This window comes from Arthrobacter sp. 131MFCol6.1 (assembly GCF_000374925.1).
GTDB lineage: Bacteria > Actinomycetota > Actinomycetes > Actinomycetales > Micrococcaceae > Arthrobacter.
In genome coordinates, this window is sequence record NZ_KB895542.1 from 228,188 (window position 1) to 285,210 (window position 57,023).

53 protein-coding genes (1 of these 53 cut by a window edge) are annotated in these 57,023 nt (G+C 66.9%); 36 read left to right on the forward strand and 17 right to left on the reverse strand.

The genetic code is table 11. The annotated features are described in order from the left end of the window. A protein-coding gene (gene corA, locus C566_RS0107790) for a magnesium/cobalt transporter CorA (protein WP_018773767.1) crosses the window boundary here: on the reverse strand, positions 1–87 show its 5' portion. It extends 909 nt beyond the left edge of the window; the window shows 87 of its 996 coding nt (coding positions 1–87); the start codon lies at positions 85–87; the stop codon falls past the left edge of the window. 7 nt (positions 88–94) lie between these two features. Then, entirely contained in the window at positions 95–634 is a 540-nt protein-coding gene (locus C566_RS0107795) for an Lrp/AsnC family transcriptional regulator (RefSeq protein ID WP_018773768.1), read from the reverse strand. A 177-nt stretch (positions 635–811) separates the two neighbouring features. On the opposite strand from C566_RS0107795, the gene C566_RS0107800 reads away from it, so the two are divergent. Then, positions 812–2,050 carry an MFS transporter gene (locus tag C566_RS0107800; protein ID WP_018773769.1) on the forward strand — a complete coding sequence of 413 codons (1,239 nt, stop codon included), beginning with the start codon at positions 812–814 and terminating at the stop codon, positions 2,048–2,050. Between the two features lie 82 nt (positions 2,051–2,132). On the opposite strand, the gene C566_RS0107805 is transcribed toward C566_RS0107800, so the two are convergent. Next, on the reverse strand, positions 2,133–2,630 hold the full coding sequence (locus tag C566_RS0107805; RefSeq protein WP_018773770.1) for an Lrp/AsnC family transcriptional regulator: 498 nt from the start codon (positions 2,628–2,630) through the stop codon (positions 2,133–2,135). Between the two features lie 133 nt (positions 2,631–2,763). On the opposite strand from C566_RS0107805, the gene C566_RS0107810 reads away from it, so the two are divergent. Beyond that, positions 2,764–3,927, forward strand: a complete 1,164-nt coding sequence (locus tag C566_RS0107810; RefSeq protein WP_026266489.1) for a trans-sulfuration enzyme family protein — start codon at positions 2,764–2,766, stop codon at positions 3,925–3,927. Between the two features lie 16 nt (positions 3,928–3,943). On the opposite strand, the gene C566_RS0107815 is transcribed toward C566_RS0107810, so the two are convergent. Continuing rightward, a complete protein-coding gene (locus tag C566_RS0107815) occupies positions 3,944–5,290 on the reverse strand; it encodes an MFS transporter (RefSeq protein ID WP_018773772.1) in 1,347 nt (448 codons plus the stop codon). Between the two features lie 92 nt (positions 5,291–5,382). Between C566_RS0107815 and C566_RS0107820 the strand changes: the two genes are divergently transcribed. Beyond that, on the forward strand, positions 5,383–6,405 hold the full coding sequence (locus tag C566_RS0107820; protein WP_018773773.1) for a LysR family transcriptional regulator: 1,023 nt from the start codon (positions 5,383–5,385) through the stop codon (positions 6,403–6,405). Positions 6,406–6,514: 109 nt separating this feature from the next. On the opposite strand, the gene C566_RS0107825 is transcribed toward C566_RS0107820, so the two are convergent. After that, positions 6,515–7,579: a nitronate monooxygenase gene (locus C566_RS0107825; protein ID WP_018773774.1), complete on the reverse strand. Its 1,065-nt coding sequence runs from the start codon at positions 7,577–7,579 to the stop codon at positions 6,515–6,517. Between the two features lie 51 nt (positions 7,580–7,630). Here C566_RS0107825 and C566_RS0107830 point away from each other — a divergent pair, with 51 nt between their 5' ends. From C566_RS0107830 to C566_RS0107870, 9 genes are all read left to right on the forward strand, one after another. Further along, positions 7,631–8,569: a BadF/BadG/BcrA/BcrD ATPase family protein gene (locus C566_RS0107830; RefSeq protein WP_051082268.1), complete on the forward strand. Its 939-nt coding sequence runs from the start codon at positions 7,631–7,633 to the stop codon at positions 8,567–8,569. Between the two features lie 34 nt (positions 8,570–8,603). Beyond that, positions 8,604–9,059, forward strand: coding sequence for an NUDIX hydrolase (locus C566_RS0107835; protein ID WP_018773776.1), 456 nt, complete (start codon positions 8,604–8,606; stop codon positions 9,057–9,059). A gap of 381 nt (positions 9,060–9,440) precedes the next feature. Next, positions 9,441–10,616: a ribosome small subunit-dependent GTPase A gene (gene rsgA, locus C566_RS21045; RefSeq protein WP_018773777.1), complete on the forward strand. Its 1,176-nt coding sequence runs from the start codon at positions 9,441–9,443 to the stop codon at positions 10,614–10,616. Positions 10,617–10,842: 226 nt separating this feature from the next. Further along, a complete protein-coding gene (locus tag C566_RS0107845) occupies positions 10,843–11,946 on the forward strand; it encodes an ABC transporter ATP-binding protein (RefSeq protein WP_018773778.1) in 1,104 nt (367 codons plus the stop codon). Next, positions 11,946–12,686 carry an ABC transporter permease gene (locus C566_RS0107850; RefSeq protein ID WP_018773779.1) on the forward strand — a complete coding sequence of 247 codons (741 nt, stop codon included), beginning with the start codon at positions 11,946–11,948 and terminating at the stop codon, positions 12,684–12,686. The genes C566_RS0107845 and C566_RS0107850 overlap by 1 nt, the downstream gene beginning before the upstream one ends. Further along, positions 12,683–13,429, forward strand: coding sequence for an ABC transporter permease (locus C566_RS0107855; protein WP_018773780.1), 747 nt, complete (start codon positions 12,683–12,685; stop codon positions 13,427–13,429). Before C566_RS0107850 ends, C566_RS0107855 begins: the two co-directional genes overlap by 4 nt. After that, on the forward strand, positions 13,426–14,391 hold the full coding sequence (locus C566_RS0107860) for an ABC transporter substrate-binding protein (protein ID WP_018773781.1): 966 nt from the start codon (positions 13,426–13,428) through the stop codon (positions 14,389–14,391). Before C566_RS0107855 ends, C566_RS0107860 begins: the two co-directional genes overlap by 4 nt. Positions 14,392–14,522: 131 nt before the next feature. Further along, on the forward strand, positions 14,523–15,743 hold the full coding sequence (locus C566_RS0107865) for a pyridoxal phosphate-dependent aminotransferase (RefSeq protein WP_018773782.1): 1,221 nt from the start codon (positions 14,523–14,525) through the stop codon (positions 15,741–15,743). A gap of 70 nt (positions 15,744–15,813) precedes the next feature. Then, a complete protein-coding gene (locus C566_RS0107870) occupies positions 15,814–16,668 on the forward strand; it encodes a polyphosphate kinase 2 family protein (RefSeq protein ID WP_018773783.1) in 855 nt (284 codons plus the stop codon). Positions 16,669–16,693: 25 nt separating this feature from the next. Here the strand turns inward: C566_RS0107870 and C566_RS0107875 are convergent, their stop codons facing one another. Both C566_RS0107875 and xseA read right to left on the reverse strand, forming a co-directional pair. After that, positions 16,694–16,924, reverse strand: a complete 231-nt coding sequence (locus C566_RS0107875; protein ID WP_018773784.1) for an exodeoxyribonuclease VII small subunit — start codon at positions 16,922–16,924, stop codon at positions 16,694–16,696. Positions 16,925–17,034: 110 nt separating this feature from the next. After that, positions 17,035–18,321, reverse strand: a complete 1,287-nt coding sequence (gene xseA, locus C566_RS0107880; protein ID WP_018773785.1) for an exodeoxyribonuclease VII large subunit — start codon at positions 18,319–18,321, stop codon at positions 17,035–17,037. 256 nt (positions 18,322–18,577) lie between these two features. On the opposite strand from xseA, the gene C566_RS0107885 reads away from it, so the two are divergent. Further along, a complete protein-coding gene (locus C566_RS0107885; protein ID WP_018773786.1) occupies positions 18,578–19,438 on the forward strand; it encodes a hypothetical protein in 861 nt (286 codons plus the stop codon). Between the two features lie 9 nt (positions 19,439–19,447). Next, positions 19,448–20,536, forward strand: a complete 1,089-nt coding sequence (locus C566_RS0107890; protein WP_018773787.1) for a 4-hydroxy-3-methylbut-2-enyl diphosphate reductase — start codon at positions 19,448–19,450, stop codon at positions 20,534–20,536. Positions 20,537–20,597: 61 nt separating this feature from the next. Here C566_RS0107890 and C566_RS0107895 read toward each other — a convergent pair whose 3' ends face one another. Further along, positions 20,598–21,836, reverse strand: a complete 1,239-nt coding sequence (locus tag C566_RS0107895) for a DNA recombination protein RmuC (RefSeq protein WP_018773788.1) — start codon at positions 21,834–21,836, stop codon at positions 20,598–20,600. A gap of 199 nt (positions 21,837–22,035) precedes the next feature. On the opposite strand from C566_RS0107895, the gene ychF reads away from it, so the two are divergent. The 4 genes from ychF (at position 22,036) to C566_RS21050 (ending at position 28,104) form a co-directional block, all read left to right on the forward strand. After that, positions 22,036–23,121: a redox-regulated ATPase YchF gene (ychF, locus tag C566_RS0107900; RefSeq protein ID WP_026266491.1), complete on the forward strand. Its 1,086-nt coding sequence runs from the start codon at positions 22,036–22,038 to the stop codon at positions 23,119–23,121. Positions 23,122–23,458: 337 nt separating this feature from the next. After that, positions 23,459–25,240 carry an ABC transporter family substrate-binding protein gene (locus C566_RS0107905; protein ID WP_026266492.1) on the forward strand — a complete coding sequence of 594 codons (1,782 nt, stop codon included), beginning with the start codon at positions 23,459–23,461 and terminating at the stop codon, positions 25,238–25,240. Positions 25,241–25,417: 177 nt separating this feature from the next. Next, entirely contained in the window at positions 25,418–26,959 is a 1,542-nt protein-coding gene (locus C566_RS0107910) for an ABC transporter permease (protein WP_018773791.1), read from the forward strand. Between the two features lie 26 nt (positions 26,960–26,985). Further along, positions 26,986–28,104: an ABC transporter permease gene (locus C566_RS21050; protein WP_018773792.1), complete on the forward strand. Its 1,119-nt coding sequence runs from the start codon at positions 26,986–26,988 to the stop codon at positions 28,102–28,104. Positions 28,105–28,128: 24 nt separating this feature from the next. Here the strand turns inward: C566_RS21050 and C566_RS0107920 are convergent, their stop codons facing one another. Next, on the reverse strand, positions 28,129–28,758 hold the full coding sequence (locus C566_RS0107920; RefSeq protein WP_018773793.1) for a PH domain-containing protein: 630 nt from the start codon (positions 28,756–28,758) through the stop codon (positions 28,129–28,131). 77 nt (positions 28,759–28,835) lie between these two features. On the opposite strand from C566_RS0107920, the gene C566_RS0107925 reads away from it, so the two are divergent. The 5 genes from C566_RS0107925 (at position 28,836) to C566_RS0107945 (ending at position 36,478) form a co-directional block, all read left to right on the forward strand. Beyond that, entirely contained in the window at positions 28,836–30,662 is a 1,827-nt protein-coding gene (locus tag C566_RS0107925; RefSeq protein WP_018773794.1) for an ABC transporter ATP-binding protein, read from the forward strand. A 304-nt stretch (positions 30,663–30,966) separates the two neighbouring features. Further along, positions 30,967–32,607, forward strand: a complete 1,641-nt coding sequence (locus C566_RS0107930; protein ID WP_018773795.1) for a peptide ABC transporter substrate-binding protein — start codon at positions 30,967–30,969, stop codon at positions 32,605–32,607. 223 nt (positions 32,608–32,830) lie between these two features. Beyond that, positions 32,831–33,760, forward strand: coding sequence for an ABC transporter permease (locus C566_RS0107935; protein WP_018773796.1), 930 nt, complete (start codon positions 32,831–32,833; stop codon positions 33,758–33,760). Beyond that, positions 33,750–34,745, forward strand: coding sequence for an ABC transporter permease (locus tag C566_RS0107940; RefSeq protein ID WP_018773797.1), 996 nt, complete (start codon positions 33,750–33,752; stop codon positions 34,743–34,745). Before C566_RS0107935 ends, C566_RS0107940 begins: the two co-directional genes overlap by 11 nt. Positions 34,746–34,756: 11 nt before the next feature. Beyond that, a complete protein-coding gene (locus C566_RS0107945; RefSeq protein ID WP_018773798.1) occupies positions 34,757–36,478 on the forward strand; it encodes an ABC transporter ATP-binding protein in 1,722 nt (573 codons plus the stop codon). A 183-nt stretch (positions 36,479–36,661) separates the two neighbouring features. On the opposite strand, the gene C566_RS0107955 is transcribed toward C566_RS0107945, so the two are convergent. Further along, positions 36,662–37,660, reverse strand: coding sequence for an SGNH/GDSL hydrolase family protein (locus tag C566_RS0107955; RefSeq protein ID WP_018773800.1), 999 nt, complete (start codon positions 37,658–37,660; stop codon positions 36,662–36,664). A 282-nt stretch (positions 37,661–37,942) separates the two neighbouring features. On the opposite strand from C566_RS0107955, the gene typA reads away from it, so the two are divergent. The 3 genes from typA (at position 37,943) to C566_RS0107970 (ending at position 41,500) form a co-directional block, all read left to right on the forward strand. After that, positions 37,943–39,871: a translational GTPase TypA gene (gene typA / locus C566_RS0107960; RefSeq protein ID WP_018773801.1), complete on the forward strand. Its 1,929-nt coding sequence runs from the start codon at positions 37,943–37,945 to the stop codon at positions 39,869–39,871. A gap of 27 nt (positions 39,872–39,898) precedes the next feature. Continuing rightward, complete coding sequence (locus C566_RS21055; RefSeq protein WP_043466388.1) at positions 39,899–40,285, forward strand: hypothetical protein; 387 nt, start codon at positions 39,899–39,901, stop codon at positions 40,283–40,285. Positions 40,286–40,690: 405 nt separating this feature from the next. Next, entirely contained in the window at positions 40,691–41,500 is an 810-nt protein-coding gene (locus C566_RS0107970) for a type IV toxin-antitoxin system AbiEi family antitoxin domain-containing protein (RefSeq protein ID WP_018773803.1), read from the forward strand. 484 nt (positions 41,501–41,984) lie between these two features. Here C566_RS0107970 and C566_RS0107975 read toward each other — a convergent pair whose 3' ends face one another. Beyond that, complete coding sequence (locus C566_RS0107975; protein ID WP_051082270.1) at positions 41,985–42,233, reverse strand: putative acetyltransferase; 249 nt, start codon at positions 42,231–42,233, stop codon at positions 41,985–41,987. Between the two features lie 150 nt (positions 42,234–42,383). On the opposite strand from C566_RS0107975, the gene fdxA reads away from it, so the two are divergent. The 5 genes from fdxA to C566_RS0108000 all read left to right on the forward strand — a co-directional run bounded on the left by fdxA (position 42,384) and on the right by C566_RS0108000 (position 46,935). After that, positions 42,384–42,710 (forward strand): ferredoxin, encoded by a 327-nt coding sequence (gene fdxA, locus C566_RS0107980; RefSeq protein WP_026266493.1) that lies wholly within the window; start codon positions 42,384–42,386, stop codon positions 42,708–42,710. Between the two features lie 12 nt (positions 42,711–42,722). Beyond that, positions 42,723–43,871, forward strand: coding sequence for a succinyldiaminopimelate transaminase (dapC, locus tag C566_RS0107985; RefSeq protein WP_018773806.1), 1,149 nt, complete (start codon positions 42,723–42,725; stop codon positions 43,869–43,871). Positions 43,872–44,099: 228 nt separating this feature from the next. Beyond that, positions 44,100–45,383, forward strand: a complete 1,284-nt coding sequence (locus C566_RS0107990; RefSeq protein WP_018773807.1) for a citrate synthase — start codon at positions 44,100–44,102, stop codon at positions 45,381–45,383. Between the two features lie 209 nt (positions 45,384–45,592). Further along, entirely contained in the window at positions 45,593–46,276 is a 684-nt protein-coding gene (locus C566_RS0107995; protein ID WP_018773808.1) for a TetR/AcrR family transcriptional regulator, read from the forward strand. A 47-nt stretch (positions 46,277–46,323) separates the two neighbouring features. Continuing rightward, positions 46,324–46,935, forward strand: coding sequence for a hypothetical protein (locus C566_RS0108000; protein WP_026266494.1), 612 nt, complete (start codon positions 46,324–46,326; stop codon positions 46,933–46,935). A gap of 115 nt (positions 46,936–47,050) precedes the next feature. Here the strand turns inward: C566_RS0108000 and C566_RS0108005 are convergent, their stop codons facing one another. Both C566_RS0108005 and dapD read right to left on the reverse strand, forming a co-directional pair. Beyond that, on the reverse strand, positions 47,051–47,902 hold the full coding sequence (locus C566_RS0108005) for a hypothetical protein (protein WP_026266495.1): 852 nt from the start codon (positions 47,900–47,902) through the stop codon (positions 47,051–47,053). A gap of 109 nt (positions 47,903–48,011) precedes the next feature. Further along, positions 48,012–49,022, reverse strand: coding sequence for a 2,3,4,5-tetrahydropyridine-2,6-dicarboxylate N-succinyltransferase (dapD, locus tag C566_RS0108010; protein ID WP_026266496.1), 1,011 nt, complete (start codon positions 49,020–49,022; stop codon positions 48,012–48,014). Between the two features lie 211 nt (positions 49,023–49,233). Between dapD and dapE the strand changes: the two genes are divergently transcribed. Further along, positions 49,234–50,331 (forward strand): succinyl-diaminopimelate desuccinylase, encoded by a 1,098-nt coding sequence (gene dapE / locus C566_RS0108015; protein ID WP_026266497.1) that lies wholly within the window; start codon positions 49,234–49,236, stop codon positions 50,329–50,331. Positions 50,332–50,439: 108 nt separating this feature from the next. Here the strand turns inward: dapE and C566_RS0108020 are convergent, their stop codons facing one another. From C566_RS0108020 to C566_RS0108035, 4 genes are all read right to left on the reverse strand, one after another. After that, complete coding sequence (locus tag C566_RS0108020; RefSeq protein WP_018773813.1) at positions 50,440–51,276, reverse strand: amino acid ABC transporter permease; 837 nt, start codon at positions 51,274–51,276, stop codon at positions 50,440–50,442. Continuing rightward, entirely contained in the window at positions 51,273–51,923 is a 651-nt protein-coding gene (locus C566_RS0108025) for an amino acid ABC transporter permease (RefSeq protein WP_018773814.1), read from the reverse strand. The genes C566_RS0108020 and C566_RS0108025 overlap by 4 nt, the downstream gene beginning before the upstream one ends. A 99-nt stretch (positions 51,924–52,022) precedes the next feature. Beyond that, positions 52,023–52,907: a glutamate ABC transporter substrate-binding protein gene (locus C566_RS0108030; RefSeq protein ID WP_018773815.1), complete on the reverse strand. Its 885-nt coding sequence runs from the start codon at positions 52,905–52,907 to the stop codon at positions 52,023–52,025. A 55-nt stretch (positions 52,908–52,962) separates the two neighbouring features. Beyond that, complete coding sequence (locus C566_RS0108035; protein ID WP_026266498.1) at positions 52,963–53,718, reverse strand: amino acid ABC transporter ATP-binding protein; 756 nt, start codon at positions 53,716–53,718, stop codon at positions 52,963–52,965. Between the two features lie 214 nt (positions 53,719–53,932). On the opposite strand from C566_RS0108035, the gene C566_RS21060 reads away from it, so the two are divergent. The 4 genes from C566_RS21060 to C566_RS22320 all read left to right on the forward strand — a co-directional run bounded on the left by C566_RS21060 (position 53,933) and on the right by C566_RS22320 (position 56,998). Then, positions 53,933–54,826, forward strand: a complete 894-nt coding sequence (locus C566_RS21060) for a TIGR00730 family Rossman fold protein (protein ID WP_155846802.1) — start codon at positions 53,933–53,935, stop codon at positions 54,824–54,826. A 48-nt stretch (positions 54,827–54,874) separates the two neighbouring features. Further along, positions 54,875–55,231 carry a DivIVA domain-containing protein gene (locus C566_RS0108045; RefSeq protein ID WP_018773818.1) on the forward strand — a complete coding sequence of 119 codons (357 nt, stop codon included), beginning with the start codon at positions 54,875–54,877 and terminating at the stop codon, positions 55,229–55,231. 56 nt (positions 55,232–55,287) lie between these two features. Further along, positions 55,288–56,577, forward strand: a complete 1,290-nt coding sequence (locus tag C566_RS0108050) for a glycosyltransferase family 39 protein (RefSeq protein ID WP_043466458.1) — start codon at positions 55,288–55,290, stop codon at positions 56,575–56,577. Between the two features lie 253 nt (positions 56,578–56,830). Next, positions 56,831–56,998 carry a DUF3117 domain-containing protein gene (locus C566_RS22320; protein ID WP_079550332.1) on the forward strand — a complete coding sequence of 56 codons (168 nt, stop codon included), beginning with the start codon at positions 56,831–56,833 and terminating at the stop codon, positions 56,996–56,998. The last annotated feature ends 25 nt before the right edge of the window (positions 56,999–57,023 follow it).

Genomic DNA, 57,023 nt, shown 5'->3' on the forward strand with positions numbered 1-57,023 from the left:
GGTCAGGGTCTCGAAAGTCTGCTCGAGGTTCCGCGGCTCGGCGCTGCGGATGCCGTCAACGTAGACGGCGTTGTCGATGATAGTCACCGGGACATTATCCTTTGTTCACCTGGAATTCGGCGGAGCCGGGCCGCCGCGACGCGGACCGGCCGGGCGTCAGCGCGCTGCCTTGTGCGAGCCGGCTGATCAGCGGCTCCGTTCGGTAGGGGATATGGGTGTGCAGCGCCAGGACGGTCTCGGTGCGGATGACTCCCTTGACCCGAAGGATCGACCGGAGGGCCGCCTGGAGATTGTGCGTATCCGTCGCCACCACCCGGCACCAGACGTCGCCCCGCCCCGAGATCTCATGGACTTCCAGGACCTGGGCGATTAGCCGCAGGGCCCCTACGACGCCGTCGAGCTCCCGGTGGTTGACCTCGATCGTCACGAACGCGACGACGTCGTACCCTACCGCCTCCAGATCGATTTCACGGCCGCCGTCGTGCAGGACGCCCGAGCGCAGCATGCGCCGCACGCGCGACTGGGCGGTGTTCCGGGCGATGCCCAAGGCGTCACTGAGCTCACCGATCTGGATCCGCGGATCCCGGATCAACTCCAGCAGGATCTTCAGGTCGGTGGGGTCCAGACTGTTCAAATCATCACTCCGGTTCACTTCAACAGCCCGAGAATGACTGTTTTGCTCAATTTTGACACAGATTTTGGCCATGCAGATCACTGGTATTGCATTCTGTACATACCAATCTTTCAACCGGGCCGGGCGGTTCCCCCACAACAGGGAAAGCCCGGCCCTGCACTTTGCAAGGGCACGGCCATGACTGTCTTCAGCGAACTCCGCATGCGCCCGGCCACAGCTGACCGCTGGGGCTGGGACGCCTCCACCACCGCACGGCTCGTGATGGCCGGGGTCGTGATCTTCACGCTGCTCGTCGGCGCCAATCTAGCGACGCCGCTGTACCCGCTGCTGCAGGCAAAACTCGGAATTACGGCGCTCGATGTCACGGTAGCGTTCTCGGCCTACGTCCTGGCGCTGGTGGCCACCCTCGTCCTGGCCGGCCACTGGTCCGACCACATCGGCCGCCGCGCCGCCCTCGTGCTGGCAGTCCTGGTGGGCCTGGCCGGCGGCTTTGTCTTCGCCACCGCGGGCAGCCTCGCGGCGCTCACCGCCGGCCGCGCCCTGCAGGGCGTCGCCGTGGCGCTCGCCACCGGGGCCAGCTCGGCTGCCCTCCGCGAGCTGCTGCCGAGCCGGCCGGAGTGGGCCTCGCGGTTCACGCTCCTGGCCTCGGCCGGCGGCGTGGCGGCCGGCCCCGCAATCGGCGGAATGCTTTCCCTCCTGCCGGGCCCGACGTCGACGCCGTATTACCTGCACTCCATCGTCCTCGCCGCGGTGCTGGTGCCCCTCTACCTGCTCAAGGCGCGGCCCGCCATCAGCCTGCACGCCGGTCCCCAGACCCTGCGGGTCCTGGCGCCGCGGCGGCCCTCGGTCTCCAGCGACGCGCGCGGCGCCTTCTGGCTGGCCTCCTCCGTGGGCTTCCTGAGCTTCACCGTCTTTGGCTTCTGCCTCTCGCTCGCCCCCGGCTATTTCGCCCAGATTGTCCACGCCGATTCGCGGCCGCTGATCGGCCTGCTGGCGGGCCTGACGCTGGGCTCCTCAGCCCTGAGCCAGCTGCTGGCCATCCGGGGACGGTTTGCCGTGTCCGCCGGACTGGCCGTCCTGGGCGTCTCCGTCCTGCTGATCGCCGCGGCCGCCGCCTGGAGCAGCCCGTGGCTGCTGATTATGGCCAGCATCACAGCCGGCGTGGGGCAGGGCGTGGCCTTCCGGACCGTGTTCAACGACGTTGCCGGCAGGGTCGAGGCCGCCCGGCACGCCCAGATCATCAGCACCGTCTATGTCATCACGTACCTTGGCAGCGCCTTCCCGGTGATCGGGTTGGGGCTCGCGGCGGGGATCGTCGGGCTGCAGAGCGCCGTCGCCGGCTTCGTCACGGTGTGCGCCGCCGCCGCGCTGACGCTGGCGGCCGTTACGCTGCGGAGTGCCCTGCGCGGGGCCTAAGGGCGCCGGCGGGTCTGGTGCGGCACCGGTCTAAGGGCGCCGGGTCTAACTGCACCGGGTCCAACTACACCGGCCGGGCCCGCTAGGGCAGCGGGCCGTGGTTGCCTTGGATGTGGTCGAAGACCAGCGTGGTTTCGGTGTGGCCCACCACGGGGTCGGTGGCCAGGTTGTCCAGAACCCAGTCCCGGAGGTCCTCAGTGGTGGCGACGGCGATGTGCAGCAGATAGTCCACCGACCCGGATGTGTGGAAGGTCGAGAGCACTGCCGGCAGTTTGGGCACCCGGGCAGTGAAGCGGTCGATCTGCTCGCGGTCATGGGCGCGGAGCCGGACCGCAATGAGGGCCTGGACCGAACGCCCGATCGCGGACAGGCTCAGGTTGGCCTCGAAGCCTTCGATGATGCCGCGCTCGGACAGGGCGCGGGTGCGCATCAGCGCGGTTGACGGCGCGATCCCCACGAGCTCTGCCAGCTGTTTGTTCGAGATGCGGGCGTCCGCGACGAGGGCAGCGAGCAGGCGCTCGTCGATCGCGTCCAGCGGCTCGCTGGCTCCCGGCCGAACATTCTTCGCAGTGCTGCTCACGGATCCTCCTAGTAGTGTTCTCCGTTCATCATAAACGGCGTTATCCGACAGTTCCATTCAGAACCCCTACAAAAGCGCGAATTATTGCCAGATACTTGCGGAATTCAATGGTGAATATTCGTAAGGAGCTAGGGTGCTTTCTCAAGATTCATTGGCGGTCCACGCAGGCCGGAGCGGGCTCACGGAACTGGGCGTCCACGCGGTGCCTATCGATCTGTCCACGACGGCGCCCCTGCCGTCCGTGCACGACGGAGGCCTTGCCTACGAGCACATGGCCACTGGAGGCTCACATGTGGAGGGGCAAAGCACGGTCTATCAGCGGCTGTGGAACCCCACGGTGGCACGCTTCGAAGAGGGCGTCGCCGTCCTGGAAGGCACGCCCGAGTCTGTCGCCTTCGCCACCGGCATGGCGGCGCTGAGCGCCGTGCTCCTGGCGGTTGTGGCCGCGGGCAAGAAGCACGTCGTCGCCGTCCGACCGCTCTACGGAGGCAGCGACTACCTTTTGGCCTCCGGCGTCCTGGGCAACGCGGTCACCTTCACGACGCCGGAGGGCGTCGGCGCCGCACTGCGCCCGGACACCGGCCTGGTGATCCTGGAGACGCCGGCCAACCCGACCCTCGAACTGGTGGACATCACCCGCGTGGCCGCCGCCGCCGACGGCGTGCCGCTCCTGGTGGACAACACCTTCGCCAGCCCGGTACTGCAGCAACCCTTCAAGCACGGCGCGGCCATGGTGCTGCACAGTGCCACGAAGTTCCTCGGCGGCCACGGGGACGCCATGGGCGGCGTGGTGGCCGCCGGCCCTGAATGGGCGGTGCGCCTGCGCCAGATCCGGGCCGTGACCGGCGGCATCCTGACCCCCTGGCCGGCCTACCTGCTGCACCGCGGCCTGGCAACGCTCCCGGTCCGGGTTCGCGCCCAGCAGGCCAGCGCCGAAAAAGTCGCGGTGGCCCTGGCAGGGCACGGGCTCGTGAGGCGGGTCTACTATCCGGGACTGGCCGAATGCGACCCGCAGGGCCTCGTGGGCACGCAGATGTCCGGGCCGGGATCGCTCATGGCCTTCGAGCTCGCCAGCGCCGAGCACGCCGAGCGGATCCCGGCCGCCGTCGGCATGATCACCCACGCCGTCTCCCTCGGCGGCATCGACACGCTCATCCAGCACCCGGCCGGCCTGACCCACCGGCCGGTCGAAGCCACGGCCAAGCCGCACGCAAACCTGCTGCGGATCTCGGTGGGGTTGGAGGACCCGGCCGATATCGTCGCCGACCTCGTTCAGGCGATCGAGGCAACGCGGTAGCCCGCGGGCCCGATGCCTAGCCCGCTGCTGTGACCCGGCCGCCGGCGGCTGTTGTTGCCGGCGCGGGCGCGGGCGCTGGGCCGGGATGCGCGACGGCGGTGATTGCCGCCGTCGCGCCGGCCAGTCCGATGACCGTCAGGGCAAGGGCCGTCCAGCCGAGCCGCTGGAAGACCAGGCCGCCGGCCCAGCCAAGCACGCTGGAGCCGAGGTAGTAGGCAAGGTTGTACAGCGAGGCGGCCTGAGCCCGGCCCGTCGTGGCGATCAGCCCGGTCCAGCCGGATCCGATGCTGTGTGCCGCGAAGAATCCGCCGGTGAACAGCAGCAATCCCACCAGGATCGCGGCCAGCTGTTCCGTGAGCGTCAGGGCCAGGCCGCCTGCCATCAGTGCGGTGCCGGCGACCAGGACGGTGCGCCGGCCGAACCGCGACGTCAGCCCCGCTGCCCAGCGCGCCGAGACGGTTCCGGAGAGGTAGGCCAGGAAGATCAGGCTGATCGCGGTGGCGGGCAGGCTGAACGGTGCCCCCGAGAGCCGGAATCCGAGGTAGTTGTAGACGGCCACGAAACCGCCCATGAGCAGGAACGCCTGGACGTACAGGGCCAGCAGCCGGGGATTGCGGCCATGTCCGGCCAGCGTGCGCAGGGCCCCGCGGAAGCCGCCCGCGGCCGCGGCGCTGAAGCCCTGGGCCCGCGGCACGAGCACGAGGAACAGGACTGCCGCTCCGGTGGCCAGAACGGAGACGGCCAGGGCCGCGGCCCGCCAGCCCCACAGTTCGCCCGCAGGCCCGGCCACCAGCCGCCCGGCCAGGCCGCCCAGGGTGGTCCCGGCGACATAACTCCCGGCGGCAAGGGCGGCATGGGCCTTGTTGACTTCCTCGTTGAGGTACGCGATCGCGATCGCCGGGATGCCGCCGAGGGCCATTCCCTCCAGCATCCGCAGGCACAGCAGTACGGGGAAGCTGGGGGCCAGAGGGACCAGCAGGCCCAGGACGGTGGCCGCGGAGATGCCCCACATCATCGCCCGGACCCGGCCGATCCGGTCGGCCAGGAAGGACCACGGGAGCACCGTCAGGGCCAGCCCCACCGTCGCCAGGGAAATCGTCAGCGCGGCCTCGGCGGCCGAGACGCGAAGATCCGCCGCCAGGAGCGGGAGCACCGCCTGGGTGGAGTAGAGCTGGGCGAAGGTTGCGACGCCGGCAAAGGCAAGCCCGGCGAGGATCCGGCGGTAAGCCGTGGAGCCCTTCGGATGGCCCGCCCACGCGGCAGCGTTAGCTGCAGGAGCAGCTGCGGGCCGGGCTGCGGGCCGGGCTGCGGGCTGGGTTGCGGGGCGTGGGCCGGTGCCGGAGGGTGCGGAAAAGCGTGGCATGCTTTCAGGCTAAAGCCTGCACGAGGGATGCTTCCAATGCATGATTTCCATAGAATAGATAGCAAATATGGATCAGTGCACGGGAGCGGAACATGGACGTCGAACACAGGCAGCTCGTCCAGCTGCTGCCCCTGCTGCCGCTGCTGGCGGAACTGGGGCGGACGGAGCACATTACCGAGACGGCCGAGCTCCTGGGCCTGCCGCAGTCGACCGTGAGCCGTTCCATCGCCCGTGCCAGCGCCATTGTGGGGACGGAGCTGCTGATCCGGGACGGCCGGGGTGTGCGGTTGACGCCCGCGGCGAGGGCGCTCATGCCCCACATCGAGGCCGCCCTGGCCGAATTCCAGACGGGGCTGGACAGTGTCAGGCACGAATCGGAAGTGGTCCGCGGCCGGATCGCCGTGTCGTTCCAGCACACCTTCGGCGAGGCAATGCTGCCGCTGCTCATCAGTGCGTTCCGGAGCCGGCACCCGCAAACTGCCTTTGACCTCAGCCAGGGCGCACGGGACGGCTGCCTCGCGGAACTGGCCGCGGGCTCCGCCGACGTGGCGCTCACGGCCCCCGTTGCCACACCCAGCAAGAGGATCGGTTCGGCCGCGCTGTACCGGGAACCGTTGCGCCTGGTGGTCCACCACCGGCATGCCCTGGCCGGCCGCCGTCGTGCCCGGGTCGCCGAGATCCGGCAGGAACCGTTCGTGGCGATGGGGCCCGGCTACGGCATGCGCTCGCTGACCGACGCGTTGTTCCGGGAGGCGGGGTTCCGCCCGCGCATCGCCTTCGAGAGCCAGGACTCGCACACGGTCCGCGGACTCGTCTCGGCCGGCCTCGGGGTCAGCATCCTGCCGCCCGGCGGCTCCGCACCCGGCAGGGCCGCACAGGACAGCCACCACCCGTCGCTCGGCATGGAAGCCAACGACGGCGGTCCCGGCTGGGTGGAGATTCCCCTGGAATCGGACCTGGCGTTCCGCGAGATCGGCCTCGCCTGGCGGGAGCCGGTTTCGCGGAATGCCAAGGCCGATGCCGAGCCCGATCCCGTGCGGTTGTTCCGCGAACTCGTGCTCCGCGACGGTCCGGCGCTCCTGGCAGGCTTCGTGCGCGAACGCTCGGCAGGCTGAGCCGGGCCGGCGGGTGCACCGGTGCGCTCAGGTCGCCGGTTGGCCCCGAGGTCGCCGTAAGGTGACGGCGGTCTGGCACGTTTCCGGCGACTTCGGGGTACTGGCGGGGTCAGCGGCCGGCGAGCAGCCCGTGCACGACGCCGGCCACGGGTCCGGCTTGTGCCTTCTGCCAGCCCGTGCCCGCCCACAGGTTCAGGCGTTCCGCGTCGCCGGCTGCGGCGGCCGCGGCCCGGAGGGGTGCCGTGAGGTGGTGGACGGCAGGGTAGGCCTCCGGCGCCCCGGGGTGGTCGCGGACGAACTCGTTCTCCAAGGCCCGCGCCTGCCGGCCGGTGAAGGCGCGTGTCAGCCGGGTCCGGGTGAAATGCGGATCCGCCAGGGCATCCTTGTGCAGCTGCTTCGCGCCGCTTTGGTCCGTGCGGAGGAACGCGGTGCCGAGCTGGGCTGCAACGGCCCCGGCGCGCAGCACGGCGTCCAGCCCGGCCGCATCCATGATGCCGCCCGCAGCCACCAGCGGGAGGCCGACGGCGGACCGCACCTCGGCGAGCAGCTCCGCCGTCGTGCCGCCCGGCAGTGCCAGCTGTGACCCGCCCGGCTCCGCAACATGCGCCTCCGGGGCCGGAAGGAACGCCGCGCTGTGTCCGCCGGCGCTCGTGTGCTGCACCACCAGGGCGTCCACGCCCTGCCCGGCTGCCTGCACGGCCTCGGCCGCGGTGGTGACAGTGGCAAGCACCGCCGACCCCGCCCGCTGCAGCGCCCGGACGACGTCGGGGCCGGGCAGCCCGAAGGCGAAACTGACCAGCTCCACGGGGTCGGACAGCAGGGCATCGATCTTTCCCTGCCATTCGTCGTCGTCAGCGAGCCGCAACTGCGGGAGCTCCGCGCCGTAGCGCCGGGCATCGGTGCGCAGCTGCAGCCGGTAGTCCTCGAGCTCGGCCAGCACCGCCGCGGACGGCGGCAGCTGGGCCGGATCCGGGACGAACACATTCATGCCGAACCGGGCGCCGGACTCCCGGACGGTGCGGATATCCGCCTGCATGGCCGCCACGGTCTTGTAACCGGCCGCCAGGAAGCCCAGACCGCCGGCGCGGTGCACGGCCTCGACAAAGGCCGGTGTGGACGTGCCTCCGGCCATGGGCGCCGCGATGACGGGTGTGCCGAAAAGATCGTGGGGCATTGCGGGCTCCTTGCAGCGATTCAGTAACCTGTTCCAGTGACTAACACTGACATGCCGCCGGCGGCGGGCTCCGTTCCATCTTCCACCACGCCATCTGCCACGGCGGGGACGGGTGCCGTGATCGGCCTGGACATTGGCGGTACCAAAACCCGGGGCGTCCGGTTCGAGGACGGCGCGCCCGTGGCCGATGAATCGGTAGGCAGCTCCAATGTCCAGAACGTCAGCCCCGAGGAAGCCGCGGTCAACCTGGCGGAACTCTTCGCCAGGATCGGCGGGGGAGACGTCGCCCAGGTCTACGCAGGAGCCGGCGGCATCGACACCGACGACGACGCCGCGGCGCTCGCGGCACTGATTGCCCCGCACGTGCCCGGCGCCCGGATCACGGTGGTCCACGACTCCCGTCTGCTGCTCGCCGCCGGAGGTGCCAGCACCGGCGTCGCCGTCATCGCCGGCACCGGCTCGGCCGCGTGGGGCAAGAACGGCCGCGGCGAGGAAGCCCGGGCCGGGGGCTGGGGCTACCTGCTCGGCGACGAGGGCAGCGGCTACTGGCTGGGCAGGGAGGCCGTCCGCCACAGCCTGCGCCGGATGAACCAGGGGCTGGAACCGGACGAGCTCTCCACGGCCCTGCTGGCATCCTGCGGGGTGGATGACCCGAACAAGCTGATCGCCATGTTCCACTCGCCCGAGACCGGGCGCCGGTTCTGGGCCCAGCAGGCCCGGCTCGTGGTGGAGGCCGCAGACGCCGGCCATGCGCCGAGCCTCGCCCTCATGGACCAGGCCGGGCGCGACCTCGCCGACCTCGCCGCGCAGACCGTCCGGCAGCTCGGCATCGAGGGCCCCGTCATCCTGGGCGGCGGACTCGGCATGAACGTGCCGCGGCTGCAGGACTCGTTCCGCGGGGCCCTGGCCGCCGCGGGGATCACCGATGTCCGGGTCCTGGCGCAGGAGCCGGTCTTCGGGGTGCTGCAGCTGGTGGCGGAACAGGACTAGCCGGCGGCATTCCGCCGGCCACTACGCTGGAGGGATGAGCATGCAATTCGATACCCGGCCCGCCGCCTACGCCGTCATCATCCGCGACGCCGGGATCCTCCTGGCGTACTGGAAGCAGGACGGACGCGAGGGCTGGACGCTGCCCGGCGGCGGCCTGGACCTGGCCGAACACCCGGTGGACGGGTGCCGCCGCGAGATCCACGAGGAAACCGGCTACGACGCCGAGGTCGGCGCCATGCTGGGGATCGACGTCGGGCACTGGCCATCCGAAGTCCGGCTCGACGGCGGCGAGCGGGACTTCCAGTCGCTCCGGCTGGTCTACGAGGCAACGATCACGGGCGGGGAACTGCGCCACGAGGTGAACGGCAGCACCACCCACGCGGCCTGGATTCCGCTGGATGAGGTGGCGGAACTGAACCGGGTCTCGCTCGTGGATGCCGGGCTGCGCCTGTACCGCGAGAGGCCGCTGAACGGAAAACTTTCCGGCTGAATCGCTAGCCAGGCACCGGCACCATGGCTATTCTGTAGAAACCGCCGGCCGGAGCAGGCCGGCAATCGACGGGGAGGTGGAAGCAATGAATGCGATATTTCTGAGCGCGCAGCGCACCGATACAAGCCATGTCATTACTCCTGCCCCGTCCCACGCCGCAGCCTAGCCATCAAACGCTGGTCGCTGCGCGGCATCCAAGCCGCCCAGCGCGCACGCGCCGCACCACGGGGCCCCACCAAAGGGTTTTCGTTGACCATTCATCCTGCATCCCCGGGCGCCGGCAGCGCCACCTTCACCAATACATCCGTACCTCATTCATCCGCAATTAATTCATCCGTAGTCACTTCACCGGCATTCAATTCACCGGTATTCAATTCACCGGTGCCCTCCGATGAGGCGTTCCCGGAGGGTCCTGTCCACTACGGCTACACAGCCGGCGTCGCCAAGCGGTTCGCGGCCCAGCCGGTACCGGGAGGCGACCGCCCGGGCCGCGTCATCCGGGTGGACCGCAACCTCGTCCTGGTGGCCGGCGGCGGCGGAACAGCCCACCTGCCCTACCCGCGCGGCGGGGAGCTTCCCGCCACCGGGGACTGGGTCTGGCTGGGTCAGAACGCGGCGGGGGAGCCCGCGATCGTGGGCATTCTGCCCCGCCACTCGGAGCTGAGCCGCAAGCGTGCCTTCGAGGCCTCGTCCGAGGCACAGGTCCTTGGCGCCAACATGGACGTCGTCGGGATCGTCGTTCCGGTGGATCGTCCGCTCACGCACAACCGGCTCGAACGGACCCTGGTCGCGGCGTGGGACTCCGGTGCCACACCGCTCGTGATCATCACGAAGGCGGACATCGCGGACCTCGCTGACGACGTCGTCGGGACTGTCGTGCGCCAAGCAGCCGGCGTGGACGTCGTCTCCACCTCTGCCGAGAACGGCGATGGCCTCGACGAAGTGCTGGGCCATCTGCCGCCCGGCGGCACGCTGGTGCTGCTGGGGCCCTCGGGCGCCGGAAAATCCACGCTCATCAATGCCCTCGCCGGCGTCCCGGCCCAGGAGACGGGGGCAGTGCGCGCGGGCGACGGCAAAGGCAGGCACACCACCACGTCCCGCGAGCTCGTTCCCCTGCCCGGCGGCGCCGTCCTGATGGACACGCCGGGGGTGCGCGGCTTCGGGGTTTTCGACGCCGAGGGAGGAATGGAGGAGATGTTCGGCGACCTGGAAGAGCTCTTCGAGCACTGCCGCTTCTCGGACTGCGCGCACGGCCGGGAGCCCGGCTGTGCCGTGCAGGCCGCGCTCGCCGACGGCACCCTGGAGGACCGTCGGTGGGCCAGCTACCTGAAGCTGCAGCGCGAACTCGCCGCCCTGGCCCGCCGCCACGACGCGGCCGCGCGGCGCGCCTACCAGCGCGAATGGCACCAGAAGATCGCCGTGGCGGGCAAGAGCCAGCGGTCGGCCGAACGGGAGAACCACGAGAACGCGCAGGGCCACGGCAGTGGCAAGAACAACGGGAAGCGCGGCCACGGCGGAAATAGCAGTGGCGCGAAGGGTGGGCGGCGGCCCCGCTGAAGCACACCGCCCGGTGACACATTGGCCCCGGTGGCGCGGCGGAAGGAGTTCCGGCGCGCCACCCATCCAAAATCGTTGTGCTTCCGAAGCCTTACGGGAGCCTCGCGCCGCTGACATAGTCTGGGGTGCTGGTTAGTCTATGAGCTAACTGCTTTATGGCCAGCACGCTGACTAACAGTGCGCTGCCCCGACCAATGTTGCCGCCAACAGTTAGGTAAGCCCGGAAATGGCCGAAGCCATGATCGAGTTCCAGAACGTCACTAAGCAGTACCAAGGCGGTCAGGCCGCCGTTGACGGGCTGACCATGTCCATCGATAAGGGCGCCATCACTGTCTTCGTCGGACCCTCCGGCTGCGGTAAGACCACGTCCCTGCGGATGATCAACCGCATGGTGGAGCCCACGTCCGGTGTCATCACCGTCGACGGGGCCGATGTCACTTCAATCCCTGCCGCGCAGCTGCGGCGGTCCATGGGCTACGTCATGCAGTCCTCGGGGTTGATGCCGCACCGCTCCGTGCTGGACAACATTGCCACCGTTCCCCGGCTCAACGGGGTGTCCAAAGCCGAGGCCCGCAAGCGCGCCCAGGAACTGCTCGACGTCGTCGGGCTGGCCTCCTCCCTCGGCAAGCGGTACCCGTCCCAGCTCTCGGGCGGACAGCAGCAGCGCGTCGGCGTGGCCCGGGCGCTCGCGGCCGATCCTCCGGTGCTGCTCATGGACGAGCCCTTCAGCGCCGTGGACCCGGTGGTCCGCGATGAACTCCAGAAGGAGCTGCTCCGGCTCCAGCATGACCTGGCCAAGACGATCGTCTTCGTCACCCACGACATCGACGAGGCCACCGTCCTGGGGGACAAAGTGGCCGTGTTCGCCGTCGGCGGCAAGCTGGCGCAGTACGCCGCCCCGGCGGAGATCCTGCGGGCCCCGGCGAACGAGTTCGTGGCCTCCTTCGTGGGCCGCGACCGCGGGTTCCGGCACCTTGCGTTCAGCCCCTCGGACGGTGTCACCATCCACCCCGTCCCCACCCTCACACCCGATCAGCTCCGGGCAGAGGGCAGCTCCGATGAATGGCAGCTGGTGGTCGACGACGCGCTCCGCCCTCTGGGCTGGGCAGGGCCCCGCACCGGCACCGGAGCCGGTCCGGCGATGGTTCCCGGAGGCTCCCTGTTCCGCAAGGGGGACACGCTCCGTCGGGCCCTGGACGCAGCCCTGTCCTCACCCTCGGGCCTCGGCGTCGCCGTGGACGACGACGGCCGGGTGGCCGGCGTCATCGCAGCCGCCGAAGTCCTCGCCGTCATCGAGTCAGACCGCAGCGTCCGGCACGGAGGGCTCTGATGGAATGGTTCCTGGCCAACAGGGCGGAAGTCTTCAACCTCGCCGGCCAGCACCTCATCCTGGCCATCCTGCCGATGGTGTTCGGGGTCCTCATCGCCGTTCCGCTGGCCCAGCTCGCCCGGCAGAGCCGCGGGCTCCGGTCCGTGGTGCTCACCGGGTCCTCGCTGCTGTACACGATCCCCTCGCTGGCGCTTTTCATCATCCTGCCGACCATCCTCGGAACCCGGATCCTGGATCCGGTCAACGTGGTGGTGGCCCTGACCATCTACGCCGTCGCCCTGCTGGTGCGCGCCACGCTGGATGCCTTTGACTCGGTGGATGAAGACCTCCGGCAGGCCGCCGTCGCCATGGGGTTCAAACCCTTCGCCCGCTTCATGCAGATCGACCTGCCGCTGTCCTTGCCGGTGCTGTTCGCCGGGCTGCGCGTGGTCTCGGTCAGCAATATCTCGCTGGTCAGCGTCGCGGCACTGCTCGGCATCGGCAACCTCGGAATGCTCTTCACCTCCGGCCTCCAGCGTGACTTCGTCACCGAAGTGGTGGTGGGCATCATCGCCATCCTTATCCTGGCGCTGCTGATGGACGCCGTCCTGGTGCTGCTTGAACGCCTGCTGACGCCCTGGACCCGGGCCGCGGCGGCCACGGGTGCCGGCGCCGGTTCAGATGCGGGACCGGACAAGACTGGCCGTGCCGCCGCGGCGCTGCGGTTTTCGCGTCCCAAGACCGGAGGGGGAAACGCGTGAATAACGTCGTCACGGACACCTTCGCCTGGCTCAGCGATCCGGAGAACTGGTCCGGCAGTGCCGGAATCCCGGTGCGGCTGGCCGAACACCTGTTCTACACGGGCCTGGTGATGGTGATCGCCATCGCCATCGCCGTCCCCATCGGCCTGTTCGTCGGGCACACGGGCCGCGGGCGGGTTGCGATCGTGTCCGTCGCGGGCGCGCTGCGCGCCCTGCCCACCCTCGGCTTGCTCACCTTGTTCGTCCTGCTCGCCGGCATCGGGCTGATGCCGCCGATCTGGGCGCTCGTGATCCTGACCGTGCCGCCGCTTCTCGCCGGCACCTACGCCGGAATCTCCAGCGTCGACCGCAACGTGGTGGATGCCGCCCGCGCCATGGGCATGACCGAATGGCAGGTCCTGTTCCGGGCGGAATTCCCGAACGCGCTGCCGGTGATGTACGGCGGGTTCCGGACCGGGGTACTCCAGGTGATCGCCACCGTTTCCGTGGTCGCCTACATCAACCTGGGCGGCCTGGGCCGTTACCTGTTCGACGGGCTCGTGCTCTCCGACTTCCCGCAAATGCTGGGTGGCTCGCTGCTGATCGCTGCCCTTGCCATCAGCGTCGACCTCGTCCTTGCCCTCATCCAGAGGCTGTTCCTGTCACGGGGCGCCTCGTCCAAGCCGAACCGCAGCCAGCAGGCTGCGGTTGATCTCACAGACCCCGTAATCGCGGAGACTGTTGTTCAAGGAGGTACGTCATGAAGGAATCCCGCCAACGAGGCCTTGGCCGGCGCGCATTCGGCGGCCTGGCCGTCGGCGTCGGCCTGGCCATGGCCCTGTCCGCCTGCGGAGGCTCATCAAACCCGCTGAGCTCGGCCCCGGCCAGCAGCGGTGCCGCCTCCGGTTCCGGCAGTGCCCTGGTGATCGGCTCGGCTGATTTCCCCGAGAGCCAGATCCTGGCCGAGGTCTACGCCGGCGCCCTGAACGCCGCCGGCGTCACCGCTAGCACCAAGCCGAACATCGGCTCGCGCGAGGTCTACATCAAGGCAGTCCAGGACGGCTCGGTGGACGTCGTTCCCGACTACAGCGGCAACCTGCTGCTGTATGTAAACAAGGACGCCACCGAGGTCTCCGCCGAGGACATCGCGAAGGCACTCCCGACCAAGCTCCCACAGGGCCTGGCCGTGCTCGAGGCCTCCAAGGCCGAGGACAAGGACGCCATGGTGGTCACCAAGGCCACGGCAGAGAAGTACCAGCTGAAGTCCATCGAAGACATGGCGAAGGTCTGCAGCGATCTCGTCATCGGCGCCCCGGCGACCTTCGCCGAGCGCGCATACGGCCTGCCGGGCCTGGCGAAGAACTACAACTGCGTGCCCAAGAAACTCGAGCCGTTCAGCGACGGCGGCGGCGCCGTCACGCTCAAGGCGCTGCTCTCGGATCAGGTCCAGGTCGCGGACATCTACACCACCACCCCGTCCATCCCGGACAACGACCTCGTGGTGCTGGAGGATCCGAAGAACAACTTCATCGCCCAGCAGGTGTTGCCGCTGTACAACTCGGCCAAGATGACGGACAAGGCAAAGGAAACGCTCAACGCCGTGTCCAAGGTCCTCACCACGGAAGACCTCATCAACCTCAACCGTGCCGTGAGCGGCAGCCAGAAACAGAACCCGAAAGATGCCGCCGAGGCGTGGCTGAAGGAAAAGGGCCTCGCCCAGCAGTAGACCACTGGCGACCCTGCGACGCCGGTGCCCGGGCTCACAGCCTGGGCGCCGGCATCGTTGTTGTTACCGCGGCGTCCGCGTGTGAGTCATGTCTCAGCAGAAGTACATCCTCCATATGGCATATTTGATGAATGGCAGAATTCAAGCAGTCCACCAAGCTTCATAATGTCCTTTACGACATCCGTGGACCGATCCTTCAGGCCGCCCAGCAGATGGAGGCGGAGGGTCATCGCATCCTCAAACTGAACATCGGAAACCCGGCCCCGTTTGGGTTTGAAGCACCGGACGCGATCCTGGTGGACATGATCCGCCATCTGCCGCATGCCCAGGGCTACAGCGACTCGCGCGGCATTTTTTCGGCCCGCACCGCCGTCTCGCAGTACTACCAGACCCGCGGGATCCAGAACATCCACGTGGATGACATCTACCTCGGCAACGGCGTCAGCGAACTGATCACAATGTCGCTCATGGCCCTGCTCGACGACGGCGATGAGGTCCTCATCCCCACCCCGGACTACCCGCTGTGGACTGCCTCGGTTGCCCTGGCCGGCGGGAAGCCCGTGCACTACCTCTGCGACGAGGAAACCGGCTGGCAGCCCGACCTCGAGGACATGGAAGCGAAGATCACGCCGCGCACCAAGGGCATCGTGGTCATCAACCCGAACAACCCGACAGGTGCGGTGTACCCGAAGGCGACGCTGAAAAAGATCGTCGCACTCGCGGAGAAGCACGGACTGGTGCTCTTCGCCGACGAAATCTACGAGAAGATCCTCTACGAAGACGCGGTACACGTAAACCTCGCCTCGCTTACCGGCGACGATGTCCTGTGCCTGACCTTCAGCGGGCTCTCCAAGGCCTACCGGGTCTGCGGCTTCCGGGCCGGCTGGATGGCCATTTCCGGGCCGAAAAAGGATGCCGCGGACTATCTCGAGGGCATCAACCTGCTGGCCAACATGCGCCTCTGCGCCAATGTTCCGGCCCAGCATGCCATCCAGACCGCCCTCGGCGGCTACCAGAGCATCAACGACCTGATCCTGCCCGGAGGACGCCTCCTGGAGCAGCGGAACAAGGCCTACGACATGCTCAACGCCATCCCGGGCGTCAGCACGCAACAAGCCCGCGGGGCCATGTATCTGTTCCCGAAGCTGGACCCCGAGGTCTATCACATCCGCGACGACGAGAAGTTTGTCCTGGACCTGCTGCGCGAGCAGAAGATTCTCCTGTCCCACGGAAGGGCGTTCAACTGGGTTCGGCCGGACCACTTCCGGATGGTGACGCTGCCCAACGTCAAGGACCTCGAAGAAGCAATCAACCGCATGGCGGACTTCCTGAGCCGGTATAAGGGGAACTAGGCTTCGGTCAGCAGCGCAACGGGGCTCCTGCTCCGCCTACTGCGGCTGCGCCAACCGGAAAGAGGCATTGATGGCAGGCTCCGCGACATTCGATGACCGCCCCTGGAAACTCCTGAAGGTCGGGAAGGGCTTTAGCCTGGAGTCGTTGGACCCGGACTCGACGCCGGGCTACGACGGCGACAAGGCCGACGGCGAGCAGTTGCTCGCCGAACTCGACGGCAAGCTCACGCAACTGCAGGAGCAGCTGTTCGCCGAGTCCAGGACCGGCGGCAGGAAACGCGTGCTGCTGGTCCTGCAGGCCATGGACACCGCGGGCAAGGGCGGCATCGTCAACCACGTGATGGGTCAGATGAATCCGCAGGGCGTGCAGCTGAAGTCGTTCAAGGCGCCCACGCCCGAGGAACAGTCCTACGACTTCCTCTGGCGGATCGAAAAGGAAGTGCCGGCGGCCGGCATGGTGGGGGTCTTCGACCGTTCCCACTATGAGGACGTCCTGATCCACCGCGTCCACCGCTGGGCGGACGCCGAGGAACTGGAGCGCCGCTACCGGGCCATCAACGAGTTTGAGGCCCGGCAGGCAGCTGCCGGAGCGAAGGTCGTCAAGGTCATGCTGCATATCAGCCGCGACGAGCAGAAAAACCGGCTCCTGGCCCGGCTGGATGACCCCGCGAAACAGTGGAAGTACAGCAGTGGAGACCTGAAGGAACGGGCTTTCTGGCCCGACTACATGGACGCGTACCAGAAGGCCTTCGAGAAGACCAACACGGAGTTGGCGCCGTGGCATGTCGTGCCGGCCAATAAGAAGTGGTACGCCCGCATCGCGGTGCAGCAGCTCCTCCTGGAGGCCCTCGACGACCTGAATCTCCAGTGGCCGGTTCCGGACCTGGACCTGGACCTGGAACGCGAGCTGGTGCAGCGGTCCTGACCGGCGGTCTTGGAAAGGCGGGCGCCTAGTTCTTGTCCGCAGCCTGGTCCCGGGCTGCGGCGAGCCGTTTGCGGGCGCCTTCCAGCCATTGTTCGCAGCGCTTGGCGAGGGCCTCGCCGCGCTCCCACAGCGCGAGGGATTCCTCCAGGCTGGCGCCGCCTGCCTCCAGCTTGCCCACGACGGCGACCAGCTGCTCGCGGGCGTCCTCGTAGCTGAGGGCCTCGATGTCGGCGTTCGGGTTGGGTTCTGCTGCCATGTGGGTGCTCCTTGGTTGTCGCGGTCTCTGCCGCGGTGCTGCTGTCCGGTGGCGCTGTTCGGTGGCGCTGTTCGGTGGCGCGGACGTGTGGCCGTGTTCGAATGCGGGGGTTATTCCTCGGCCGGTTCCTGGCCGCCGGTGGATTGGGCGGTGAACCGGCCGCCGGCCACTCGAACCGTGAGGTCCGTGCCGGCGGGCGCCTGCGAGGGGTGCCGCACCACATCCCGGTGCGTCGCGGGGCCGGTTCCGGCGCCGGCGAGCTGGACCACCGCGTAGCCGCGATCCAGCGTCTTTTGCGGCGAGAGTGCGCGCACCTGCGCCTTGAGGTGGACCAGTTGGTCCGCTGCCCGCACGACGGCGGCGCTGATCGCCGAATGCGAGCGGACCTTGAGCCGTTCGACGTCCTCGTGGCGCTGGCTGATCATGACCTCGGGGGAGAGCAGCACGGGGCGGGAACGCAGGGACGCCAGCCGGTCGCCCTCGCGTTCCACGAGCCGGGTGACCCCGCGGCGGAGCTGATCCCGTGCCTGCCGGACCCTGACAAGCTCTTCGGCGACGTCGGGAACAATCCGCTTCGCGGCGTCGGTGGGCGTTGATGCCCTGAGGTCGGCTACGTCATCGAGGATGGGCCGGTCCGCTTCGTGCCCGATCGCGCTCACCACGGGGGTGGACGCGTCCGCGACGGCCCGGATGAGCTCCTCGCTGCTGAACGGCAACAGGTCCTCGAGGGCGCCTCCGCCGCGGGCGATGACGATGACATCGACCACCGGGTGGGCGTCGAGCTCCCGCAGCGCCGCGATCATCTGGGCCACGGCGGTGTTCCCCTGGACCGCTACTTCGCGGATCTCGAATTCGACGGCCGGCCAGCGCAGGGCGGCATTGCGCAGCACATCCTTCTTGGCATCAGAGTCGCGGCCGGTGATCAGGCCGATCCGGTGCGGGAGCAAGGGGAGCCGCTTCTTGCGGGAATCGGCAAAGAGGCCTTCGGCAGCGAGGGCCTGGCGCAGCCGCTCGATCCTGGCCAGGAGATCGCCGAGGCCCACGGGCCGGATGTCCTTCACGGACATGTTCAGCCGGCCCGTCTTGAGCCAAAATTCGGCCTTGATCAGGGCCACAACCCGGGAGCCGCGTTCCAGCGGGGCGGCCTGTCGGTCCAGCACTGTGGTCCAGACCGATGCCGGCAGCGAGATTTCGGCGTTGATGTCCCGGAGCGTCAGGTAGGCGTTGCTGCCACGCCGGTTGAGCTCGATCACTTGCCCCTCAACCCATGCCGAGGGCGCGCGGTCGATATGCATCTTGAGCTTCTGGGACAGCAACTGCAGCGGCCAGGGATTGTCCGGACTGGTTTGAGCCGCGGTGGCCGGTAGCGTGGTGGCCGCCGCCGCATCCTCAGGCATGCGTGGGCTCCATGGCCGGGAATGCCTGGTGGAGTGCCTTGTGCATATGCGTGCGTGTCCTTTGCTGCGTGCCGTTACTGCATGTCCTTTACCACCGGGACGGCCGGCGGCCCGGTCCCGGGCGGGTGGGCCGGCCGGCAGCCGGAAGTTGTCTCGTTCAACTCTATCCATAGCTCTACCACCGGGGCCCGACTTTATGGCCGCGCCCGGCACCGCCCTAGGATGGGAGGGATGCCATCAACCTTCTAGGAATCCCTTGCGCACTTTTGTCTCTGCCGTCGCCGTCCTTATCGGGCTCCTGATGACAGCCGTCGCCGTTCCAGCCATGTGGGTGGACCAGAACATCGTCCAGGAAGACGGCTTCGTTGCCCTGACCGCACCGCTGGGCAAGGATCCGGCGTTCCAGCAACGGCTGGCCGCGGCCGCCGTCGACGGCCTGGCCGCCAGTGCCGGCATTCCCGAAGCCTTCACGGAGCTGGCGCGGCCGGTCCTGGACAGCGCGGCGCGATCGCTGACGGGACTGCCCGGCTACCCCGAGGCATGGGCTGAAACCCTGCGTAAGAGCCACCGCCTCACGTTCGCGGACCCCAGCACGCTGCCGCCGGAGGTTGACGGCACCTCCTCGCTCACCCTTGATGTCGCTCCGCTGGCCGGGCTGGTGGCCAAACAGGTCACTGAAGCGACCACCCTTCCGCTGGAGGCGCCCGGCCAGGTGCTGGTCCATATCGGGCAGTCCGACCAGCGGCAAATGATCGAACGCGTCACCGTCTATGCCCCGATGGGCTACGCCGTTGCGGTCGGCGCGGCCATCGCGTTCATGCTGGCGTTCGTTGCGGCCCGACGCCGGTGGACCGTGCTGGTCGGAATGGGCGTTGGAGCGCTGGTGCTCGCGGGGGTATGGAAGCTGGCCAGCGATGCCGCCGGCGCCGCCGTCGCCGGGACCTCAAGCGGCAACGATGTGGCGGAGCTGTTCAAGAACGAGTTCGTCGCGGCGTGCTCTGCCAGTTTCGGCCAGTGGATCGTCGCTGCGGCAGTTGCGGGAGCAGTACTGCTGGGCACGGGAGTGGCTGTCCGGGCAGCCGGTGGCCGCAATCGGGGCAGGATCGAACACCGGTAGCATGGGAGCATGACCACCACCGCTGTTTCCGTTCCGATGCCCTCCGTTCCGCGCCGGCGGCGTTCACCGGAAGACGTCCTGGCGGCGGCCCCGGTCGCCGGTCCCAAGAAGGTTCTCCTGGCAGCCCCGCGCGGCTACTGCGCCGGCGTGGACCGTGCGGTCATCGCGGTGGAAAAAGCCCTGGAACACTATGGGCCGCCGGTCTATGTGCGCAAGCAGATCGTGCACAACGTGCACGTGGTCAGCTCCCTCGAGGAGAAGGGCGCCATCTTCGTCGATGAAACCGACGAGGTCCCGGAAGGCGCCCTCGTGATTTTTTCCGCGCACGGAGTCTCGCCCGCCGTCGTCCAGTCCGCCGAGGACCGCGGCCTGCGCACCATTGACGCGACCTGTCCGCTGGTCACCAAGGTGCACCGCGAAGCCGTCCGGTTCGCCAAGGATGACTTCGATATCCTGCTGATCGGCCACGACGGCCATGAGGAAGTCGAAGGCACCGCTGGGGAGGCTCCCGAGCACATCCAGATCATCAACGGCCCGCACGAGGTCGACAAGGTCACGGTCCGCGACCCGGAAAAGGTCATCTGGCTCTCGCAGACCACCCTCAGCGTGGACGAGACCATGGAGACGGTGCGCCTGCTCAAGGAGCGGTTCCCCACCCTGCAGGACCCGCCCAGCGACGACATCTGCTACGCCACCACCAACCGCCAGGTGGCCATCAAGAAGATCTCGCCCCAGGCGGACCTGGTGATCGTGGTGGGCTCCGCCAACTCCTCAAACTCCGTCCGCCTCGTGGAGGTGGCACTGGAATACGGCGCCAAGGCCTCCTACCGGGTCGACTTCGCCAACGAGGTTGACGAGACGTGGTTCGAGGGCGTCGCCACGGTGGGCGTGACGTCGGGGGCTTCTGTCCCGGAAGTCCTCGTCAAGGACGTGCTGCGGCTCCTCGCCGATTACGGCTACGGATCAGTCGAGGAAGTCGTCACAGCCGAGGAAGACCTCCTGTTCTCCCTGCCGAAGGAGCTCCGGGCCACCCTGAAGCAGGCCGGCGACGTCACCCGCGCCCTCGGCGGCCGCGGCACCCGCCCCGAACAGTCCTAGGTACTGGACGGTCCTGGGCCCCGGACAGGCCGAGGCGCTGAGACCTAAGCGCGCAGTACGCCTAGGCCGCGGACTCTTCTGACTCGTCACGGGGCTGAAGTTCCGGGGCCGCGACTGCCCGTGGCGTGACTTCGACGGCGGGGGGAGTGGCCAGTCCGGCGGCTTCCAGGGCGTTCAGCTTCCTCGCGGTGGGCAGGACCCGGGCCTCAAGGGTCCCGACCATGGAGTTGTACCGCTCCACGGAGGTCTTCAGCGAGGACCCCAGCTTGGTGACGTTTTCGCCGAGCGTGCCCATCCGGTCGTAGAGCTGCCGGGCGAGCTCAAAGAGTTCCCGGGCACTGTCCGTCAACACGTCCTGCCGCCACGTGAACGCCACCGACTTCAGCACGGCCAGCAAGGTCCCGGGGGAGGCCAGGACCACATTCTTGGCCAGTGCGTAGTCCAGCAGGGCCGGGTCGGCCGTGAGGGCGGCGGCAAGGATCGACTCCGCCGGCAGGAAGCAGACCACCAGCTCCGGAGAGTTGCCGGGGATGTCCCAGTACTTCTTGCTGCCCAGCGCGTCCACGTGGGCCTTCAGGGCCTTGGCGTGGGCGGCCAGGTGCGCCTGCTGGCTGCCGGGCAGCTGCGAGGACTGCTGGCCGGCCTGGGCGGCGCCGAGGTCCTGGGCGGCGAGATACGACGCCAGCGGGACCTTTGCGTCGACTACCAGCTGCTTGTCGCCGGGCAGCTGCACCACGAGGTCGGGCCGGAGGGTGCCGTCCGAGCCGGAGCTGTGGGCCTGCCCGCTATGGACCTGTTCGTGGAAGTCCACGTGCCGCAGCATGCCTGCCGCCTCGACCACCCGGCGCAGCTGGACCTCGCCCCACTGGCCGCGGGCGCTGTTGGAGCGCAGGGCAGACTCCAGCGCATGCGTGGACCGCAGCAGCTGCTCATCGGACAGGCGGGCCTCCTGAAGCTGCTGGGCCAGCTGGCCGTACTGCTCCAGCCGGTCGCGTTCGAGCAGGGACACCTGCTGCTGCACGGCGGTGAGCTTTTCCGCCACGGGCGCCAGCGCACGGAGCACACTGCCGTCGTGGTTCCGGGACTCGCCGAGCTCGCGGTTCTGGGCCGCGAGCAGGCGCCTCTCGGCGTCGGCGGCGGCGAACTGGGCGCTGACGTCGGACAGCCGGGCTGACACGGCGTCGAAGTCCTGTTCGACGGCCACGTAGCGCCGGCGCAGCAGGACATAGACGACGGCGGCGCCCGTTACGGCGCCCGTGAGCAGCATGAGCAGGGCGAGAATCAGTGAAAAAGCTTCCATGCCTTCACTGTGGCATGCCCCTGTGACAGTTTTGGCTCCGACGCCCGGAACACCCGGGACTCACCCGCTACAACACCCCGGCGACACCCGGGAACAACCCACACCGTCCCGCAACACCCGGCGGGCACCCGGCCGCCCCACAGGCGCACGCGCCAGCCGCAGCAACGGCCGGCGGCTGGTGCGGGTAGAATATATGCTCGTGGCTCTTACTATTGGCATCGTCGGACTGCCCAACGTCGGCAAATCAACCCTTTTCAACGCACTGACCCGAAACCAGGTCCTCGCGGCGAACTATCCGTTCGCCACGATCGAGCCCAACATCGGCGTCGTGAACCTGCCGGATGCCCGGCTTGAAAAGCTGGCCGGCATCTTCGGCTCCGCGCGCCTGTTGCCCGCCGCCGTGTCCTTCGTGGACATCGCCGGCATCGTCAAGGGCGCCTCCGAGGGCGAGGGCCTCGGCAACCAGTTCCTCGCCAACATCCGCGAGGCCGAGGCCATCGCGCAGGTTGTCCGCGTGTTCGATGACCCGGACGTCATCCACGTCGACGGCAAGGTCGATCCCAGCTCCGACATGGAGACGATCAACACCGAGCTGATCCTGGCCGATCTGCAGACCATCGAAAAGGCCATCCCGCGGATCGAAAAAGAAGTCAAGATCAAGAAGCGGGAGGCCGCCGAGCTGGCAGCCATCCTGGCGGCGCAGGCAGTACTGGAACGCGGCGACACCATCTTCTCGTCCATCAAGAGCGACAAGCTGGAGATGGAGCACCTCAAGGAACTCGGCCTGCTCACGGCCAAGCCCTTCATCTATGTCTTCAACTCCGACGAGGGAATCCTCGGCAGCCCGGAGAAGCAGGTGGAACTGCGGGCCCTCGTGGCCCCGGCCGACGCCATCTTCCTGGACGCCAAGCTCGAGTCCGACCTGGTGGAGCTTGACGAGGCAGAAGCCCGCGAGATGCTGGAAATGAACGGCCAGGATGAATCCGGGCTGGACCAGCTGGCCCGCGTCGGCTTCCACACCCTGGGACTGCAGACCTACCTGACGGCCGGCCCCAAGGAAACCCGCGCGTGGACCATCCGCCAGGGCGACACTGCCCCGCAGGCGGCCGGCGTGATCCACTCCGACTTCCAGCGCGGCTTCATCAAGGCCGAGGTCGTCTCCTTCGATGACCTGATCGAGGCCGGTTCCATGGCCGAGGCGAAGGCCCGCGGCAAGGTCCGGATCGAAGGCAAGGAATACATCATGGCCGACGGCGACGTGGTCGAATTCCGCTTCAACGTTTAAAATCCGCCGCCCGCCAGCGCGGTAATTCTGCCAAGTAATTAAGGATTAACTGGAGGAGCCCCGATTCTCGGATCGGGGCTTTTCCTGTGTGCGGCGCTTTTATCTTTTTGTTACGCCGCCGTCAACGTTTTGTGGGAAAGCTCGCCCTGCGGAACCCGTCCAATGTTGCAGCTCCATAACGAACTTTACGGTGAGTCAACTTTGGTGGCTCCGAACGCTCTTTGGGGTTACGCTTCATGCCATGTGAGACGGGCCACACTGCCGCTGGGGGAGTGTGGACGTCTGTCTGGCGCCTTCGGCGCCGGTCTCACCCACACCACAGAAACAAGGAGGCGGAATGCGCTTGGGTCGTATTTCCAAAGCAGTGGGCGTGGCGGCAGCAGCTGCCATCGCCCTCAGCGCCTGCGCGGGCAACAGCGGCGGGACAACCCCGACGACTGCGGCGGCAGCAAGCAAGCAAGGCGGATCGGCAACCGTAGTAGAGGTCAACGCGTTTAATACGTTCAACCCGAATACGGCCGATGGAAACACTGACATCAACTCAAAGGTCAGCTACGCCACGCACTCGGGCTTCTTCTACATCGACAACAAGCTCAACGTTGTCCGCAATGAGAAGTTCGGCAAGATGGAAAAGGTCTCTGACGATCCGCTGACGGTGAAGTACACCATCAACGACGGCGTGAAGTGGTCCGACGGCACTCCCGTCACCGCGGCCGACCTGGTCCTGCAGTGGGCCGCCTTCTCGGGTTACTACAACGACGCCGATGCGGAAGGTAAGACTGGAACGTCCTACTTCTCCTACGCCGGCGACCCCACCGGTATCGCGCTCACCGACTTCCCGGAACTCGGTGACGACGGCCGCAGCATGACGCTGAAGTACTCCAAGCCCTTCGCGGACTGGGAAATCGCCATCGGCGGCCCCGGCATCGACATCCCCGCCCACGTCCTGGCAAAGAAGGCAGGCCTGGCGGACACCAAGGCGTTCATTGACCTGCTGAAGGGCATGCCCCGCGGCGATTCCAAGGCCCCCAAGCCGGCGAACGCGCAGCTCAAGGCTATGGCGGACCTGTGGAACACCGGCTTTGACACCAAGACCCTGCCGGCTGATCCGAGCCTGTACCTCTCCAACGGCCCGTTCCTCGTCAAGAGCATCAACCAGGACCAGTCCCTGACCATGGTCAAGAACAAGGACTACAACTGGGGACCGGAAGCCAATCTGGACGAAATCACCGTCCGCTACATCGGTGAGGCACCCGCCCAGGTCCAGGCGCTCAAGAACGGCGAGGCCGACATCATCGCCCCGCAGGCATCCGCGGACACCGTGGAGCAGCTCAAGGCACTCGAAAGCCAGGGCGTGACGGTCGACGTCGGCAACCAGCTCGCGTACGACCACATCGACCTGAACTACTCGGGCCCGTTTGCCGACAAGAACGTCCGCGAGGCGTTCATGAAGGCCGTCCCGCGTGCGGACATCGTCGACAAGATCGTCAAGAAGCTGGATCCGAAGGCTGCACCGCTTGACTCCCAGCTCTTCGTTCCGGACCAGGCCCCGTACGCCGAGTCGGCCAAGAACAATGGTTCCTCCGCCTACCAGGGTGTGGACATCGAGGGTGCCAAGAAGCTCCTCAACGGCGCCACCCCCGAAGTTCGCATCATGTACAACAAGGACAACCCCAACCGTGTTGACGCTTTCTCCCTGATCAGCGAGTCCGCCACCAAGGCCGGATTCAAGATCGTCGACGGCGGCCTCGGCAAGTCTGACTGGGGCAAGGCCCTCGGTGACGGCAGCTACGATGCCACCATCTTTGGCTGGAGCAACTCGGGGGTCGGCGTGTCCGGCGTTCCGCAGATCTTCAAGTCCGGCAACGACTCCAACTTCAACCAGTTCAGCGACCCTGCAGCCGACAAGCTGATGGACGAACTGATTGTCACCACCGACAAGAGCAAGCAGGACGGCCTCGTTGCGCAGATCGACAAGATGATCTGGGATTCGGCCTACGGCCTGCCGCTGTTCCAGTCGGTTGGCGTGGACGCGTACAGCGACCGCATCACCGGTGTGAAGTACATGCCGAACCAGACCGGCGTTTGGTGGAACTTCTGGGAATGGGCTCAGAAGTAGCCCGCGACCCCAAGTAACACTGCTGGAAAGGCGTCGGGACCACAGCTTCTTCGGTCCCGGCGCCTTTCTGGCGATATCCTGGCGATGCCGTGGCCCGCCGCCACATCGGCGGGAACCGGCCAAACTCCGCGACCGGTCCGGGCAATCCCTGGACCCGAATTCCGAGGTTCTATTTCAATGGTGACCTACATCTTCCGGCGGCTCGTCACTGCCGCCCTCATCCTTCTCGGCGCGTCCTACTTCGTGTATCTCCTGACAGCGGCGTCCGGGGATCCCCTCGAGGAATTCCGCGCCAACCCCACGCCGCAGAAGCAGCAGCTCATGGACGCGAGGACCGAGCTCCTGCAGCTGGACACTCCGGCCCCGCTGCGGTACTTCAAATGGTTCGGCGGCGCTGTCCAGTGCCTCGTTCCGTTCGCCAACTCCTGTGACCTCGGGAAGAACATCGCCGGCCAGCCCATCACGGATGCCCTGGGCAACGCGCTGGTCCAGACCCTGACGCTCGTCACCGCGGCAACGGTGCTCGCCATCCTGATCGGGATCACCCTGGGCATCATTACTGCCCTGCGGCAGTACAGCACCCTGGACTACGGCGTGACGTTCATGGCGTTCCTGTTCTTCTCGCTGCCGATCTTCTGGGTGGCCGTCCTGCTCAAGGAGTTCGGCGCCATCGGCTTCAACAACTTCCTGCGGAACCCCGAGGTGCCGCTGCCCGTGGCGCTCGGGATCGGCGTCGTCGTCGGCGCAGTGACAGCCGTCGCGTTGGGCGGGCCCATGCGGCGCCGGCTGCTCGCCGGCGCCGTGGTCTTCGCCTTCGTCGCCGCGGTGCTCATTTACTTCTCCGCCACCGAGTGGTTCAAGACCCCGGGCCTGGGTCCGGTGCTCATCGCCATCGCCGGCGTCGGCATCGCCTTCGCCGTGACCCTGCTCTCCGCCGGGCTGAAAAACCGCAAGGCCCTGCAGTCGGCCCTCATCGCCGTCGGCGTAGGCGTCGTGCTGTACTTCCTCCTCCAGCCGCTGCTCAACGAGGCCACCTTCCTGATGATCGTGGTGCTGTCGGTCGCCTTCGTCCTGATTGGCGCCGGGATCGGCTACCTGGTGGGCGGCTACGACCGCGGGCAGTCCATGCGGGCCGCGGGCATCACCTCGTTCCTCGTCGGTGTCCTGATCCTGCTGGACCGGTACATGCAAGCATGGCCCACGTACTTCAATAACAGCCGTGTGCGGGGCCGGCCGATCGCCACCATCGGTGCCAGCACGCCGAACATTGAGGGCGACTTCTGGGTTCTCGGCCTTGACTCCTTCACCCACCTGATCCTGCCCACCCTGGCCCTGATCCTCATTTCCCTGGCCAGTTACACACGCTTCACCCGGGCCTCGATGCTCGAAATCATGAACATGGACTACATCCGCACGGCCCGGGCCAAGGGTCTGAGCGAGCGGACCGTCATCATGCGCCACGCCTTCCGCAACGCCCTGATCCCGATCGCCACGATCGTGGCCTTCGACATTGGGGCATTGATCGGAGGTGCCGTCATCACCGAAACCGTCTTCTCGGTCCGCGGCATGGGCTTCCTCTTCCTGGACGGGATCGCGCACGTCGATCCCAACCCGGTCATGGGCGTCTTCATCTGCGTCGCCATCACGGCCATGGTCTTCAACCTCATCGCGGACCTCGCCTACTCCGCACTGGATCCGCGCGTAAGGGTAAAAGCATGAGCCAGCCAAGTCAGCAGGAAGTAATCATGGCCGAAGACGAAGCCTCGCGGATATCAGCCGCGGCCGGCATTGAGCCGGTCCTTGAGGCCAAGGGCCTCAGCCAGGGCCAAATCGTCCGAAAGCGTTTCCTCGGACACTCCGGCGCCATTATCGGCCTCGTGGTGTTCTCCTTCATCTTCATCCTGGCGTTTACTTCCGTGGGCTACCTGGGTATCCCCGGCTGGTGGAAGTACACGCACGAGGAAGTCTCCCCGCTCGTCAACGGCGGCGCACCCACCTCCTCGTTGTGGCCGCTGGCCTGGGGTGAGCATCCGTTCGGCCAGGACCGGATCGGCCGCGACGTCTTCGCCATGACCATGCGCGGCGCGCAGCAGTCCATCACCATCATGATCGTGATCGGCCTCATCGCGGGACTGATCGGCGTCGTGGTCGGTGCCATTTCCGGCTACTTCCGCGGCTGGTCCGAGGCCATCCTGATGCGCCTGACCGACGTCATCATCATCATTCCCGCCCTGTTGCTGGCCGCCGTCATGGCGCAGCTCGCCGGCCGCCGGGACCAGGGGAGCTGGTTCGCTTCCTTCGCCAGCACCAACGGTGTCCTGGCCCTCGGAATCTTCCTGGGCCTGATCAGCTGGGTCGCGCTGGCCCGGCTGATGCGCGGCGAATTCCTGTCCCTGCGCGAACGCGAGTTCGTGGATGCGGCCCGGATTTCCGGCGCCAGCAACGCCAGGATCATCTTCAAGCACATCCTGCCCAACGCCGTCGGCGTGCTGATCGTGAACGTGACACTGACCATGTCCGCCGCGATCCTCACCGAAACGGCGCTGAGCTACCTCGGCGTCGGCGTCAAGGCCCCGGACACGTCCCTGGGCCTGCTCATCTCGCAGAACCAGCAGGCCTTCGCCACGCGGCCCTGGCTGTTTTGGTTCCCGGGCATGTTCATCGTGCTGATCTGCCTCAGCATCAACTTCATCGGTGACGGACTCCGGGACGCGTTTGACCCGCGGCAGAAGAAGTTCAACGCCAAGAAGGCGAAGGATCACGGGGATCCGGCCGTGCAGGCGGGCGCTGGCACCGGCCTCGACGCTTCCGCGCCCAAGGATCCCCGCGACGACGGGCCTGCTGACGGAACACGGGGCCAGTAGGTGCCGGCCCCCTGCAGGACCGATCTAGCCGGCGGTAATCGCCAGGTAGCTCGCCGCCAGGAGCAGTACGACGGCGCCAATCGCCACCCAGCGGACGGTCACGGTTGCGGCCGTGCTGGCGGCGTCGCCGGCGGCGAGCTGCCCGCCTTCCACCAGGTCATGCCACCGGGCCCGCACCAGCATGGCAGCCTGGCCGGAGTCCGTGGTCTTCAGATCTCCCGGACGGACCGACTTGCCGGGACCGTAGGTGGTTGCCGGCAGGCCGTGGAGGTCCTCCGGGCGGGCGTGGCGCCCGCCCCAGATGCCGGGGGCGGGCGCGGCCCAGGACGTGTAGCTCTTCTCGGCGGTGACCAGCGTCAGTGCAAAGCGCGTATCGACGTGCACCAGCGCTGCCCACGGCACCTCAATCGAGCGGAACGGATTCTCCAGGGTGACGCCGGCGTCGTGGACTACAACGGACGGCATCCAGAACAGTTGCCAGCCCATGAAAGCGATGAAGGCCAGCGGGGCGACGCCGCCCAGCGCCCCCGGACCGGCCATGACGACCGTGACCACGACACCGAACGCGGCCACCGCCCAGGACAGCAACGCGAACCATTTGTTGGTTCGTGCTTTGAAGACTTCAACATTTCCGGCGTGCGGCGTAGAGCTCATGCCCCCAATAATTCAGTATTCCGAGCCGCAGCACTAATCCCCGGTGCACCGGCGGCCCGACGGAAGGATAGCCCATCATGACTGACTTCATCACCCTCGATCCGCCGGCCTCACCCGTGCCTGGCAAAGGTGAAACCGTCCTGGAGGTCCGGGACCTCAGCGTGGATTTCGGCGTGGACAAGAAATGGGTCCCGGCCGCAATCGGCCTGAACTACGAGGTCCGGGCCGGCGAAGTGCTCGCCATCGTGGGGGAGTCCGGGTCCGGAAAGAGCGCCAGTTCGATGGCTCTGCTTGGCCTGCTGCCAAGTAACAGCCGTGTGACAGGAAGTGTCAAGCTCGCCGGCCGTGAGCTGCTGGGAACCAACGAGAACAATATTCGCGCAGTGCGCGGCAAGGACGTCGCGGTAATCTTCCAGGAGCCGATGACGGCCCTGAACCCGGTCTACACCGTGGGGTCGCAGATTGTGGAAACTGTGCGTCTGCACAATGAAGTTTCCCCGGAAGAAGCGAGGCTCCGGGCCCTGCGGATGCTGGAACTTGTCGAACTGCCCGATCCGGAGAAGGCCTTCCGTTCCTACCCGCACCAGCTTTCCGGCGGCCAGCGCCAGCGCGCCATGATCGCACAGTCGCTCTCCTGCGACCCGAAGCTGCTCATCGCCGACGAGCCGACCACGGCCCTCGATGTGACTGTCCAGGCCGAAATCCTTGACCTCATGCGCAACCTGCGGAACAAACTGGACAGTGCCATTGTGCTCATCACCCACGACATGGGAGTGGTGGCCGACCTCGCCGACCGGATCGCGGTCATGCGCAGGGGCGTCATCGTGGAGACGGGTACGGCAGCCCAGATCTTCCACAACCCGCAGCACGAATACACCCGGGCGCTGCTGGCTGCGGTCCCTCACCTGGGACAGGGCAGCGCGGATTCCGCGGCGGACGTGGACGTCACCGCCGCCCTCGCCGCCGCGACCCACGTCGAGATCCTGTCCATTCCGGAAGACGAGCTGATCCGGCGCGAGCGCGAAAACGCCGCCGCCCTGGCCGCGGCCGAGGCGGCCAAACCGAAGGGGGAGCCGGTCCTGGAGCTCACCGATGTCGCCATCGAGTACCCGAAACAGGGCCGGGTGCCGGCCTTCCGTGCCGTGGAAGGGGCCAACCTGGTCATCTATCCCGGACAGGTGGTCGGCCTCGTCGGCGAGTCGGGTTCCGGCAAGACCACCATCGGCCGGGCCGCCGTCGGGCTGCTGCCGGTGGCGGCAGGCACCATGCGCGTCGTCGGGCAGGACATTTCCGCTGCCAAGAGGAACGGCCGGCAGCTCCACGAGATGCGCCGGCATGTCGGCATGGTGTTCCAGGATCCGTCGTCGTCCCTTAACCCCCGGCTGCCCATCGGGGAAAGCATCGGGGAGCCGATGTTCCTGGCAAAGGCCGCGAGGGGCGCCGAACTGCAGCAACGGATCGAGGCGCTCCTTGACCAGGTCGAGCTGCCGCGGAACTACCGCAACCGCTACCCGCACGAGCTCTCCGGCGGGCAGAAACAGCGCGTGGGGATCGCCCGTGCCCTTTCGCTCAAGCCGAAGCTCATGGTCGCCGACGAGCCCACCTCCGCCCTCGATGTCTCCGTCCAGGCCAAGGTGCTCGATCTGTTCCAGAACCTGCAAAAGGAACTGGGCTTCGCCTGCCTGTTCGTCACCCACGACCTCGCGGTGGTGGACGTGCTCGCGGACCGGATCTGTGTCATGCAGCGCGGCAGGATCGTGGAGCAGGGGACCCGGGACCAGATCCTCCGCAACCCCCAGGAACCCTACACCCAGCGGCTTCTGGCGGCAGTTCCGCTGCCGGATCCGGACAAGCAGCGCGAGCGCCGCGAACTGCGCGCGCAGCTGCTGTCCGGGGCCAGCTGAGGCCTATCCGCAGGGCTGGAAAATGGGGGAAAGCCCGGCGGATTCCAGTTAACCGCGGGTAACCCAGGTCACACGGCGGGCGAATACTACCAGTCGGTAGCGTGTGACTTGAAATACACTCCGCTTGACGTTAATCGTCATGAGATTGTCGGATCACGGTTTGGCAACAGAGTTCCAACATTTGGACGGTTTAGGGCTAGGCTACTTCCATATGTAGGCCACGTCACAGGGGATACCCCTGTGCCTGCTTACGGGGAAGCATAAGTTTTTCCCTCACGAACTCCCACAACTCATAGGAGGCGGAATGCGTTTTTCGCGCACTTCCAAAGCACTGGGCATGGTGGCTATCGCCGCCCTCGCCCTGACCGGATGCGGTGCCAGCGGCTCCGCGACCGGTAGCGGCAGTACCGGCGGCGACACCAGCAAAGTGATCCTCGCCGACGGCTCCGAACCCCAGCGTCCCCTCATGCCCGCCGACACCAACGAAGTCGGCGGCGGCAAGGTCATCGACATGATCTTCGCGGGCCTGGTCAGCTACGACCCCAGCGGCAAGCCGGTCAACGAACTCGCCGAGTCCATCGAGGGCAAGGACGGCCAGCACTTCACCATCAAGGTCAAGAAGGACCAGAAGTTCACGAACGGCGAGGCCATCACGGCTAAGTCCTTCGTCGATTCCTGGAACTTCGGTGCCGCAGCCAAGAACGCCCAGCTCAGCGGTGGCTTCTTCGAAAGCATCAAGGGCTACGACGAAGCCAGCGCAGAAGGCTCCACGGTCGAGACCATGTCCGGCCTGAAGGTCGTTGACGACCAGACGTTCACCGTGGAACTCAAGCAGCCGGAATCTGACTGGCCGCTTCGCCTGGGCTACACCGCGTTTGTTCCGGTTCCCTCCGGTGCCCTGAAGGACCCGAAGGGCTTCGGCGAGAAGCCGGTCGGCAACGGCCCGTACAAGCTCGCGGACGGCGGCTGGCAGCACAACGTGCAGATCCAGCTCGTTCCGAACCCGGACTACAGCGGCCCGCGCAAGGCCAAGAACGCCGGCGTGACGTTCAAGATCTACCAGAACGACGACTCCGCGTACCAGGACCTGATGTCCAACAACCTGGACATCCTGCAGACGATCCCGACCAGCGCGCTGAAGAACTTCAAGTCTGACCTCGGCGACCGCACCATCAACAAGCCGTACGCCGGCAACCAGACCATCGCCATCCCGGAATACCTGCCGGAATGGAGCGGCGAGGCCGGCAAGCTCCGCCGCCAGGCGATCTCCATGGCGATCAACCGCGAAGAGATCACCAAGGTGATCTTCAACGGCGCACGCCAGCCTGCCAAGGACTTCACGGCCCCCGTGCTCGACGGCTACAGCGACTCGATCGCCGGAGCTGAGAACCTGACTTTCAACGCCGACAAGGCCAAGGAAGCTTGGGCCAAGGCCGACGCGATCCAGAAGTGGGACGCGAACAAGACCTTCACCATTGCCTACAACGCCGACAAGGGCGGACACAAGGCCTGGGTTGAGGCTGTAGTCAACCAGCTCAAGAACACGCTCGGCATCAAGGTTGAAGGCAAGCCGTACGCCACCTTCAAGGAAGCCCGCAACGACGCCACCGCCAAGACCCTCACCGGCTCCATCCGTGCCGGCTGGCAGGCAGACTACCCGTCGCTGTACAACTTCCTCGGCCCGATCTACAAGACCGGTGCCGGCTCCAACGACGCCAGCTACGCCAACCCGACGTTCGACAAGGCCATCTCTGACGGCCTGAACGCCGCGTCGGTCAGCGACGGCAACAAGGCCATGAACAAGGCCCAGGAGATCCTCCTGACGGACCTGCCGGCCATCCCCCTGTGGTACCAGGTTGCCCAGGGCGGCTGGAGCGACAAGGTCACCAACGTCGACTACGGCTGGGACGGCGTCCCGCTGTACTACAACGTAACCGGTAAGTAACAACAAAACGACGGCGGGGGCCGCCCATACTGGGGCCTCCGCCGTCGTCGTGCTTCCCCTCCATTTATTCTCTTGATGCCCGGCTCTTTCGGGCGAACTTTTCGCAGCCCTGCCGCCGTGAGTGAACCGGCGCCGGCCTGCATCCATAGTGAAAAGGTTCTTTGATGAACAACTCCGCCGCATCCCTGGACAGGATGCCTGCCAACGAGGGTGTGACTCGCTGATGTCGACATACATCCTCAAGCGTTTCCTACAACTGATTCCCGTCTTCCTGGGCGCAACACTGCTGGTCTATTTCCTGGTCTTCAGCCTGCCCGGTGACCCCATCGTGGCCCTGTTCGGCGACAAGCCGGTGAACGAGGCGGTGGCAGCCAAGCTGCGCATGCAGTACCACCTGGACCAGCCGTTCTGGATGCAATACCTGCTCTACCTCAAGAGCATCTTCACGTTTGACCTGGGCCAGGACTTCTCCGGACGCCCCATCGCCGCCGTGCTCGGCGAGGTCTTCCCCGTCACGGCGCGGCTGGCCATCATGGCACTGATCTTCGAGGCCTTTTTCGGCATCGTTTTCGGCCTCATCGCCGGCCTGCGCAAGGGCAAGCTCTTCGACGCCACCGTCCTGGTCGCGTCCCTGGTCGTGATCGGCATCCCGATCTTCGTCCTCGGCTTCCTGCTGCAGTTCACCATCGGAGTCCAGCTCGGCTGGGCCAAGCCGACCGTCAGCTCCGCCGCGACCATCCCGGACCTCATCCTGCCGGCGATCGTGCTGGGACTGGGATCGTTCGCCTATGTCCTGCGCCTGACCCGCACGTCCGTCATCGAAAACATGAACGCCGACTACGTGCGCACTGCCACCGCCAAGGGCCTCTCCCGGTTCCAGGTGGTCCGCGTCCACATCCTGCGCAACTCCCTGATTCCCGTCATTACGTTCCTGGGCGCCGACCTCGGCGCCTTGATGGGCGGGGCAATCGTCACGGAAGGCATCTTCAACGTCCCGGGCGTAGGCAACCGGCTCTACCGGGCCGTGCTGTCCGGGGAAGGGCCCACGGTGGTCTCGATCGTCACCGTCCTGGTGCTGATCTACTGCCTCTCCAACCTGCTCGTTGACCTGCTTTACGGCTGGCTTGACCCGAGGATCCGTTATGACTCCTGATAACACCACCACCGCACGGCACTCCGATTCCCGCCGCCCGGCCCGCCGGACCGAGCACTTCGTGGCCGATGTCTCCGAGACCCCGCTCCAGGTAACGGACCGGGTCAAGGACGAAGCCGCACCGCTGAGCCTGTGGGGCGAGGCCTGGAAGAACCTGCGCAAGCAGCCGCTCTTCCTGATCTCCGCGTTCCTGATCCTGGTGGTCGTCGCGGTCTCCGTCTTCCCGGGATTCTTCTCGCAGATCGACCCGACCTCGGAGGCCTGCCAGCTGGCCAACTCCGACGCAGGCCCCGCCGCGGGCCACCCGCTGGGCTTCACCCAGCAGGGCTGCGACGTCTACGCCCGTGTCATCTTCGGCACGCGGTCCTCGGTGACGGTGGGCCTCTTCACCACCATCGGAGTGCTGCTGATCGGCGGCATCCTCGGGGCCGTGGCCGGCTATTACGGCGGCTGGATCGACTCTGTCCTGGCCCGCATCAATGACATCTTCTTCGCCCTGCCCCTGATCCTGGGCGCGATCGTGATGATGCAGCTGCCGATGTTCCGGACGAACAAGACCGTGTGGACCCTGGTGCTCATCCTGGTCATCTTCGGCTGGCCGCAGATTGCCCGCATCACCCGCGGCGCCGTCATCGAGGTCCGGAACGCCGACTTCGTCACGGCCGCCCGGTCGCTGGGCGTCTCGAAGTTCGGCGCCCTCATGCGCCACGTGATGCCGAACTCGCTGGCCCCGATCATCGTCGTGGCCACCATCTCCCTGGGCACGTTCATCGTGGCCGAATCCACGCTGTCCTTCCTGGGCATCGGGCTGCCGCCCAGCGTCATGTCCTGGGGCAACGACATCCAGGCGGCGCAGGCCTCGCTCCGGTCCAACCCGATGCCGCTGCTCTACCCGGCCATCGCGCTGTCCATCACCGTCCTGAGCTTCATCATGCTGGGCGACGCCCTGCGTGATGCGCTCGATCCCAAAGCCCGCAAGCGATGAAAGGGGACACCATGAGCGCCTCTGTTGACTTCCAGGAAGCTGGGTACGCCACTGAGCGCCCGCTGCTTGAAATCAAGGACCTGGCCATCGGGTTCACCACCAGCAACGGCGAGGTCAACGCCGTCCGCAACGCCCGCCTCACCGTCATGCCGGGCGAAACCGTCGCGATCGTGGGCGAGTCGGGTTCCGGCAAGTCCACCACCGCGCTGGCTGCCATCGGCCTGCTCCCGGGCAACGGGCGCGTCACGACAGGCCAGATCCTGTTCGACGGCGAGGACATCTCCAACGCCAGCGAAAAGCGGATGATCGAACTCCGCGGCAACAGCATCGGCATGGTCCCGCAGGACCCGATGTCCAACCTCAACCCCGTGTGGAAGATCGGTGACCAGGTCCGCGAAACGCTGAAGGCCAACGGACTGCCGAGCGGCCCCGACGACGTCGCCAAGGTCCTGTCCCAGGCCGGGCTGCCCGACGCCGGCAGCCGCGCCAAGCAGTACCCCCACGAGTTCTCCGGCGGCATGCGCCAGCGCGCGCTGATCGCGATCGGGCTCGCCTGCCAGCCGCGCCTGCTCATCGCGGACGAGCCGACGTCGGCGCTCGATGTGACCGTGCAGCGCCAGATCCTTGATCACCTGGACAAGATGACCACGGAACTGGGCACCGCGGTGCTGCTGATCACGCACGACCTCGGCCTCGCCGCCGAGCGTGCCGACCAGGTGGTGGTCATGTACCGCGGCCAGGTTGTCGAATCCGGGCCCTCGCTGGAGCTGCTGCAGAACCCGCAGCACCCGTACACCCAGCGGCTGGTCGCCTCGGCACCGTCGCTGGCGTCCCGGCGCATCCAGGCCGCCAAGGAACTCGGCGTGGAAACCGACGACATGCTCGCCCCGAGCGAGACCGGCGTGGTTGAGCCGGCCAAGTCCGACGACGTCCTGCAGATCCAGAACCTCAGGAAGGTCTTCAAGCTGCGTTCGGGCCTGGGCAAGTCCACGGACTTCACCGCCGTCGACGACATCTCCTTCCACGTCAAGCGGGGAACCACGACGGCGATCGTGGGGGAGTCGGGATCCGGCAAGTCCACAGTGGCGCAGATGGTCCTGAACCTCCTGACGCCGACCTCCGGCAAGATCATCTTCGACGGCGTGGACACCTCCACGCTGAACAGCAAAGAGCTCTTCGCCTTCAGGCGCCGGGTGCAGCCGATCTTCCAGGACCCGTACGGTTCCCTGGACCCGATGTACAACATCTTCCGGACCATCGAGGAACCGCTGCGGACCCACAGGATCGGGGACAAGGCCAGCCGCGAGAAGAAGGTCCGGGAACTGCTGGACCAGGTGGCACTGCCGCAGTCCACCATGCAGCGGTACCCCAACGAACTCTCCGGCGGCCAGCGCCAGCGAGTCGCGATCGCCCGCGCCCTGGCCCTGGACCCCGAAGTGATCATCTGCGACGAGGCTGTCTCGGCACTGGATGTCCTGGTGCAGGCGCAGGTGCTGAACCTGCTCGCCGAACTGCAGTCCCGGCTCGGCCTGACCTACCTGTTCATCACCCACGACCTCGCGGTGGTCCGGCAGATCGCCGACCGCGTGTGCGTCATGGAGAAGGGCAAGCTGGTGGAAACGGGCTCAACGGACGACGTCTTCGAGTCGCCGCAGCAGGACTACACCCGGGCGCTGCTCAACGCCATCCCCGGCGCCGGCCTCATGCTGCCGCCGGAAATGGACGTGGCCTGAGCGGCTGCCTTCCGTAGGGCTTGAACGAGCCCGCCGCCAGCACCTCGCAGCAGCTGGCAGCACAGGAGCCGGTGTCCTCCCCCTTGGGGGCGGACACCGGCTCCTTTGCTGTGCTGTGGTCCGTCCGGAACTAGGGGCCGGTCCTGCGTAGTGGCCCGGCCTGCGTTAGTGGCCGGTCCTGCGCTAGTGGGCCAACCCGGCGCCAGCGGCCCGTCCTGCGTAGTGGGACAAGCCGGCGAGCATGCCCGGGTCAGCGTAGTCAAACCCCATGGACTGCAGCCGCTGGCCGAAAACGGCGCCCAGGGCCGCGTGGCCCTGCCGGTTCAGGTGGACACGGTCCGCCATCGAGCCCGTCAGGTTGTACCGGGTGAGCCAGTCGCCCGCGCTGACGAACGGCAGCCCGTGGCGGTCCGCCACCCGCCCCAGAAGCGCGTCCACCTCGCTCCGGCGTCCTCCGCCGTAGTGGGCGCCGCGCCCGAGTGTGCCCACCATGAGTATCCGGGCCGCGGGGTAACGCTGCTGGATGCTCGCGATCAGCCGTTCCGCGTTGGCGACGATCTGCGCGTCGGAGGCGCCCCGTGCGGCATCGTTCCCGCCGCCTTCGATCACCACGAGGGGAGGAGCGCCGTAGGGGAGCTTCCAGTCGCCGCGCTGAAGCGCGTCAATGTAGTTGCCGGTCTTGCCGTTGGACGCCACGAAACCGGTGCCGCCCCGGCCACAGAAGAAGACTTTGTACCCAGCCGCGGCCAGACCCTGCCTGGGCCAGCCATAGGCCGGTTCCGACTGTGAGTCGCCAATCAGCACAGCGATGTTGCTGGTGTCCTTGACGATGATCTCGTTGCGGCCGTTGTCAGGATTGCGGTAGGTCGAGCCGCTCGGCAGGGCAGCGGGGTCGATGGTGGACCCGATGCGTGTCTTCGCCACGGATCCGGCCGCGACCGGCCCTCCCGCGCCGATCGCCGCTCCGGACCCGCTGCCGGTCAGTGGCGCGCCCGACGATCCCCCCTCTGATGATCCCGCGCCGGAAGAGCCGACTTCGGAAGAGCCGAGTTCGGAAGAGCCGAGTTCGGAAGAGCCCGAGTCGGGCGCAGGTGAATAAGAGGCCTGCCCGCAGCCGCCAAGAACCACGCCGGTGGCGATCATCATTGCGACGAAGCGGGACAGGGCCGAGGCGTTTCGCATGAATGTCTCCGGGCTTGCTTGCTGCTATCAGAGCAATGATGGTGCATGGGCCCCGGAAAATCCAGTGACTTTACTCACACGTAATAGACCACTTCCGTGCGCCCGTCACGCTCTGGCGACGGCCCGGCCGCCGGTCGCCGATCCGCATTTTAGGCCAATAAATGACCTAGCGTTTAGAATGGTAGTAGGTGCCCTGTGCCAAAGGGACTTATCTGTCGTGCGTTCCGGTTGGAAATGTCGCGATACCACAGCTGACTTCACCACTGAATCGAGCAATAACGCATGTCTGAAACCACCACCAACACCGCGGTAGCCACTGCATCGCGCAGTGACCTGCGCAACGTCGCGATCGTGGCCCACGTTGACCACGGCAAGACCACGCTGGTCGACGCCATGCTCAAGCAGACCAACTCCTTTGCCGAGCACAACCACCTCGAAGACCGCGTCATGGACTCCGGTGACCTGGAACGCGAAAAGGGCATCACCATCCTGGCCAAGAACACCACGGTGGCCTACAACGGACCGTCCTCCAACGGCGAAACCATCACCATCAACGTCATCGACACCCCCGGCCACGCCGACTTCGGTGGCGAGGTCGAGCGCGGCCTGTCCATGGTCGACGGCGTCGTCCTCCTCGTCGATGCCTCTGAGGGCCCGCTGCCCCAGACCCGGTTTGTGCTGCGCAAGGCCCTCGCCGCGCACCTGCCGGTGATCCTCCTGGTCAACAAGACCGACCGCCCCGACGCGCGGATCGAAGAAGTTGTCCACGAGTCCATGGACCTGCTCCTGGGCCTGGCCTCCGACCTCGCCGACGAAGTTCCGGACCTCGACCTGGACAAGATCCTGAACGTTCCGGTTGTTTACGCCGCCGCCAAGGTCGGCCGCGCCTCCCTCGAGCAGCCCGCCGACGGCAGCGCCCCCGAAAACGAGGACCTCGAGCCGCTTTTCCAGGCCATCATCGAGCACATCCCGGCCCCGACCTACAACCCGAACGGTGTCCTGCAGGCGCACGTCACCAACCTGGACGCCTCCCCGTTCCTGGGCCGCCTGGCGCTGCTGCGCATCTACAACGGCACCCTGCGCAAGGGCCAGACCGTCGCTTGGGCACGTGCCAACGGTGAGCTGAAGAACGTCAAGATCACCGAACTGCTGGCCACCAAGGCACTCGACCGTGTTCCCGCGGAATCCGCCGGCCCCGGCGAAATCGTTGCTGTTGCCGGCATCGAGGAAATCACCATCGGCGAGACCCTGACCGACGCCGAGAACCCGCAGCCGCTGCCGCTGATCACTGTCGACGACCCGGCCATCTCCATGACCATCGGTATCAACACCTCGCCGCTGGCCGGCAAGGTCAAGGGCGCCAAGGTCACGGCCCGCCAGGTCAAGGACCGCCTCGACAAGGAACTGATCGGTAACGTCTCCATCAAGGTTCTCCCCACCGAGCGTCCCGACGCCTGGGAAGTCCAGGGCCGTGGCGAGCTTGCACTGGCCATCCTGGTCGAGCAGATGCGCCGCGAAGGCTTTGAACTGACCGTCGGCAAGCCGCAGGTGGTCACCAAGACCATCGACGGCAAGGTCCACGAGCCGATGGAACACATGACCATCGACGTACCCGAAGAATACCTCGGCGCCGTCACCCAGCTGATGGCAGCCCGCAAGGGCCGCATGACCAACATGGCCAACCACGGCACCGGCTGGTGCCGCATGGAGTTCATCGTTCCGGCCCGTGGCCTCATCGGGTTCCGCACCAAGTTCCTCACGGACACCCGCGGCGCCGGCATCGCCGCCTCCATCTCCGAAGGCTACGAGCCGTGGGCCGGCCCCATCGAGTACCGCACCAACGGTTCGATGATCGCCGACCGCGCCGGTGTTGTGACCCCGTTCGCCATGATCAACCTGCAGGAACGTGGCTCCTTCTTCGTCAAGCCCACTTCCGAGGTGTACGAGGGCATGATCGTGGGCGAGAACTCCCGCGCCGACGACATGGACGTGAACATCACGAAGGAAAAGAAGCTCACCAACATGCGTGCAGCTTCCTCGGACACCTTCGAGAACCTGACGCCGCCGCGCGACCTGACCCTCGAAGAGTCCCTCGAATTCGCCCGCGAAGACGAGTGCGTTGAGGTTACCCCGGATTCAATCCGCATCCGCAAGGTCATCCTGGACACCAACGAGCGTGCCAAGGCCAACCGCGCCCGCGCCAAGGTCTGATCCCGGTCTCCGGGCTTCAGCCACAACGTGACTAAGAGAGCTGCCGGCACGGCAGGCGGCATTGCCGCCGCCGTGCCGGCAGCTCTTTTTGTTGCCCTGGCCGGCACCGCCCTGCACCGCCACGACCTGGTCCTGGGCGGCGTGGAGCTCCCGTGGGGCGCCGTCGCGGCCCTCGTGCTGCTGGGCTCGGTCCAGTTGTGGCTGGGGGCGGCGTTCCGTTCAGTCGTCCCGACGGCGGCCTGCGGGGTTCTCTGCTACGCGCTGACCGGCTGGTGGTCCACCCTGGAAGCGGGCAAGCGCCTGGTCATCGGCGACGCCGCAGGCAATATCTGGGTCTTCGGCATCGCAGGCATCACCGTGGCCATGCTCGCCTGGTGCCGGCGCTACAGGAGGCCGACCGGCCAGGACCGGTGATGACTGGCCAGGACGGGTGATGACTGGCGAGGACCGGCCAGGACGGGTGATGACTGGCTTAGGACCGGGCCCCATTGCCCCAGCTCCCCACGCGGGACATGCCCATTTTTCGTTGGCTCGAGTGGGCACAACGGCATCATGTCCGGCGCAGGGCTCGTCCGCGGGACATGTCCAGTCCTCATGTTTGGGCCAGTCCAGCTCACCCATCCCGTCCGGGGACATGCCCATTTTTCGTTGGCTCGAGTGGGCACAATGGCATTATGTCCGGCCTTGGATTGCCGCGAGGGACATGTCCAGCCGCTGGCGGCGGCCGAGTCTTTCGCGATCCTGGCCGGTCGGTGTAGTTTTCCACATAGCGCGGGATGTGACTATCCGGGCGCAGAGTGCGGCCTCCACCATGGGTGAATGGCCAACATCATCGAGGTCCTGTCGAATTACGACGGCGTCGCCCGCGCCAAATACATCACGGCCGCGGGTGTCTCCGACTTTCAGCTCAAGTCTGCGATGGCCTCGGGAACCGTGTCCCGGGTGGCCCGCGGCGTCTACGCGTTGCCCGGTGCGGACGCGCAGCTGATTTCCATTCGCTCGCTTCCAGCGGAGGCCGCGTGCGTCACCGCGGCCCACTTCAGCGGGCTGTGGGTTCTCAACGCCCCGGCCCGGCCGCATGTAGCCCTCACCCACAGCAGGAGCTACCAGGGCTTCGTCTGCCACCGCGCTTCCGTGCCACCGACTCTCCTAGACACGGTCATCCAAAGCTTGCGTTGCTTACCCGAACCTGACGGGCTGATCATCGCCGAATCCGCCGTCGTGCTGAAGGGGCTCCCGCTAGGTTCGCTGCGTCAGCGGCTCGATGGCCGGAACGACTCCCGGGAGCGCCGGATCGTGTCGGCGATTGTCCCGCAGTCGCAGTCGCTCATTGAGTGCCTGGCCAGGTTCCTGCTGCGGCGGGCCGGCTTCCATGTTGAATCGCAGGTCAACGTTCCGGGGATGGGACACCTGGACCTGATGGTCGATGGCCGCCTCGGCATCGAGACTGACGGGGCCGGATTCCACATGGACAAGGCGAGCTTCGAGGAAGACCGGCGGCGGTGGAACGTCACCACGCGCAGGGGAATCCCGACACTTGTTGTGACGTACCCGCTGCTGAGGGACCATCCCGAGGATTTCATCACCATGGTCCGGGAAGCCCTGAACAGGCTGGCTGCCGCCGCCTAGAGTCAGACTCCACCCCGAGCGTCGTGGGCCCTTGCGATGCGCCTCGGCACTGCACCTTGATCCTGCACCGCGCCAGGCCTCCTCTGGAATAGTCCGGTGCTGTGTCGATTCGCCACTGCACATGTCGCCTGTTCCGTTAGACCACCACTGGACATGTCGCTTGTTCCGTTAGACCACCACTGGACATGTCCCTTGCTCCGTCGATTCACCAATGGACATGTCCCACGCTGGCTGGCGGCGATGAGCATGGCGCCGAAATGTCCATCTCCAGCAGCGAGGGGAGGGCATGTCCATTGGTGGCCGGGGGTGGGGCTGGGCATGTGCGTGGTTGGCCGGTTGGGGAGGGCATGTCCATTGGTGGCCGGGGGTGGGGCTGGGCATGTGCGTGGTTGGCCGGTAGGGGAGGGCATGTCCAACGGTCGGGTGGTGCGGAGGGCATGTCCACTGGACGCAACCACCGACGCGCCCACCCCGGAACCTCGGGTCAGGGCCCCTGCACCCGCGGGGCGCGGCGCGGCGGGGGCGGCGGGACTTCCTTGGCTGCCACTACAAGGGGAAGTGCAATGACGACGTCGGAGCGGCGGGTGCGGACGGTGCACACGCCGTCGGCGCGGTTCACGAGCTCGCCGAGGGCATCCGTCAGGCCGCCGTCGATCCTGTACCGGACCACGACGCGGGTCCCGAGCGGGGCGGCGGCGAGGAACTGCTGGGGCAAGGGCAAAGGCGAGCTCATCAGATCATAGTAAGACGCGGAGCCTGTGTGACGTCCGGCTAGGTTCGCGGGAACAGGCTGGGAGATAATAGGCTCAGAAGTCAGCAGCCCGGCTCAGGGCCTGGAAATCATCCGGCCGGTCGCCGGAACCAACGTGGAGAGGCCAGGGACGTGACGTACGTAATCGCGCAGCCGTGTGTAGATGTCAAAGACAAGGCATGCATTGAGGAGTGCCCCGTCGATTGCATTTACGAGGGTGAGCGTTCCCTGTACATCCACCCCGACGAGTGCGTGGACTGCGGTGCCTGTGAGCCGGTCTGCCCCGTGGAGGCGATCTACTACGAGGACGACACCCCCGAAGAATGGGCCGACTACTACAAGGCCAACGTCGAGTTCTTCGACGAACTCGGGTCTCCGGGCGGCGCCGCGAAGGTCGGGAACACCCACACTGACCACCCCATGATCGCCGCCCTGCCGCCGCAGAACCAAGACAACTAGGACGGCGCTACGGTGACATCCGCGGTGCGCACCTTTGGCCTGAGCCTGCCCGACTACCCGTGGGAGGCAATGGCGCCATATCTCGCAACGGCAGCCCGGCACGCGGAGGGAGCCGTCAACCTTTCCATCGGAACCCCGGTGGACCCCACGCCGGCCCTGATCCAGGAGGCGCTGCGCGCCGCCGCGGACGCCCCCGGCTATCCCACGGTCCACGGGACGCCGGCACTGCGGGAGGCCATCGCCGGCTGGTTTGCGCGCCGGCGCGGCGTCCCCGGGCTCGATCCGCAGCATGTGATGCCGACGGTCGGTTCCAAGGAACTCGTCGCGTGGCTGCCTTTCCTGCTCGGCCTGAAGCCGGGGGACGTCGTCGTCCGCCCCACGGTTGCGTACCCCACCTATGACATCGGGGCCACTTTTGCCGGCGCGGAGCAGGTCGCCGCCGACAACCTCGACGAGCTCGACGCCGGCACCCGGGCCCGTGTGCGCCTGGTCTGGGTCAATTCACCGGCCAACCCCACCGGCAGCGTGCGGGACATCGCGTCGCTGCGGCAGATCGTCCGGCAGGCCCGCGAGCTCGGCGCCGTCGTCGCGTCCGACGAATGCTACGCCGAACTCGGCTGGGGGGAGTGGGACGTCCAGCGCGGAGGCGCCCCGGTCCCCAGCATCCTGGATCCCCAGGTCGCGGAGGGCTCCCACGATGGCCTGCTCGCTGTCTATTCGCTGAGCAAACAGTCCAACGTGGCCGGCTACCGGGCGGCATTCGTCGCCGGCGATCCGGTGATCATGGCGAACCTGGTCAACAGCCGCAAACACGCCGGAATGATTGTTCCGTACCCGGTCCAGGAAGCGATGCGGGTGGCCCTCGGCGACGACGCCCACGTCCAGGCCCAGAAAGACCTGTACCGGGGCCGGCGGGAACGGATCGTGCCCGCGCTGGAGGGTTTCGGCCTGACAATCCATGAATCGAGGGCCGGCCTTTATCTGTGGGCCACCGCCGGCGAGGCGACGTGGGACACCGTGGGCCGGCTCGCGGACCGCGGTATCGTCGTCGGCCCCGGGGTCTTCTACGGCGACGCCGGCAACGGGTTCATCCGGGTGGCGCTGACCGCCAGCGACGAAAGGATCGACGCCGCCGTGTCGCGGCTGGCCCCGGAAGCGTAACAATGCTGTGACGCGTACCACATGTGGCGCGTTTTTGGCGCTTTGCAGGCCCCTCGGATTAGTGCCACCCGCGAAGTGAAGGTACTTTTTAACTGACGATCAATGGTGGCTTTCCACAAGAAGGCAGCGCAGCCTTTGGAAATCCTGTCCGCACAGGATCCGCGGGCAGCTTCACCAGATGTTGGACCAGCTTTCGACAGAGGCCCCGATGCCTCATGAGGAGACTCCATGACTGAAACCACCAGCGCAACCCTGCGCCATGCCGGCGGCGAACTCGAACTCCCGCGCATTAAGGTTGTAGAAGGGAACGAAGGCTACGACGTTTCCAAGCTGCTGAAGCAGACCGGCGCCGTCGCCTTCGACCCCGGTTTCATGAACACCGCGGCCACCACCTCGGCCATCACCTACATCGACGGTGACGCCGGCATCCTGCGCTACCGCGGCTACCCGATCGAACAGCTGGCCCAGCACTCGAGCTTCCTGGAAGTCTCCTACCTGCTGATCTACGGCAACCTGCCGACCCCCACCGAGCTGGAGTCCTTCGACCAGCGGATCCGCCACCACACCCTGCTGCACGAGGAGCTCAAGGGCTTCTTCAGCGGCTTCCCCCGTGACGCCCACCCGATGCCGGTGCTGTCCTCGGCCGTGTCGGCGCTCTCCACGTTCTACCAGGACTCGCTGGATCCGTTCAACGCCGAGCAGGTGGAGGTTTCCACCATCCGGCTCATGGCCAAGATGCCGGTCATCGCCGCCTACGCCCACAAGAAGTCGATCGGGCAGCCCATGCTGTACCCGGACAACTCCATGAACCTGGTGGAGAACTTCCTGCGCCTGAGCTTTGGCCTGCCGGCCGAGCAGTACGAGGTGGACCCGGTTATCGCCAAGGCCTTGGACCTGCTCCTGATCCTGCACGCTGACCACGAGCAGAACTGCTCGACGTCGACCGTCCGCCTGGTCGGCTCTTCGAACGCGAACCTGTTCGCCTCCGTCTCCGCCGGCATCAACGCCCTCTTCGGTCCCGCACACGGCGGTGCCAACGAGGCCGTCCTGAAGATGCTGCGCCAGATCCAGGCCGACGGCGTCAAGCCCGAGGACTACATGGAGAAGGTCAAGAACAAGGAAGACGGCGTCCGACTCATGGGCTTCGGGCACCGCGTCTACAAGAACTACGACCCCCGCGCCAAGATCATCAAGGCCACGGCCCACGAGGTCCTGAGCAAGCTCGGCGGAAACGACGAGCTCCTCGACATCGCCATGCGCCTTGAAGAGAAAGCCCTGGGCGATGACTACTTCATCCAGCGCAAGCTCTACCCCAACGTGGACTTCTACACCGGCCTGATCTACAAGGCCATGGGCTTCCCCGAGAAGATGTTCACCGTGCTGTTCGCAATCGGACGCCTGCCGGGCTGGATCGCCCAGTGGCGCGAGATGATCAGCGACCCCAACACCAAGATCGGCCGCCCGCGCCAGCTCTACGTCGGCGAACCGGAACGCAACTACCCGTCGCTGTAGCCCGCCCGCCGGCCACGGCGCACGCGCGATAGCCAGTACGACGCCGGCCGCGCACCTTTTGCTGAGGTGCGCGGCCGGCGTCGTTCTTAGGGGCTCACCCGCTGTGACCCGCGCCGCCGTGACCTACGCCGCTGTGACCCGCGCCACGTCCCCGGTGGAACCGGTGTGCCCCCGGGGCGGCAGCGGCACGGACGTGCTAAAAAAGACCAGTGCCTAAATTTGTCGACGCCGTAATCCGGCGCCAGGAAATAGTTGACGCAGTCTTCAGGATCATCGCAACGGATGGTCTCGAGCGGGCCTCGCTGCGGGAAGTCGCAGATGAAGCGCAGCTGGCCGTCGGCTCGGTGCGGCACTATTTCGCCAGCAGCGACGAGCTGTTGACCCACGCGTTCGCCGTGGTGGTGGACCGGATCGTCGGCCGCCTCACCGACGCGGACTCGCGGCTGGGCGATACGCCGCCGGGGTCAGAGGAGCAGCATGCGGCCGTCCTGGCGCTGCTGGGTGAGTTTCTTCCGCTGGACGAGGAACGGGCGGTTGATGCCTGCGTCTGGATGGCCTTCAAGAATGCCGCCCGGACAAGGCCGTTCCTGGCCGCGGAGGCCGACCGCAGCCACAGAGCTGTGGCCGCCGTCGTGGGCGGGCTCATCCTGGGCCTGGCCGGGGCTGCTTCTGTCGAGGCTGCGGCTGATGGTAATGACGCAGCCGGCCTCGAGCAGCAGGTGCTCGTCACCGAAGCGGAACTGCTGCTGGCAGTCCTGGACGGTCTGACGATGCACGCCCTCCTGCAGCCCGAATGGATGACGGCCCTGATGTGCCAGGATGTGCTCGAAGCCCACCTGGAGGGCCTGAACCGCCGGCTGGCGGCCGGGCAGCCAGCCGTTAACGCCTCATAACAACAGGAATAGACTGAGATCGTACGTCTTGCCAAGGAGGCAATTGGATGCACCACACCGGCGGACCTGGCTGGCGGATCACGATGGATACTTCTGGTCCCATGCTCATTGCCCTCTACGTTCGTGACGCCGCCGGACTGGACACTGCGGGACACCCGGCGCTCTGCCACGCGGCACCAAAGATCCGCGCCTCGGACCACTCGCACCTGATCGCCGAGGTTGGCGGCCCGGCTGCGCTTAAGACCGAATGGGAGGCCTGGTGGGAACAGCTGCTGAAGGCCCACCCGGAAATGTCTCCCGAGCTCTCCCCGCCGGGCTTCCGGGCGTTCAGCAATTCGCCGGCCCTCCGGCGCGTGCTGCAGGCCCATTTCGGGGCCGCTTTGACGTGGGCCCGGGAACGCCTCGGGGAATACGAGGCCCTCGAAGCGGAGCGCGAAGCCAACGGCAACAACGAGCTGCTGGCCGACATGGTGGAGGACCGCCTGCTTGACGTGGGACGCGCTTCCAAGGATTTCGGCCTGACAATCATCGAGCTCCCGCTGGCGGAGCCGCGGGCCTGGTATCTCGAGCCCGACAAGATCATCATGAGCCGCGAGCTGTTGTCCCAGCCGGAGCTGTTCCGCAGCTACGTGCAGCCGGTGGTCGATCTGCTCGTCTGAGGCCGCCCGGTAGCGGTCAGGTGCCGGTGGCGGCAGGCCCCGGTGGCGGCAGGCCCCGGTGGCGGCAGGCCCCGGTGAAAACGGGCCCCGGCGGCGGCAGGCCGCCCGGCAGCGGTCAGGTGCCGGGCGTGTCTGCGACGGTTACCCTGACCTGGCCGGCTGGGACTTGTGCCGGCTGCCAGCCGTCGCGGGACTGCCGGTTCCAGGCGCGGCCGTCGACCTCCACGCTGGTGATTTCGAGCTCCTTGGCGTTGGCCACGGCCCACTGCCCCACAGCCCAGGCCTGGGTGCCTTCGGCCTCCACGAGCAGGGTCCGGCCGTTGGTGGTCGCCGGGACGTCACCCAGCGCAGCGGTCAGCCCCGCGCTGACGGCGGCAGGATCCCCGGCGGCGTCGGGGGAGCGCAGCGAGCAGTCCAGGCCTGCGGGCGTCTGGCCGCTCAGGGCGGAGGCGAAGGCGCGGGCCATGACCTCATGCTGGGCATAGGCCTCCGGGTAGGCCGAGCGCTGGACGCGCTGGGCGGCAACGGTGATCTCCAGCGACTCGTACCCGGAGACCTCGACGAGCGCATCGTAGAACGCGTTGCTGGCGTGGTACGGGTCCATCACCTGCGCCGTGGTACCCCAGCCCTGGGACGGCCGCTGCTGGAATAATCCGCGGGAGTCGGGACCGGCCTGGTCACCATGGCCGATGTTGCGCAGTTTGGATTCCTGCATCGAGGTGGCCAGCGCAATGCTGGCGGCCCGGGCGGGAAGCCCCCGCCGGACCGCGACGGCGGTGATGAGGGATGCATTGGCCGCCTGGTCGGTGGCGAGGTCATCGCCCCCGCTGCCCGCGGCCGTGCAGCGTTCGGTGATCAACGTCTCCGACCGCTGCAGGAACGCCACCGCGGTGTAGATGGCGCCCGCGACCATCGCAAGGGTCAGCAGAAGGACGATCCGGCGCCGCCAGCTCCCTCGTCGTGCCACGAAAATACTCCCTCAGGCCCCAGCGGGCTGCGTCATCGGCTTTTTCGTCGGAGCGGCTTGGGCCGCCCGCGCGGTCTTGCCGCCCGCCATACCGTACCAGCCGGTGCGGTCAGTTGGCGTGCAGGTCCGCGTTGAGCTCCACGGTCTGGCCCTTGCGGGGGAGTGCCTCGACCGCGCCGGTGGCGGAATTGCGGCGGAAGAGCAGGTTCGGAACCCCGGAAAGCTCCACGGCCTTGACGACCCGGCTGGTGTCTTCACCTTCGGCATCCCGCGGGCTGATGACACGGACGCGTGTGCCGGCGGTGACGTAGAGCCCTGCCTCCACCACGGAGTCATCGCCGAGGCTGATGCCAACGCCGGAGTTGGCGCCGAGGAGGACCCGCTCACCGATGGCGATCTTTTCCTTGCCGCCGCCGGAGAGGGTTCCCATGATCGAGGCCCCGCCGCCGACGTCGGACCCGTCACCGGCGACGACGCCGGCCGAGATCCGGCCCTCAACCATGGAGGTGCCCAGGGTTCCGGCATTGAAGTTCACGAAGCCCTCGTGCATGACGGTGGTTCCCTCGGCCAGGTGCGCACCGAGCCGGACCCGGTCGGCGTCGGCGATCCGGACGCCGGAGGGAACCACGTAATCCACCATGCGCGGGAACTTGTCCACGCCGAACACGGTGACGGTACCGCGCTTGCGCAGGCGCGCCCGGGTCAGCTCGAAGTCCTCCACGGCTGCGGGGCCGAAGTTGGTCCACACCACATTGGGGAGCTTGCCGAAGATGCCGTCAAGGTTGATGGTGTTGGGCTGGACGAGCCGGTGGGAGAGCAGGTGCAGGCGAAGGTAGGCGTCCGCCGTGTCCGCGGGTGCTTCGTCCAGGTTGATCTGGGCAAAGACAACCTTCTGCTCGGTGCCGCGGTCCGGATCGATGCCGGTTGCGGCGATGTCGATCAGCGACTGATCCGCGTTCTCCACGTCGCGCAGGTTCGCCGCGGCGACTCCGAGCGCCGGCGCCGGAAACCATACGTCCAGCACGGTGGCGTCACCGTTGCGGGTGGACACAGTGGCCACCCCGTAGCCGAAGGCGGAGCGGGCGTCGGTGGGCACAGCGGAAGCAGCAGATTCAGTCATGGCCCAAGTCTAACGAGAGGCCCCTCGGGCGCTGAAACTCATGACAACCCGACCGACCCGCAGCGGGGGCCCCTTAGGCGACTGTAAACGGCGCCTGCTGCGAGTCAGTTGGGACGGGGAGGCAAACAGATAAAGTGGGACGGTGACCCCCACGAACCCGCGCACCCCTGCCAGTGCCACCGCCAGCGTCCCCGTCCGTACACCGGTCCATCTGGACCTCCACCAGGACGTTGCCCTGCTCACGGCCGCCCTGATTGACATCAACAGCGTCTCCGGCAACGAGACGGTGCTCGCTGACGCCGTGGAGCATGCCCTCCGCCAGGTGCCGCAGCTGGAGCTGGTGCGCGACGGCGATGCGATCATCGCCCGCACCAACCTCGGCCGCCCCGAGCGCGTCATCCTTGCCGGCCACCTGGACACCGTGCCGCTGCCCACCACCGAGGGCTCGCTCGGGACCGTGCCGGCGTACTGGCCTTCCGGGGCCCCGGGAGAGGGGATCCTCTATGGCCGCGGCGCCACCGACATGAAGGGCGGCGTCGCCGTGCAGCTGGCGCTGGCCGCCACCGTGTTCGACGGCGGGGCGGAGCCAGGCAAGGACGTCACGTTCGTCTTCTACGACCATGAGGAAGTCGAGGCCGTGAAGAGCGGCCTGGGCCGTCTGGTGCGCAACCACGGATCCCTGCTCGGCGGAGACTTCGCGATCCTGCTCGAACCTACCGACGGGACGGTGGAGGGCGGCTGCAACGGCACCAGCCGCTTCGAGGTGACCACCAACGGCGAGGCTGCCCACTCGGCCAGGGCCTGGATGGGCAGCAACGCCATCCACGCCGCGGCCCCGATCCTGGCCCGGCTGGCGGCGTATGAACCGCAGACCGTGACGGTTGACGGCCTGGACTACCGCGAAAGCCTCAACGCCGTGAAGATCCACGGCGGCACGGCCGGAAACGTCATTCCGGACCGGTGCGTCGTGGAAATCAACTACCGCTTCGCGCCGGACAAAACCCCGGACGGGGCCGAGGCCGTCGTGCGCGAACTGCTGGAGGGATTCGACGTCGTGCGCACCGACAGCGCGGCCGGCGCGCGGCCTGGGCTGCACCACCCCGCGGCGGCGTCCTTCATCGCCGCCGTCGGCGCGGCGCCGAAGCCCAAGTACGGCTGGACCGACGTCGCACGCTTCAGTGAACTGGGCATTCCCGCGGTGAACTTTGGACCCGGCGATGCGCTGCTGGCGCACAAGGACAACGAGCACGTCGAGGCGGACGCCATCCGCGAATGCCTGCGGGCCCTGCGGACCTGGCTCAGCGCCTAGCAGCGCCCAGGACACAACGCTCAGGTCGCAACGCCTGGAAATAGTGCACAACGTACAAAGGGTCCGGAACCTCCGAGAGGTTCCGGACCCTTTGTGGGTGGGACGGTTTTACTTTGCGGCCGGAATCCCGGCGACCGGCACGTGCGCCACGCCGCCGGCGGCCCGCTTGGAGCCTCGGCGTTCGAGCCAGATGGCCAGGCGGGAGACTGCCAGGTCGATCGCGATGTAGATGGCCGCGGCCACGAAGAACACCGGGAACAGGTACTGCGGGCCCAGGAAGTCCGCCATGACCTGCACGGCCCGGAGCAGCTCGCCGTAGGCGACGATGTAGCCGAGCGACGTGTCCTTCAACAGCACCACGAGCTGCGCGACCAGCGACGGCAGCATGCGCCGGATGGCCTGCGGCAGCTCGATGGTCAGCCGGGACTGGAAGCTCGTCAGGCCGATCGCCAGGCCGGCCTCACGCTGGCCCTTGGGCAGCGACTGGACGCCGGCGCGGATGATCTCGGCAAAAATCGCCGAGTTGTACAGGACCAGGCCGGCCACGACTGCGACGAACGAGCTGGTGGCAAAGACGAGCAGCACGAACAGCATCATGAGCACAACGGGCATGCCGCGCAGGAATTCCAGCACGACCCGGGTAGGCACCCTGACCCAGGCGTTGTCCGAGATGCGCAGCAGGCACAGGAGCAGGCCCAGTGGGAAGGCAATCACGGCCGCCACCGCCGCGGCGGCGAGCGTGGCGCCGATGCCGGCGGCGATCAGGGCCCAGACCTCGGGCAGCTGGAAGACCGCCCAGCGTTTGGGGTCGAAGATTCCCTGCTGGGCGAGGGTCATGACCGCCAGGACGAGAAGGCCGCCGATCACGATGACGCCGATGATGGAACCGATCAGCGAAACCCGGCGGGCCTTGGGGCCTGGGACGTCGTAGAGAACAGAGCTCATCGCGCGATTGCCACCTTTCGTTCAACGACACTGGCGAGGTAGCCAAGCGGGATGGTTATCAGCAGGTAGAAGAATGCGACGCCGACCAGAACCCACATGACGGCGTCGCCGTTGGCGTTGGCGAGCTGCTTGCCTTGGCCGAAGAGTTCCAGCACGTAGAACGCGCCGGCTACAGAGGAGTTCTTGACCAGGGCGATCAGGATGTTGATCAACGGCGGGATCACCGTGCGCAGGGCCTGCGGCAGGATGATCAGGGAGAGCACCTGGCTGAACTTCATGCCGATGCTGCGGGCGGCCTCCGCCTGGCCCACCGGGACACTGTTGACGCCGGAGCGCACGGCCTCGGCGATGAAGGCCGCGGTGTAGGCGCTCAGGGCGATGATGGCGGCGACCTCAAACTGCTGGAACGTGACGCCGAGGCGGGGCAGAACCACCGCCGCGAAGAAGAATGCGATGGTCAGCGGGGTATTCCGGACGATCTCGACGTACACCATGCTGAAGCCGCGCAGCGCGGCAACGGGCGAGACGCGGGCGGCCGCCAGAACGGTACCGAAAATCAAGGCGATAATCCCCGAGACCAGGGACAGGAAGAGGGTTCGGAGAAAACCGTCCCAATACTGGGGGAGGTTTTCAATGATGACGTCCATAAGTTCCTTCAGCTGCGTTGAGGGGATTCCAGGCGAAAGACGGGAGTGGCGGCCGCCGGGCTGCGATGAAATCGCTGGCCCGGCAACCGCCACAGCCGGCTAGTAGCGGTCGATCGTGGGAAGCGCGGGCGCGGTCTTGATGACGGTCCCGGCGGTGTCCTCCCAGGCCTTCTTGTAGGACCCGTCCTTGTCGAAGGCCTCCAGCTGGTCATTGATCCACATGCGGAAGGCGGTGTCGTCCTTCTTCAGGCCAATGCCGTAGGGCTCCTTGGTGAAGGTCTGGTCCGATGCCAGCTTGAAGGCGTCCGGCTCCTTGGCCACGAAACCGGCAAGGATGACGTTGTCGGTGGTGATCGCTTCGACCTGCTTGTTCCGCAGCGGCTCAAGGCAGGCGGAGTAGGTCGCCGCCGGAACCAGCACTGCGCCGTACTTCTCCACGATCGTGGAGGCCGGCGTGGAACCGGTCACGGAGCAGACGTTCTTGCCCTTGACGTCCTCGGGCTTGGTGATGGAGTTGTTGTCCTTGTTCACCATGAGGGCCTGTCCGGCCTCGTAGTACGGGCCGGCGAAGTCGACTTCGGCCTTGCGCTTGTCGTTGATGGTGTAGGTGGCAACGATCATGTCCACCTTGCCCTGCTTGATGAACTGCTCGCGGTTGGCGGAGACAGTTTCAACCCACTCGATCTTGTCGGCCGGGATGCCCAGCTTGGCGGCAATGAGCTTGCCCATTTCGACGTCGAAGCCGACCGGCTTGCCGTCGAGGCCCTTCTGGCCGAAGAGAGGCTGGTCGAACTTGGTGCCGATGGTGATCTTGCCTGCGGAAGAAAGCTTGGCCATGGTGGAATCGGCGGCAAAGCTCGGCTTCTCGGCTACGGGCGGGTTGGTGGTAGTGGAGGAGCTGCCGCCACAGGCACTCAGGCTGAGCGCCAGTGCTGCGGATGCGGCAACCAGAAGGGATTTCCTTCGGGTCAAAAATGCCTTCATGACATTCCTTTCATTGGGCCGCCGTCAGGCGGCCAGGGTGCGAACTCGTAGTCGGTCAGTGTGTCAGCAGCTTGGACAGGAAATCCTTGGCCCGGCTGCTCTTGGGATTGGTGAAGAACTCTTCGGGGGTCGCGTCCTCGACGATCTGGCCGTCGGCCATGAACACGACGCGGTCGGCGGCCTTGCGGGCGAAGCCCATCTCGTGGGTGACCACGATCATGGTCATGCCCTCCTTGGCGAGCTGGACCATGACGTCCAGGACCTCGTTGATCATTTCCGGGTCGAGGGCCGAGGTGGGCTCATCGAAGAGCATCACCTTGGGCTTCATGGCCAGGGCGCGGGCAATGGCAACGCGCTGCTGCTGGCCGCCGGAGAGCTGGGCCGGAAGTTTGGGGGCCTGATGCCCGACGCCGACGCGCTCGAGCAGCGCCATGGCGTCCTTGTCGGCCTCGCCCTTGGCGACGCCCTTGACCTTGATCGGGCCGAGGGTGACGTTTTCCAGGATGGTCTTGTGGGCGAAGAGGTTGAAGGACTGGAAGACCATACCGACGTCGGCGCGCAGCTTCGCCAGTTCCTTGCCCTCGGCGGGCAGTTCCTTGCCATCGATCTTGATATCGCCGTCGTCGATGGTCTCGAGACGGTTGATGGCGCGGCAGAGCGTGGACTTGCCGGAACCCGAAGGGCCGATGACAACAACAACCTCACCCTTGCGGACGTTCAGGTTGATGTCCTTCAGGACGTGCAACTGGCCGTAATGCTTGTTCACGGCCTTCAGGGAGACGAGAGCATCGCCGGGCACTTGAGTAGTCATAGAAAGAATCTAGCGAAGATTGACGGAATATGACCGCAATCACTCTGTTTAGGGCAGATCGTGATTCAAGAGATACCTGCACGTCAGCGTCCCTTACGGGCCAGCCGCAGGACTCCGGCAGGGGTCCCGCGGCGGTCCCGGGCCTCCTCTGGCCGCCGCTCCCGCGCCGACGCGCCGACGCGGCGGCGACGGAGTTCCGCGCTAGCCTATGGGCATGAGTAGCGATCCGCAGCACGGCCCCAAGCAGAACCCCGAGCAGAACCCGGAACAGAATCCCGCCGGAAAGCCGGCCCGCGAGACCCGCAGCACACCGGCGCCCAACGGGATCCGCCACAAGGGCCCGCTTGAGCTGCGCCGCAAGGCCGCCAAGGTCACGATGTCCGACCAGACCCTGCTCGACACAAAAGGGCCGGGCCAGTTCGTCCACACCGACCCCTGGCGCGTGCTGCGGATCCAGAGCGAGTTCGTGGAAGGCTTCGGCGCGCTGGCCGATCTCGGTCCTGCAGTCAGCGTCTTCGGCTCCGCCCGCACCGTGCCGGGCAGCGCGAACTACGAGCTCGGCGTCGAGGTCGGACGCCGGCTGGCCGAAGCCGGACTGGCCGTGATCACCGGCGGCGGCCCCGGCTCGATGGAGGCCGCCAACATGGGCGCCGTGCAGGGAAACGGGGTCTCCGTGGGGCTCGGAATCGAACTGCCTTTCGAACAGGGCATGAACCAGTGGGTGGACCTGGGCATCAACTTCCGGTACTTCTTCGCCCGCAAGACCATGTTCGTCAAGTACGCCCAAGGCTTCATCGTGCTCCCCGGCGGCCTCGGCACCCTGGATGAGCTCTTCGAAGCCATGGTCCTGGTCCAAACCCGCAAGGTCACCTCCTTCCCGATCGTGCTGGTGGGAACCGCTTTCTGGAGCCCCATGCTCGAGTGGGTCCGGGACACCCTCGTCGCGGAGGGAATGGTTTCGGCCGAAGACCTGGACCTCGTGCAGGTGGTGGACGACCCCGCGCGGGCCGTCGAGCTGGTCGTGGAAGGCGCCGCCCGCCACCGGAACCCGAACGGCAGCTCCACCAACGGGACCGGCACCGCGAACATCAAGGGACCGCGGGGCTGATTCGTCCGCCTGAGCGCTCCGGCGTCCGCCTTCTGGCACGATGGTCTAGTGAGTCTCTTTCTGGTTTTCCTGGCGATTGTGCTGATCGGCGTCGCCGTCCTCCTGGGCACCGGCCTGGCGCCCAAAATCTTCCGGCGCCGCCGGGACGGCGGTGCGGGCGGTTCCTTTGACGACGGCTTCGACGAGCCGGTCGCAGCCCTGCCGCCGGTCCTGCTGCCCGAGCGCGCGGCCCCGGCGGACATTGACCGTCTGCGCTTCGCCGTCGGACTCCGCGGCTACCGGATGGACCAGGTGGATCAGGTCCTGGATGACCTGCGGGAGCAGATCACCGCCAAGGACCAGAAGATCGAGGCACTCGGGGAGGAACTGGAGCGCCTCCGCCCGCCGACTGAACAGCGGCCGTGAGCCGCGTGGAAGACCCGGAGACCGTTGCGGCGCCTGTTGCCCCGGAACCACAGGGGTTGAACGCGGCGCTGTGGAGCCGCATCGCCGCCGCGGGCGCCGGGGTGGCGCGGTGGCCCTGGTGGGCGCAGGTGGCCGTCCTGTACATCGCCGCCCGGCTGGTCAGCGCCTGCATCTTCATGGCCGCCGCCCTGCACCAGGGCGTGAATCCGTGGTTTCCCGCCAAGCCCGACTATTGGAACTTCATCAACATCTGGGACGCCCGCTGGTACGCCCAAGCGCTGCAGGCGGGGTATCCGGCGCTTCTGCCGACCGACGACGCCGGCACTGTCCAGGAGAACACGTGGGCCTTCTACCCGCTGTTTCCCGTGCTCGGCCGGGTGGTGTCCGGGCTGACAGGCACGGGTCCGGCCTGGTCCCTGACGGCCATCGCCGTTCTCTCCGGAGTGGGTGCCGCCCTCGTGGCGTACAGGATCTTCCGGCACCGGGCCACGCACCGCACGGCGCTCTGGGGGACCGTGTTCCTGGCGGCTTTCCCGGTGGCGCCGGTGCTGCAGGTGCCCTACGCCGAATCCCTCAACCTGCTGCTCCTCGGCGCCGCGCTGCTGCTCGTCATGGAGCGCCGGTACCTGTGGGCCATGCCCGTCGTGGTCCTGATGTGCCTTTCCCGGCCCACCGGGGTTCCGTTTGCCGCGATGATGGGCCTGTTGCTGCTCTACCGTTTCTGGCAGCGCCTCACCGCGCAGCCCTCCACAACACCGCCCCCCACAACGCAGAGTCCCGCGACACAGGGCGTCACAGTGCAGCGCGGGGACGGCGTCGACGACGTTCCCGGCAACGCGGAGCTGTGGTCCCTGGGCGGGCTCACCGCCGTCAGCGGCATTGGTGCGCTGCTGTGGCCGGCCATCGCCTGGGCCGCGACCGGCGATCTGGGCGCCTATACCAAGACCGAAACCGCATGGCGCGGCGATGACCTGGTGCCATTCAAGCCATGGTTCGACGCCGGCATCATGCTCTTCGGACCGACGCTTGGCGTGCTGGCTCCCTTCGTGTTCGTTGCCGCGTTCACGCTGTTGATGATGTCCCGGCCGGTCGTCGCCCTGGGCACTGAGCTGAGGCTCTGGTGCTGCTGCTACATGGGGTACCTGCTGGTCTTCCTGCACCCCCAGACCAGCACGTTCAGGATGCTGCTGCCGCTGTTCCCGCTAGCCCTCAGCGCTGCCCTTCTCTCACGTTCCCGCGCCTACCGCGGCACCGTGGTGGTCATGTTCGTGCTGCTGCAGATCGTCTGGATTGTGTGGCTGTGGGCGTGGGCGCAGCTGCCGGGCGGAGGGGACTACCCGCCGTGACGCACAGCACCTTTTCGCGGCGCCGGCCCGGCCTGGCGGGACGCGCTGGAAAGTCCAACGATTAGCTACGGGCGCATTGTTACGCGATAATAGAGGATAAGCAAGGACAAGAAGCACACAGTTTGTAAGCGCATTATTTGTGGGTTTGCCTGTCACGGCCGCCTTCTGGAGCGTCGCCGGGCGGGATGATTGGCCAAGCGGACGCAGCCCGGCCGGGCTGGTAAGTCAGGGACTAATAAAGGGGATATTCCTTATGGCGGCAATGAAACCACGCACCGGCGACGGCCCTATGGAAGTGACGAAAGAGGGACGCAGCCTGATCATGCGTGTTCCGCTCGAAGGCGGGGGGCGGCTTGTAGTCGAACTCAATGCCGCTGAGGCGACGAACCTCAAGGAATGCCTCGTCGGCGTCACCGAATAGCGTCACGCCAAGAGCTTCGCAACAG

Excerpts from the sequence above, each read along its gene's own strand:
- C566_RS0107800 (WP_018773769.1), top strand. The coding sequence starts at position 812 with ATGACTGTCTTCAGCGAACTCCGCATGCGCCCGGCCACAGCTGACCGC.
- C566_RS0107815 (WP_018773772.1), bottom strand. The coding sequence starts at position 5,290 with ATGCCACGCTTTTCCGCACCCTCCGGCACCGGCCCACGCCCCGCAACC.
- C566_RS0107820 (WP_018773773.1), top strand. The coding sequence starts at position 5,383 with ATGGACGTCGAACACAGGCAGCTCGTCCAGCTGCTGCCCCTGCTGCCG.
- C566_RS0107825 (WP_018773774.1), bottom strand. The coding sequence starts at position 7,579 with ATGCCCCACGATCTTTTCGGCACACCCGTCATCGCGGCGCCCATGGCC.
- C566_RS0107830 (WP_051082268.1), top strand. The coding sequence starts at position 7,631 with ATGCCGCCGGCGGCGGGCTCCGTTCCATCTTCCACCACGCCATCTGCC.
- C566_RS0107835 (WP_018773776.1), top strand. The coding sequence starts at position 8,604 with ATGAGCATGCAATTCGATACCCGGCCCGCCGCCTACGCCGTCATCATC.
- C566_RS0107845 (WP_018773778.1), top strand. The coding sequence starts at position 10,843 with ATGGCCGAAGCCATGATCGAGTTCCAGAACGTCACTAAGCAGTACCAA.
- C566_RS0107850 (WP_018773779.1), top strand. The coding sequence starts at position 11,946 with ATGGAATGGTTCCTGGCCAACAGGGCGGAAGTCTTCAACCTCGCCGGC.
- C566_RS0107860 (WP_018773781.1), top strand. The coding sequence starts at position 13,426 with ATGAAGGAATCCCGCCAACGAGGCCTTGGCCGGCGCGCATTCGGCGGC.
- C566_RS0107865 (WP_018773782.1), top strand. The coding sequence starts at position 14,523 with ATGGCAGAATTCAAGCAGTCCACCAAGCTTCATAATGTCCTTTACGAC.
- C566_RS0107870 (WP_018773783.1), top strand. The coding sequence starts at position 15,814 with ATGGCAGGCTCCGCGACATTCGATGACCGCCCCTGGAAACTCCTGAAG.
- C566_RS0107875 (WP_018773784.1), bottom strand. The coding sequence starts at position 16,924 with ATGGCAGCAGAACCCAACCCGAACGCCGACATCGAGGCCCTCAGCTAC.
- xseA (WP_018773785.1), bottom strand. The coding sequence starts at position 18,321 with ATGCCTGAGGATGCGGCGGCGGCCACCACGCTACCGGCCACCGCGGCT.
- C566_RS0107890 (WP_018773787.1), top strand. The coding sequence starts at position 19,448 with ATGACCACCACCGCTGTTTCCGTTCCGATGCCCTCCGTTCCGCGCCGG.
- C566_RS0107895 (WP_018773788.1), bottom strand. The coding sequence starts at position 21,836 with ATGGAAGCTTTTTCACTGATTCTCGCCCTGCTCATGCTGCTCACGGGC.
- C566_RS0107905 (WP_026266492.1), top strand. The coding sequence starts at position 23,459 with ATGCGCTTGGGTCGTATTTCCAAAGCAGTGGGCGTGGCGGCAGCAGCT.
- C566_RS0107910 (WP_018773791.1), top strand. The coding sequence starts at position 25,418 with ATGGTGACCTACATCTTCCGGCGGCTCGTCACTGCCGCCCTCATCCTT.
- C566_RS21050 (WP_018773792.1), top strand. The coding sequence starts at position 26,986 with ATGGCCGAAGACGAAGCCTCGCGGATATCAGCCGCGGCCGGCATTGAG.
- C566_RS0107920 (WP_018773793.1), bottom strand. The coding sequence starts at position 28,758 with ATGAGCTCTACGCCGCACGCCGGAAATGTTGAAGTCTTCAAAGCACGA.
- C566_RS0107925 (WP_018773794.1), top strand. The coding sequence starts at position 28,836 with ATGACTGACTTCATCACCCTCGATCCGCCGGCCTCACCCGTGCCTGGC.
- C566_RS0107930 (WP_018773795.1), top strand. The coding sequence starts at position 30,967 with ATGCGTTTTTCGCGCACTTCCAAAGCACTGGGCATGGTGGCTATCGCC.
- C566_RS0107935 (WP_018773796.1), top strand. The coding sequence starts at position 32,831 with ATGTCGACATACATCCTCAAGCGTTTCCTACAACTGATTCCCGTCTTC.
- C566_RS0107940 (WP_018773797.1), top strand. The coding sequence starts at position 33,750 with ATGACTCCTGATAACACCACCACCGCACGGCACTCCGATTCCCGCCGC.
- C566_RS0107945 (WP_018773798.1), top strand. The coding sequence starts at position 34,757 with ATGAGCGCCTCTGTTGACTTCCAGGAAGCTGGGTACGCCACTGAGCGC.
- C566_RS0107955 (WP_018773800.1), bottom strand. The coding sequence starts at position 37,660 with ATGCGAAACGCCTCGGCCCTGTCCCGCTTCGTCGCAATGATGATCGCC.
- typA (WP_018773801.1), top strand. The coding sequence starts at position 37,943 with ATGTCTGAAACCACCACCAACACCGCGGTAGCCACTGCATCGCGCAGT.
- C566_RS0107970 (WP_018773803.1), top strand. The coding sequence starts at position 40,691 with ATGGCCAACATCATCGAGGTCCTGTCGAATTACGACGGCGTCGCCCGC.
- C566_RS0107975 (WP_051082270.1), bottom strand. The coding sequence starts at position 42,233 with ATGAGCTCGCCTTTGCCCTTGCCCCAGCAGTTCCTCGCCGCCGCCCCG.
- C566_RS0107990 (WP_018773807.1), top strand. The coding sequence starts at position 44,100 with ATGACTGAAACCACCAGCGCAACCCTGCGCCATGCCGGCGGCGAACTC.
- C566_RS0108000 (WP_026266494.1), top strand. The coding sequence starts at position 46,324 with ATGCACCACACCGGCGGACCTGGCTGGCGGATCACGATGGATACTTCT.
- dapD (WP_026266496.1), bottom strand. The coding sequence starts at position 49,022 with ATGACTGAATCTGCTGCTTCCGCTGTGCCCACCGACGCCCGCTCCGCC.
- C566_RS0108020 (WP_018773813.1), bottom strand. The coding sequence starts at position 51,276 with ATGAGCTCTGTTCTCTACGACGTCCCAGGCCCCAAGGCCCGCCGGGTT.
- C566_RS0108025 (WP_018773814.1), bottom strand. The coding sequence starts at position 51,923 with ATGGACGTCATCATTGAAAACCTCCCCCAGTATTGGGACGGTTTTCTC.
- C566_RS0108030 (WP_018773815.1), bottom strand. The coding sequence starts at position 52,907 with ATGAAGGCATTTTTGACCCGAAGGAAATCCCTTCTGGTTGCCGCATCC.
- C566_RS0108035 (WP_026266498.1), bottom strand. The coding sequence starts at position 53,718 with ATGACTACTCAAGTGCCCGGCGATGCTCTCGTCTCCCTGAAGGCCGTG.
- C566_RS21060 (WP_155846802.1), top strand. The coding sequence starts at position 53,933 with ATGAGTAGCGATCCGCAGCACGGCCCCAAGCAGAACCCCGAGCAGAAC.
- C566_RS22320 (WP_079550332.1), top strand. The coding sequence starts at position 56,831 with ATGGCGGCAATGAAACCACGCACCGGCGACGGCCCTATGGAAGTGACG.